This window comes from Pseudomonas sp. (assembly GCF_030696055.1).
Taxonomy (GTDB): Bacteria; Pseudomonadota; Gammaproteobacteria; order Pseudomonadales; family Pseudomonadaceae; genus Aquipseudomonas.
The window spans coordinates 1-40,682 of sequence record NZ_JAUYNP010000180.1 but is presented as its reverse complement, the minus strand read 5'-3'; the positions used below and the strand labels follow the sequence as shown (position 1 = coordinate 40,682).

Genomic DNA, 40,682 nt, shown 5'->3' with positions numbered 1-40,682 from the left:
TGGCGAAGAACACGCTGTTGGTCAGCTCGGCGATGGATTCCGGGCGCAGCATAAAGTCGATAAAGGCATGGGCGGCCTTGGGATGCGGCGCATCCGCCGGGATGGCCATGGTGTCGAACCACATCAGCGAGCCTTCCGTGGGAATGCGGTAGAGCACCTCGAAGGGTTGCTTGGCCTGGCGGGCATTGTCCGCGGCCATATAGGCGTCGCCGTTGTAGGTCAGCGCCAGGCAGATTTCGCCCTTGGCCAGGTCGTCGATATGCCGGCCGCTGCCGACATAGCGCAGGTTCGGTTGCAGCTCGGCGAGCAGTTGCTGCACCGCTTTGAGATCGGCGCTGGCGCTGCTGTAGGGGTCCTTGCCCAGGTAGTTGAGGGCAATGCTGATGACCTCCTGGGGCGAGTCGATCACGGCTATCCCGCAGTCCTTGAGCTTGCTGGCGTATTCCGGCTTGAACAGCAGATCCAGGCTGTTGGTCGGCACGCCCGGCAGGCGCTGCTCGACTGCCTGCTTGTTGTAGCCCAGGCCGACCGTGCCCCAAGTGTAGGGCACGCCGTACTGGTTGCCGGCGTCGGCACTGGCCAGTTTCTCCAGCAGTTCTGGCTCGAGGTTGACGTAGTGCTTGAGCTGGCTACGGTCCACCGGCTGCACCGCCTTGGCCTTGATCGCCCGCGCCAGGCCGCTGGAGGCAGGGAAGACCACGTCATAGCCGCTGCCGCCGGTCATCAGCTTGCTGTCCAGGGCCTCGGCACTGTCGAAGATGTCGTACTTGACCTGAATGCCGGTCTCATCCTTGAAGCGCTGCAACGCCTGCGGCGGGATATAGGACGACCAGCTGTAGAGATTCAGGGCCTGTTCTTGCGCCTGCACGGGCAATGCACAGCAGAACATCAGGGGTAGAAGGGCCTTGCGCATGACGGTGCTCCTCATCGGCAACTTTTGTTGTAGTGGGTTAATCCTGCGCCGGCATTTGCTTCCGATAAATACGAAGTGATCTACTCTGGCATTGCTATCTATCAATGTATGGAGCGGCCATGCTCAGCCAGTTGCGCGACCTCGATCTGCAGTTGCTGCGCCTCTTTATTACGGTAGTGGAGTGCGGCGGCTTCAGCGCCGCCCAGGGCGAACTCGGGGTCGGCCAGTCGACCATCAGCACGCAGATGGCCAAGCTGGAAACGCGCCTGGGCTTTCGCCTGTGCGAGCGCGGCAAGGCCGGCTTCCGCCTGACGCCCAAGGGCGAACAGGTGCTGGCCGCCACCCGCAAGCTGTTCGCCGCCATCGAAACCTTCAAGGGCGAAGCCCAGGGCATGGCCGACAAGCTGCTCGGCGAGCTGCATATCGGCCTCTCCGAAGGCCTGGCGGCCAGCGTGCTGGAGTGCGTGGCCGAGGCCGTCCGGCGCTTTCGCGGGCGCAACCAGGCGGTGCAGATCGAACTGCTCACCGCCATGCCCGCCGAGCTGGAACGCCGCCTGCTGCAAGATCAGCTGCAACTGGCCATCGGCTATTTCTCCGGCAACCAGAGCGCCCTGGACTATCAGCCTCTGTTTAGCGAACGCCAGGTGCTGTATTGCGCCCAGGGTCACCCCTTGTTCGCCCAGGCAGAGGTGAGCCTGGCGGACCTGCAGCAGGCCGACCGGGTGCATCACCCCTACCGTTTTATCCAGGTCAGTGAGCCATTCCAGAGCGCCCCCAGCTCGGCCCTGACCGAGCAGGTCGACGGCGTGCTGGCCTTTATCCTGTCCGGCCAACATATCGGCTACCTGCCCGAGCATATAGCCGCGCCCTGGCTGGCCAACGGCCGCCTGCGTCCCCTACAGGCGGGCAGCCTGGGTTTCGAGGTGCAATTCCACCTGGCCAGCCACCGCGGCCAGCACCCCGGTGATGCGCAGCGCGCCTTTATCCAAGACCTGCTGGCGGCCTTTGCCCAGGGCTAGCAGGCGGGCGCGGTGGTTTTAGAGTCTGGCCTGGGGTCGGGGTCGCTGAGGCGGTCGCTGCCACTGCGCCGCCAGGCGATCGATGGCGGCGATAGTGCCGATAATTTCTACGTGGATGCCGGCTTGAGCGAACCCAGGCGGGTCCGCATCGGCGCATGCCGCCGGCTCTTCCGCCTCCAGTTGCAGGTGCGGGTCGTACAGTTCGATGTGCATAACAGGCGCTAAGTGCATGACGATCTCCTTGCCAGGCAAACGACTGGCGTGACGTAACCCATGGTCAGGAGGCAGTGCAATAAGGCGGGACATGGCGTCCCAAGCGTGCTTGTTGTCAGCGCGGCTCTCACTCAAGCCCCAGGCAGGGCCCTAAGACAGCCTGCGACTAACTGCTGACAAGCAGATGACAGCGCCGCGAGCCGGCGTAAAACACAATCTACCCATTGATCCGACCGGTCAAGCCGCTGCGGCCGCCCGCTAGGCCACGGAAAATCAGCCGAACCACCGCCAATCGGCTTATGCCGCGCCATCACGGCGCCCTATGCCGCGGCCAATTTTCTAAAAACGGCTTGGCAAAACAGACCGACCGGTCTATATATTTTTCCATGAAAAAGATCTCGACTCGCGACAAACTGATCGCCGCCATGGCCGACGCCCTGCAACGCAAGGGCTTGCACGGTGTCGGTCTGACCGAGCTGCTGGATATCGCCGGCGCGCCCAAAGGCAGCCTTTACCACCACTTTCCCGGCGGCAAGAGCGAGTTGGCGGTGGCGGCCATCGAACATATCAGCCAGCGCATCGACGGCTTGTTTGCCCAGCTGTTCGCCCACCAGGCCGACCCGCTGCAGGCGCTGCACCACTGGTTGCAGGGCGCCCTGCAGCAACTGGAGAACAGCAGCTTCGAACGGGGTTGCCCGCTGGCCACCATCGCCCTGGAAAGCGGCCCCGAGGATGTGGCCATCCGCGCCGCCCTGCAGCGCAGCTTCGCCACCGTGCGCCAGGCCCTCAGCCAACAGCTGCACCAATACGGCTACGGCGCGGAGCAGGCCGACAACCTCGCCGCCCTGTTCGTCGCCCTGTACGAAGGCGGCCTGCTGCAGGCCCGCGTCGCCGGCAGCAGCGAGCCGCTCAAGCGCGCCGCTACCGCCCTGTTCAACCTGACCCGGCAGCAACGTCCGGGAGGAGCCCGCGCATGAACACCGAGATTCCCGCCATCCTTAGCGAAACCGTGCAGCTGCCGGCCCGCGACGGCTACCCGCTGGTCGCCACCCTCTACCACGCCCCCGAGCCCGTCGCGCAGTTGCTGATCGCCGGGGCCACCGGCGTGCCCCAGGGCTTCTATCGACGCTTTGCCGAGTACGCGGCGCGGCGCGGCTACAGCACCCTGACCCTGGACTACCGCGGCGTCGGCCAATCGAAACCGGCCAGCCTGCGCGGCTTCGAGATGGACTACCTGGACTGGGCGCACCTGGACCTGGCCGCCGCCGTCGACCAACACCGTCATCCGCAGCGCCCGCTCTATATGGTCGGCCACTCCTTCGGCGGTCATGCCTTCGGCCTGCTGCCCAACCATGAGCAGGTGCAGGGCTTCTACACCTTCGGCACCGGTGCCGGCTGGCACGGCTGGATGCCCAAGACCGAGCAGCTGCGCGTGCTGACCATGTGGCGGCTGATCGGCCCGCTGCTGACCCGCGTCAAGGGCTACCTGGCCTGGAGCAAGTTGGGCATGGGCGAGGATCTGCCCCTGGGCGTGTACAAGCAGTGGAAGCGCTGGTGCAACTACCCGCGCTACTTCTTCGAAGACCCGCAGATGCCCGGCCTGAGCGAACGCTTCGCCCAGGTGCGCACACCGATCATCGCCGCCAATGCCCTGGACGACCTGTGGGCCCCGCCGTCATCGCGCGACGCCTTTATGGCCGCCTACAGCGCGGCGCCCTACCAGGCCCTGGATATCGACTCGCTAGCCAGCGGCCTGGGCGCCATCGGCCATATGGGCTATTTCCGCCCGGCGGCGCAGCAGCTCTGGGATGAGACCCTGGACTGGTTCGCGCAACTGCAGGCCCAGCGCCAGGTGGCTTGAACAAGCGACAGCCTCGGGGCGCCCACGGGCGCATGGCGCACCCGCTTTCGCTCACACCTATTAGGCACCATGGAGAATCCGTTGATGAACAGTATCCCGGAAGGTTTCGAGCCCATTTTCAGAAGCAGTTCGTTTCTGGACCTACTGGGACCTATCTACAACAGAAAATCATCCACTGGATTGGTCATTGGCCTGCGAGCCGAAGAGAAGCACTGCAATGCCCGGGGCCTCGTGCATGGTGGCGTACTCAGCAGCCTGGCCGACATTGCCCTGGGCTATAACGCGGCCTTCGCCGGAGAGCAGCCCACGCCAATGGTCACCGCCAGCCTGACCATCGATTACGCCGGCGCCGCCAAACTAGGCGACTGGATAGAAATCGAAACCGATGTGCAGAAAGTCGGCAGAAGCCTGGCATTTGCTAATTGCTATTTTCTCGTTGGCGCAACGCGCATTGCCCGCGCCAGTGCCGTATTCAGCGTGATTACGCGCTAATACGTCAGGGTCGATAAGAGTTGAGAGAGTTCGGCGAGCGCCAAAAAATTGCCTGGAGCAATTTTTAACGTCGCGCAGCGACGGCCCGAAGGGTGGCTGCCATGGATGGCAAGCCATAAAAAAGAAAACCCCGCGATTGCGGGGTTTTTGCAGACTGAAGTCCTGACATCCTTGATCTGCTTGCCATCCTGGCAGCTGTCCAGCGTATCCCTGTTGAGTAGTGAGCGCTTCCTGCGCGACGTCCATGGCAGAAGATTAACCACACTCGAGCCGAGGCGACAGGGCCGATCGGCAGCACGTCCTGTAAGCCTCGGCTTACATAAATGGCCAACCAAGCAAATGCTCGGCTTTATTTTGTGACGCAGGTCTTGTTAGACTCGATTTGTCTTACAAAAACAACAGACCCCGAACACGGGGTCACTGGGGCCACAGTATGCGCGCAGTAGTTCTTGCCCTCGGTTGCCTGGCAACCGCCTTCAGCCTGTCTACCCTGGCCGGCGGCCAAACACAGATCACCGACCCCAAGGCCGCGGCCCAGATCTTCTGGAGCCAGCTCTACGGCCAAGGCGGCACCTCGCTGTATTGCGGCAAGGCCTTCAGCGGTGCAAGCAGCCAGTTCAGCCTCAGCCCCATCTACAGCAACAAGCAGCTGAAAAGCGCCTTGCGCTGCGTCACCGACCGTCAGTGCAACATCATGACGCCGGACTTCAACTATATGGCCTCCGACCTGCACAACCTCTACCCGGCCCTGAGCCGGGTCGAGTTGGCGCGGCGCAATGCGCAGTTCGGCGAACTGGACGACAGCGTCGCCAGCAAGTTCGCCGACATCGGCTGCGACCTGAAAACCAGCTTCCAACTGGTGGAGCCGCGTGATGAGGCCAAAGGCAATATCGCCCGGGCGATCTTCTATATGCACAGCGAATACGACCTGCCCATAGTCGGCCAGGTGCAGATGTACAAGAAGTGGCACCAGATGGACCCACCGGATGCCGAAGAAAAAGCCCGCAACGACAAGATCGAGCAGCTGCAGGGCACGCGCAATCGCTTTATCGACGACCCCAGCCTGGTCGATCGGCTGATCGCCAACTAGCCCTTAGAACCTGTTTCTGATCTCGCGAGCTAGAGCGAGACAAGGCAAAAACAGCCGAGGAAGCGGAGTTTACGGGTTGTAAATGAGCATTCCGAGGCTGTTTTTAACGCAGTATCGCCGACGCGCAGCAGATCCGAGACAGGTTCTTAGCGGCGGCGGTTAAGGGTCGACCGCAGCTTGTAGCGGTCGCCCGGGTGAATCAGCCGGGCGTAGCTGACCAGGTGCTCGTCCGACCAGGTGCGGCGGATCACGCTCAGGCAAGGCGCCGTACGGTCGATCTCCAGCCAGCCGGCCACCTGCGTATCCACCAGCACCGCCTCCACCACATGCTCCACATCGGAAATCGGGCAGCTGGCCACCAGCACCTCGTTGGGCGTCTGCTTGGAAAAATCGCTGTGCAGGTAGTGCGGCACCCAGCGCGGATTGACGAAACGGTCTTCCAGCTGGATCGGCACGCCGTTCTCGCGGTGCACCAGGATGCTGTGGAACACCTCGCCGCCCAGGCGCAAGCCCAGGCGCAGGGCCACCTCGTCATCCGCCGCCAAGGCCTCGCAACGGATGATGTCATTGCTGTACTCATGGCCGCGGGCGCGCACTTCGCTGGCGATATTCAGCACTTCATGCAGGGAGGATTCGGCCTTGCGGTCGGTGACGAAGGTGCCCAGACCGGCCTGGCGAGTCAGATAGCCTTTCTGCACCAGATCGCGAATGGCCTTGTTGGCGGTCATCCGGCTGACGGCGAAATCCCGCGCCAACTGCTCCTCGGCGGGGATCTGATGATTGACCGGGTAGACCCCGCTGTGGATGCGCTCCAGCAGAAAGTCTTCGATCGCCTTGTAGCGCGGGATTGTGCTGGTCACTGCGGCTCCTTGGGATTACGCCCGGGGCGCGGATAATAGCGCGTCCACACGAGGTGTAGGTTGGGTTGAGACGCGCAGCGGCGAAGCTCAACTCAGCAGCGCGCAGGCTGGGTTAAGGCGCAACGCGGCGAAGCCCAACACCACGGCATATCGCTGTGGTGGGCTTCGCTGCGTTCAGCCCAACCTACCCCTGCGACGGCAGCAGCCCGGCTGGCAGCAGCGGCGACAGCACGCGCTCGGCCAGCAGCGCATTGGCCGCGGCTATATCCGGGGAAAAGAAGCGATCCTCCACATAGTAGGGCACCTTCTCGCGCAACAACTGGCGCGCCTGTTCCAGCAACGGCGAGCTTTTCAGCCCCTCGCGGAAATCCAGGCCCTGGCAGGCGCCCAGCCACTCGATGGCCAGCACGCCACGGGTGTTGGCGGCCATTTCCCACAGGCGTTTGCCGGCGGCCGGGGCCATGGACACGTGGTCCTCCTGGTTGGCCGAGGTCGGCAGGCTGTCGACACTGTGCGGATGGGCCAGGGCCTTGTTCTCGCTGGCCAGAGCCGCGGCGGTGACCTGGGCGATCATAAAGCCGGAGTTGACCCCGCCATTGGCCACCAGGAACGGCGGCAACTGCGACATATGCTTGTCCATCATCAGCGAGGTGCGGCGCTCGCTCAGGGCAGCGATTTCGGCTATGGCCAGGGCGATATTGTCGGCGGCCATGGCCACCGGCTCGGCGTGGAAGTTGCCGCCGGAAATCACGTCACCTTCGGCGGCGAATACCAGGGGGTTATCCGATACCGCGTTGGCTTCCACCGCCAACACCTCGGCGGCCTGGCGCAGCTGGGTCAGGCAGGCGCCCATCACCTGGGGCTGGCAACGCAGCGAATAGGGGTCCTGCACCTTGTCGCAGGCGGCGTGGGAGCGGCCGATCTCGCTACTGGCGCCGAGCAGATGGCGATAGATGGCGGCCGCGTCGATCTGCCCACGCTGGCCACGGGCGGCATGGATGCGCGGATCGAAGGGCGCCCGCGAACCCAGCGCGGCCTCGACGGTCAGGCCGCCGCAGACAGTGGCCGCGGCGAACAGATCTTCGGCTTCGAACAGGCCACGCAGGGCATAGGCGCTGGACACCTGAGTGCCGTTGAGCAGGGCCAGGCCCTCCTTGGCGGCCAGGGTCATGGGCTCGAGACCGGCGATGGCCAGTGCCTCGGTCGCTGGCAGCCACTGACCTTTATGCCGCGCCTGGCTCTCGCCCAGCAGCACCAGGGACATATGCGCCAACGGCGCCAGGTCGCCGGAGGCGCCCACCGAACCCTTGAGCGGGATATGCGGGTAGACCTCGGCATTGATCAGAGCGATCAGCGCCTCGATCACCTTCAAGCGGATGCCGGAGAAGCCACGGGCCAGGCTGTTGACCTTGAGCAGCAGGATCAAGCGCACCATGGCGTCGTCCAGCGGCTCGCCGATGCCGGCGGCATGCGACAGCACCAGGGAGCGCTGCAGCTTTTCCAGGTCCTCGGTGGCGATGCGGGTCGAGGCCAGCAGGCCGAAACCGGTGTTGATACCGTAGGCGGTGCGGCCCGCGGCGAGGATGCCTTCGACACAGGCGACACTGGCGTCGATGACCGGATAGGCCGACTCGTCCAGGGTCAGGCGCACCGGCGCCTGGTAGGCGGCGCGCAGTTGGGCCAGGGTCAACTGGCCGGGATTCAGGTGTAAAGCCTTCATGTCACACTCCTAAAGCGTGCGGTGGCACTCGCCACCGCACCGTTAAATAGCTGGCCTCAAGCCTAGGCGGCGGCCTCGGGCAGGACCATTTTTGCCGGTACCGGCCGTGCGCTTTTGCGCGCCACCAGGTAATACAGCACGCTCGGCACCACCAGGCCGATGATCCAGGAAATGTCGACGCCGCCCAGCTGCGCCACCATAGGCCCGGTATACAGCTTGGTGGAGATAAACGGCATCTGGATCAAAACGCCTATCACATAGACGACTATGCCCGGCCTGTTCCAACGCCCGTAGCGGCCGTAGGGATCGGACAGCGCCGGCACGTCGTAACGCTCCTTGGTGATGAAGTAGTAGTCCACCAGGTTGACCGCGCTCCAGGGGGTGAAGAAGGTCAGCAGGAACAGGATGAACGACTTGAACGCACCGAGGAACGAATGCTGGCCCAGCAGGGCGATAGTGGTGGAAGCGCCGACGATAGCCAGCACGAACAGCAGGCGCTGCAGGCGCGACACCTCGATATGGCCGCGGAAGCCACTGATGATGGTGGCGATGCACATAAAGCTGCCGTAGGAGTTGAGGGTGGAGATGGTCACCTTGCCGAAGGCTACGCAGAAGTACAGCAGCGCGGCCATCGCCCCGGTGCTGCCCAGGCCGACTATATAGGCCACCTCGCGACCGGCGAACTGGCCGTCGGCCAGGGCGGCGGCGAACACACCGAGGACCATGGCGGTCTGCGCGCCTATCACCGAACCGGCGCCGACGGCGAGGAAGGTCTTCCACGACGAGGTGCTGCTCGGCAGGTAGCGCGAGTAGTCGGCCACATAAGGGCCATAAGCGATCTGCCAGGACGCGGCGAGGGACACGGCGAGCAGGAAGGAGGCCCAGCTGAAGTGACGGATCTGCAGCAGCGCGCCGATGTCGGTGAGGACCATCAGGCGGCTGAACAGATAGAAGAAGGCGATGACCCCGAGCACGCTGGCAATCCGGCCGATGCCGTGGATCACCCGGTAGCCTAGCACCGTGGCCAGCACTATGACCGCGGCGAAAATCAGGATGCCGGCGCTGTCGCTGACGTCAATCAACTGGGCGATGGCCTGGCCCGACAGCACGGTGCCGGTGGCGGTAAAGCCGAGGTACATCAGGCACACCAACACGATCGGGATGGCCGCGCCATACACGCCGAACTGCACCCGGCTGGAGATCATCTGCGGCAGTCCCAGCTTGGGCCCCTGGGCCGCGTGCAGGGCCATCACCGCGCCGCCGAACAGCTGGCCGATGAGCAGGCCGATCAGCGACCAGAACACGTCGCCGCCCAGCACCACGGCCAGGGCCCCGGTGACGATGGCGGTGATCTGCAGGTTGGCACCGAGCCAGAGGGTGAACTGGCTGTAGAGGCTGCCGTGGCGCTCGGCCTCCGGGATATAGTCGATCGAACGCCTTTCGATCAAGGGCTTGTTAGCCTGGGTCATTGCACTGTTCTCCGGTGCGACAGGCAGGCTGTCGCTCTTGTTGTTTTAAGGGAACATCTACCGCGAGCACCCGGCGCCCTGGGGCGCCCGGTGAATTCTTTCCACTACTTACCGGTGATCATCGGCAGGTTGAGGTTCTGCTCCTTGGCGCAATCGATGGCGATCTGGTAACCGGCGTCGGCATGGCGCATCACCCCGGTGGCCGGGTCGTTGGTCAGCACCCGGGCGATGCGCGCGGCCGCCTCGTCGGTGCCGTCGCAGACTATGACCACCCCGGAATGCTGGGAGTAGCCCATGCCGACGCCGCCGCCGTGGTGCAGGGAAACCCAGGTGGCACCGCCCGCGGTATTGAGCAGGGCGTTGAGCAGCGGCCAGTCGGACACGGCGTCGGAGCCGTCCAGCATCGCCTCGGTCTCGCGGTTGGGGCTGGCCACAGAGCCGGAGTCCAGGTGGTCGCGGCCAATCACAATAGGCGCGCTCAGCTCACCCGAGCGCACCATCTCGTTAAAGGCCAGGCCGAGCTTGGCGCGCAGGCCCAGGCCGACCCAGCAGATACGCGCGGGCAGGCCCTGGAAGGCGATGCGCTCCCGGGCCATGTCCAGCCAGCGGTGCAGGTGGGCGTCGTCGGGGATCAGCTGCTTGACCTTGGCGTCGGTCTTGTAGATGTCCTCGGGGTCGCCGGACAGGGCCACCCAACGGAACGGACCTATGCCGCGGCAGAACAGCGGGCGGATATAAGCCGGGACGAAGCCGGGGAAATCGAAGGCGTTGGCCACGCCCTCTTCCTTGGCCATCTGGCGGATATTGTTGCCGTAGTCGAAGGTCGGCACGCCCATCTGCTGGAAGTCCAGCATGGCCTGCACGTGCAACGACATGGACTGCTTGGCGGCCTTGACCACCGCCGCCGGCTCGCTCTGCGCACGGTCGCGGTACTGCGCCCAGCTCCAGCCGATCGGCAGGTAGCCATTGAGCGGGTCGTGGGCGCTGGTCTGGTCGGTGACCAGGTCCGGGCGCACGCCACGGCGCACCAGTTCCGGGAGAATCTCGGCGGCGTTGCCGCACAGGGCGATGGAAACCGCGCGGCCCTCGGCGCAGTACTTGGCGATGCGCGCCAGGGCGTCGTCCAGATCGGCAGCCTGCTCATCCACATAGCGGGTGCGCAGGCGGAAGTCGATGCGCGACAGCTGGCATTCGATATTCAGCGAGCAGGCGCCGGCCAGGGTGGCGGCCAGCGGCTGCGCGCCGCCCATACCGCCCAACCCCGCAGTCAACACCCAGCGGCCCTTAAGGCTGCCATTGTAATGCTGGCGGCCGGCCTCGACGAAGGTCTCGTAGGTGCCCTGGACGATGCCCTGGCTGCCGATGTAGATCCAGCTGCCGGCGGTCATCTGGCCGTACATGGCCAGGCCCTTGGCATCCAGCTCGTTGAAGTGTTCCCAGGTGGCCCAGTGCGGCACCAGGTTGGAGTTGGCGATCAGCACGCGCGGCGCGTTGCTATGGGTCTTGAACACGCCGACCGGCTTGCCGGACTGCACCAGCAGGGTCTCGTCGTCGTTCAGGTTGGTCAGGCTCTCGACGATTTTGTCGTAGCACTCCCAGTTGCGCGCGGCGCGGCCAATGCCGCCGTACACCACCAGTTCCTTGGGGTTCTCGGCCACGTCCGGGTCGAGGTTGTTCATCAGCATGCGCAGCGGCGCTTCGGTCAACCAGCTCTTGGCGGTCAGCTTGGTGCCACGCGGGGCGCGGATTTCGATGTCGCGGAATGTGCTCATGGCAGGCTCCTATTCTTGTATGGGCTCAGTTCTTGTTTGGGCTCAGTGAGTGAGGGTCAGCAGATGGATCAGGCGCGCCGCCACGCGGGCAGTGCGGCTGTCGATGTCATGGCTGGGATTGAGTTCGGCGAGGTCGGCCAGGCGCAGCTTGCCGCTGTCGCGCACAGTCTCGAGCAGCGGCTCGAGCAGGGCCAAGGGCACCCCGCGCGCGGCCGGGGCGCTGACGCCCGGGGCTTCGCAGGCGGGCAGCACGTCGATATCGATGGTCAGATAGATCGCATCGCAGCCGGCGATAAAGGCCTGCAGCTCGGCGCCTAGGCGTTCCAGACTGGTTTCGCGGATCTCGCGGTCTTCGCGCACCAGCACGTTCAGCTCGGCGGCGCGCTGGAACAGCGCGCGGGTATTGCTGGCGCGGCTGACGCCCAGGCAGGCATAGACGAAGGGCCAACCGCGCGCCGCGCACTGCTCGGCGATCTGGGCGAAGGGGGTGCCGGAGGAATGGGCGTGGGCCGGGTCGCGCAGGTCGAAGTGCGCATCGAAGTTGATGATGCCGATACGCGGCGCGGCCATTTTTGATGAGCAGCCGGTCAGATGCTCGGCGATACCCAGCCAGCTGCCGAAGGCCATCTCATGGCCGCCGCCGAGGACTATGGGCAGGTGGCCGGCATCCAGCAGGGCGCAGACATTCTGCCCCAGGCGGGCTTGGGCGCTTGCCAGGTCGCCATCGGCGCAGAGCACATCGCCGGCGTCATAGGCCGGGCCCTGGCGGTGCCAGGCCAGATTGGCCAGAGCCTTGCGCATGGCCAGCGGGCCGTTGGCCGCACCGACCCGGCCGTGATTGCGGCACACCCCTTCGTCGCTGGCGAAGCCGAGCAAGGCGACGCCGGGTTGACTGTCCACGGCGAGCGGTTGGATGCGTTGGTGCCAGCGCGGGCTGTCCATTTCCGGATCGACGCGGCCCTGCCAGAGCTCCAGCGAATAACGATCAGCATGCATCCTGTGTCTCCTCTTTGCTGAAGCGGATAACGCCTGCGAACACCCGCTGGCGCAGGCGCCCCGGCTGTATCGCATAGGCCAACTCGGCTGGCTGTTGCACATCCCACAGGCACAGGTCGGCGGTTGCCCCAAGCTCGATCCGCCCCAGATCCGGGCGACCGAGGGCGCGGGCGGCCTGGGCGGTCATGCCGGCCAGGGCCTCGCGCGGGGTCAAACGGAACAGGGTGCAGGCCAGGTTGAGGCACAGGGTCGGAAAGCAGATAGGCGAGGTGCCGGGGTTGGCGTCGCTGGCCACCGCCATGGGCACGCCGTAACGGCGCAGCAGCGCGATGGGCGGCAACTGAGTTTCGCGCAGGCAATGGAAGGCGCCGGGCAACAGGGTGGCCACGGTGCCGGCGGCGGCCATGGCCTGCACTCCGGCCTCGTCGAGAAACTCGATATGGTCGGCGGACAGGCCGTGATAACGGGCGACCAGGGCGCTGGCGCCCTGATTGGACAATTGCTCGGCGTGCGCCTTGAGCGCCAGACCGTGCCGTTGCGCGGCCTGGAACACCAGTTCGCACTGCACCGGGCTGAAGGCGATGTTTTCGCAGAACACATCCACCGCATCGGCCAGGCCGGCAGCCGCGGCCGCCGGGATTATCTCGTCGCACACCAGCGCTATATAGCCGTCGCTGTCGCCGGCAAACTCCGGCGGCAGGGCATGGGCCGCCAGCAAGGTGGTGGTCACCCGCACCGGCAGCAACTCGCCGAGGCGGCGCGCCACGCGCAACATCTTCAATTCATCGGCGGTGGTCAGGCCGTAACCGGATTTTATTTCGAGCGTGGTCACGCCATCTGCCAGCAGGGCCTGCAAGCGCGGCAGGCTCTGCGCCAGCAACTCGTCCTCGCTGGCCGCGCGGGTGGCGCGCACGGTGCTGAGGATGCCGCCGCCGGCGCGGGCGATATCGGCGTAGCTGACCCCTTCCAGGCGCTGCTCGAATTCGCCGGCGCGATTGCCTGCGTAGACCAGATGACTATGACAATCCACCAGACCCGGAGTCATCACCCCGCCGCGACCGGCCTCGACCGCGCCCTGGGCCAGCGCCTCGGGAAACGCCCGCGTCGGCCACAGACCCGCCACTCGGCCCGCCTCGACCAACAGCGTCATGGGCTCGGGCAGCACGGCCAAACCATCGAAAATACAGAGATCACGCCATAACAGGCGCGGGGCGGACATAGACATGAAGCGCTCCTCAAACAACTTGTATATACAATAGAAGTGGAAATCAGCCTCGTCAAGCCCGACATAAGCTGCGCAATACCATCGACAGCGCGCCTTTTTGCATCCTGAAAATTCAATTAACTTATTGTTATTTAATGGTTTATCCAGAATTCATCGTGACGGAGCGCTGCATCTAGAGCTGTGCAGGAAAAAGTTTTTTGCTTAGACGGATAGAGAACGAAAGACTTTATGTATATACAATATGAAAAATAACCCGACAGGAGAGCACAGGATGAGCGCGCGGATTATCGACAGCCGCACGGCCAAACAGCTGCCGTGGAAAAATGGCCAAGGGGTCACCCTGGAGCTGGCGATTGCCCCGCCCGGGGCCGAGCTGCACGACTTCGACTGGCGCATCAGCAGCGCCAAGGTGGAGAACGCCGGGGCCTTTTCGCTCTTCCCCGGCATCGACCGCAGCCTGGGCCTGCTCAGCGGCGAGGGCTTGCGCCTTGAGCTGCCCGAACAGGTGAGCCTGCGCCTGGATCGGCACAACCCCATACAGAGCTTCCCCGGCGAGCTGGCGATCCAGGCCGAGCTGCTCGGCGGCGCGGTGTGCGACTTCAACCTGATGACCCGGCGCGGGCGCTGGCAGCAGCGCCTGGAATACCGGCGCATGCGAGGCGAGCAGCTGATCGACGGTGCCGAGGCGGTGTTTATCTACTGTCAGCAGGGTGAGTTGCTCGGCTGCACCTTGCCCGGCGGCATGCAGCTGCAACTGAGCGCCGGCCAAGGCCTGCTGCTGGAAGATGAAAGCGGCCCCTACAGGCTAAGCAGCACGGGCAATGTCGATGCTTTTCTGGCCTGGCTGAACCGCGCGAGCTAACAGCGCGGCCCACGGCCATGCACCCATGGCCGGCAGATTTTGCTAGCGCTGCTAGGCTCTACAGATCGGCATGCGGGGGCGATATGCCGGCGCGGGCCCTCCCGCGCCGCCCAATCCCAGCCGGCGTACCTCACGCCACCCCAGGCGCAAGACGAACAGCCGTAACCAGACCACAGGGATAGTCGAAACAGAGCTACGCTGCATCCAACTTCTTGGCCTCGGGTAGGCGGGCGGGCGACGCCGGCGTATCCAGAGGTCAGACGCCATGAACAGCAACACTACCTCGAAGGCCATTCCCGCCCTGCTGCTGGCCATCGCGACCACCTTCGCGACCTTGCTCTATGCCTTCTTCGCCATGCAGCAAGCCTCCTCCGAGCTACGCCAGGTCAGCGACAACCGCTACACCTCCTACCTGCTGGCCGATGAACTGCGGCAAAGCTCAGATGACCTGACCCGCCTCGGCCGCACCTATGTGGTCAGTACCGACCCCGAGTACGAGCGGCAATACCTGCAGATCCTCGATATCCGCAACGGCAAGGCGCCGCGCCCGCAGAGTTACCACAGGATCTACTGGGATTTCGTCGCCGCGGGCATCGCCCAGCCGCGCCCGGATGGCGAAACCATCGCCCTGGCGGACCTGATGCGCCAAGCCGGCTTCACCGAGGAAGAGTTCTCCAAGCTGCAGCAAGCGCAGGCCAATTCCGACGGCCTGGTGCAGCTCGAGGTCAAGGCGATGAACGCGGTGAAAGGCAAGTTCCTCGATGAGCAAGGCAAATACAGCCGCGACGCCGCGCCCGATCTGGAGCTGGCGCGTAACCTGCTGCACGGCAAGGACTACCACAACTTCAAGGCCAAGATCATGCAGCCGGTGGACGACTTCTTCGCCCTGGTCGAAGAGCGCACCGGCCAAGAGGTGCTGCTGGCCGATCGGGCCTTGAGCCGTGGGCAATACCTGTTCGTCGCGGTGCTCCTGGCCCTGATCGCGGAGATCATCGCCCTGATCTACCTGGGCCGCAGCCAGACCCTGCAGCAGCTGGGGGCCAAGCCCGCGGTGCTGGATCGGGTACTCAACGAACTGGCTTCCGGCAACCTCGCCGTGGAGATTCCCCCGGCCCGGCCGGACAGCGCCCTGGGCAATGTGCAACGCATGACCGACAAGCTGAAAACCCTGATCGGCGACGCCTTGAACAGCAGCGCCCGCCTGCACTCGGCGGTCGCCGAGGTAGCCAAGGTGGTGGACAACACGGCCGCGCGCGCCGCGCAGCAGAACCAGATGACCGAGTTGGTGGCCACCGCCGTGCATGAGATGGGCCTGACCGTGCAGGAGATCGCGCATAACGCCAGCAGCGCGGCCCAGGCCTCGCAAAGCGCCCGCCAGGAGGCGCACCAGGCCGACCATATAGTCAGCGACTCGGTGCAGCATATTCAGAAGATGGCCGATGACATCGGCGCAGCCGCCAAGGCGGTGGGCGAACTGGCCGGCCAGGTCGCCTCCATCGACCAGGTGTTGTCGGTGATCCGCGGCATCTCCGAACAGACCAACCTGCTGGCGCTGAATGCCGCCATCGAGGCGGCGCGCGCGGGCGAGATGGGCCGGGGCTTCGCCGTGGTGGCCGACGAGGTACGCACCCTGGCCGGGCGCACCCAGGGCTCCACCGACGAGATCCAGCAGATGATCCAGCGCCTCAAGCAGGGCGCGGAAAACGCGGTGGCCTCCATGCACGCCGGGCAATCGGCGACCAACACCGGCGTGGAGGAGAGCCAGCACACCCAGCACTCGCTACAGACCATCGCACAGCAGATCGAACATATCAGCGACATGAACACCCAGGTGGCCACCGCCACCGAACAACAGTCATCGGTGACCGAGGAGATCAACCGCAACGTCCAGGGCATCGCCGATATCGCCCACGCCACCACCGAGGAAGCCAAACACTGCCAGGAGGACTGCAAAACCCTGCGCAAGCTGTCCGACGACCTCAGCTCGCAGATGGGCAGCTTCCGCCTCTAGGCCGGCGTCAGGGGTAAGCAAATTCGTAGGGTGGGTTAGGCGCATGCCGCCATTGCCAAGCATCACGCCATTCGGGACGCGGCGTAACCCACCATCGACGCAACCCGCTCCATTGCCTGGTGGGTTACGCGCCGCGCCACTGTCGCGTGTGGATTCTCGGCCGGCGTACCGCGCCGCTAACCCACCCGACAAAAACCGCGAGCAACAGATAACGGGAACCTATCCAAGAAAAAGCCCCGGCTGATTAGGCCGGGGCTTTTTTACGTTACGCAGTACAGCTTAGAACTGCGCGGCGTCCAGCAGGTACAGGCTCTCGCTACCCGCCTTGACCGAAGCGGTCAGGGAATGGATGCGCGGCAGGATGCGGGCGAAGAAGAAGCGCGCGGTGCCCAGCTTGCTGACGTAGAACGCATCCTGATCCTGTTTGGCCAGGGCGGTGCGCGCCATCAGTGCCCACATATAGGCGTAGGCGGTGTAGCCGAACACCTGCAGGTACTCCACCGAGGCGGCGCCGACTTCGTTGGGGTTGGCCTTGGCCCGCTCCAGCAGATCGGCGGTCATCAGCTCCAGGTTGCCGATGGCTTCCTTCAGCGGCGTGACGAACTCGGCCAGGTTGCTGTCGGCCGAATCGGTGAAGGCTTTGATCTCTTCGGCGAAGTGCTTGTAGAACGCACCGCCGCTGCCGACCACCTTGCGCCCGACCAGGTCGAGGGCCTGGATACCGTTGGTGCCTTCGTAGATCTGGGTAATGCGGCAGTCGCGGATCAGCTGCTCCTGGCCCCACTCACGGATATAACCGTGGCCGCCGAAGATCTGCTGGCCGTGGGTGGTGGTTTCCAGCGCCATATCGGTGAGGAAGGCTTTAGCCACAGGCGTGAGCAGGGCCACCAGCTCTTCCGCGCGCTTGCGGGTAGCGGCGTCTTCGCTGAACTTGGCGGTGTCGAGTTGCATGGCCACGTAGCTGGAGAAGGCGCGACCGCCCTCGTTCAGCGCTTTCATGGTCAGCAGCATGCGGCGCACGTCCGGGTGCACGATGATCGGGTCGGCGGCTTTGTCCTTGGCCTGCGGGCCGGTCGGCGCGCGGCTCTGGATACGGTCGCGGGCGTATTCCACGGCGTTCTGGTAGCTGCGCTCGCCCAGGGACAGGCCCTGGATACCCACGCCCAGGCGCTCGTAGTTCATCATGGTGAACATGGCGGCGAGGCCCTTGTTCGGCGCATCGACTATCCAGCCGGTGGCGCCATCGAAGTTCATCACGCAGGTAGCGGACGCCTTGATGCCCATCTTGTGCTCGATCGAGCCGCAGGACAGCGCGTTCTTCTCGCCCAGGCTGCCGTCGGCATTGACCATAAACTTCGGCACCAGGAACAGCGAGATGCCTTTCGGACCGGCCGGGGCGTCCGGCAGTTTGGCCAGCACCAGGTGGATGATGTTCTCGCTGAGGTCGTGCTCGCCACCGGTGATAAAGATCTTGGTGCCGCTGATCTTGAAGCTGCCGTCGGCCTGGGGCTCGGCCTTGGTGCGGATAATCCCCAGGTCGGTGCCGGCGTGCGGCTCGGTCAGGCACATGGAACCAGCCCAGGTGCCGGCGTACATATTCGGCAGGTATTTTTCTTTCAGCTCTTCGCTGGCGTGGGCGTTGATCGACAGGCAGGCACCGGCGGTCAGCATCGGGTACAGGCCGAACGACAGGTTGGCCGAGTTGACCATTTCCTCGACCTGGGCCGAGATCGCCTTGGGCATGCCCATGCCGCCGAATACCGGGTCGCCACCGACGCCAACCCAGCCGCCTTCGGCGTAGGTCTTGTAGGCATCCGGGAAGCCGGCCGGGGTCTTCACCGAACCGTTGGCCCAGGAGCAGCCTTCTTCGTCGCCGCTGCGATTGAGCGGCGCGATGATACCCGCGGTGACCTTGCCGGCCTCTTCCAGGATGGCGGCGGCGGTGTCTTCGTCCACCACTTCGGCCAGGGCCGGCAGTTGGGCCCATAGCTTGGAGACTTCGAACACTTCATTGAGTACGAAGCGCATATCGCGCAGGGGAGCTTTGTAGTCAGCCATGGAGCAATCCTCGAACGAAGCAACGGGTATACAGAGGTGTGGGTATACAAACGTGTTTGAAGTCTAACCGAACAACTTTTCAGACACATAGGGTCGCGTCGTGACCACTGATTCACTAATCGTTTGTAGGGCTTTAGTCAGCAAAAACCCGCCATACGGCGGGCTCTTACGTATAGATGCCGTTGGTCAGAGCGCGAAATGCTCGGCCGGCAAACTCATCATGCAGGCGCTACCCGCCTCGGCCGCCAGCACATGGGCAGCGGTACGCGGCAACAGACGCTTGAAGTAGAACTCGCAGGTGGCCAGCTTGGCCTGGTAGAAGGCCGCCTCGCCCTCGCCCGCTTCGAGCTTGCGCTGGGCAACCACGGCCATGCGCAGCCAGAAGTAGGCCAGAGTGACGTAGCCGGAATACATCAGGTAGTCCATGGACGCCGCGCCGACCTCGTCGGGATTCTTCATCGCCGCCAGACCGATCTTCTGGGTCAGCTCGCCCCACTGCTGGTTCAGGCTCGCCAGTTGAGCGACCTGATCCTTGAGCTGCGGATGCGCGGCTTGGGCTTCGCAGAACTTGTGCACCTGCTTGGTAAAGCCGCGCAGCAGCTTGCCCTGGCTGCCCAGCACCTTGCGTCCGAGCAGGTCGAGGGCCTGGATGCCGTTGGTGCCTTCGTAGATAGGCGCGATGCGGCAGTCACGTACCAGCTGCTCCATGCCCCACTCACGGATAAAGCCGTGGCCGCCGAACACCTGCATGCCGTGGTTGGTCACCTCCAGGCCGGTCTCGGTCATAAAGGCCTTGCAGATGGGGGTGAGGAAGGCCAGCAGGTCTTCCGCCTCTGCGCGCTGCTCGGCGCTGCCTCCCGCGTGCGCCTGATCGAGCAGCTGCGCGGTGAAGTAGGCCAGGGCGCGGTTGCCTTCGTTGAAGGCCTTCATGGTCAGCAGCATGCGCCGCACGTCGGGGTGCACGATGATCGGGTCGGCGGCTTTTTCCGGCGCTTTCGGGCCAGTCAGCGCGCGCATCTGCAGCCGGTCGTTGGCGTATTTCAGGGCGCCCTGGAAGCTCGCCTCGCCCAGACACAGGCCCTGCATACCGGTACCCAAGCGCGCGTGGTTCATCATGGTGAACATGCAGTTGAGACCCTTGTTGGCCTCACCTATCAGGTAGCCGGTGGCGCCGTCGAAGTTGATCACGCAGGTGGCCGAGGCCTTGATGCCCATCTTGTGCTCGATCGAACCGCAGCTCACGGCATTGCGTTCGCCGGCCTCGCCCTCGGCATTGGGCAGGAACTTGGGCACGATAAACAGCGAGATACCCTTGGTACCGGCCGGCGCGTCCGGCAGCTTGGCCAGCACCAGATGCACGATGTTCTCGCTCATATCGTGCTCGCCAGCGGAGATAAAGATCTTGCTGCCGCTGATCGCGTAGCTGCCATCGGCCTGAGGCACGGCGCGGGTCTTGATCAGGCCCAGGTCGGTGCCGCAATGGGCTTCGGTCAGGCACATGGTGCCGGTCCAGCTGCCAGCGGTCATGCGCGTCAGGTAGGTCTGCTTCTGCGCTTCGCTGCCATGGGCGTGGATCGCCGACATGGCGCCGTGGGTCAGGCCCGGGTACATGCCCCAGGAGGTGTTGCTGGCGCCGACCATCTCGCTGATCAGCAAACCGAGGGAATGCGGCAGGCCCTGGCCACCGTAGGTCGGGTCTGCGGCCAGGCCCATCCAGCCGCCTTCGGCGTACTGGGCGAAGGCTTCCTTGAAGCCTTTCGGGGTGGTCACCACGCCGTTATTGAACTGGCACTCTTCTTCATCGCCGGAACGGTTTAGCGGCGCCAGCACCTGCTCGCAGAACTTGGCCCCTTCTTCGAGGATGGCGCCGACCATATCCGGGCTGGCATCGCTGGCGCCCTGGGCGGCGTAGCTGCCGTGAAAGTCGAAGACATCATCGATCAGAAAGCGCATATCGCGCAGCGGGGCCTTGTACTCGGGCATGGGGAGTCTCCGTCAGCAGATCGTAGGCAGGTTCTAAGACCCGCAGCTTCGACCAGGACGGCGCCCATCACAACGACAGTGCATGCGCTGAATGCGCTGCCATAAACGACCACGCCAAGAACCTGTTTACGATCTTGCGAGCTAGAGCGAGACAAGGCAGAAATGGCCGAGGGCGCGGAGTTTACTGGCTGTAAATGAGCAGCCCGAGGCCATTTCTAACGCAGTATCGCCGACGCGCAGCAGATCGTAGACAGGTTCTCAGCCACGCGCACGCGCAAGCTTGACCGCACCACGCCGCTGGCCATGGCTGCGAATGCAGTTGCGCCCGGCACTCTTGGCGCCGTACAGGGCCTGGTCCGCCGCTTTGATCACCTGCTCTGGGCTACCGTGCTCGGCACTGCGCTCGGCCACCCCCATGCTTATGGTCACCGACACCTGAGTCGCCGCCGCGCCCGCCCGACGCTGGCGGCCCTGCTTATCGTCCCGGGGCCGTTGCTGCTTGTCGCGCAGCTGCAAGCGGTAGTGCTCGATGGCCTCGCGCACCTGCTCCAGATGAGGGATGCATTCCTCGACGCTCTTGCCCGGAAACACCAGGGTGAACTCCTCGCCGCCGTAACGGTAGGCCTTGCCGCCACCGCCGATCTTGCGCAGCTGGCTGGCCACCAGGCGCAGCACCTGATCGCCGACATCGTGGCCGTGGCTGTCGTTGAATTTCTTGAAGTGGTCGACGTCGGCCATGGCGATCACATAGTTACGGCCCAAACGCTGCAGGCGCTCATTCAAGGCGCGGCGCCCCGGCAGCCCGGTCAGCTCGTCGCGAAAGGCCATCTGGTAGGCCTCGTGGGCCACCGCCACCACCAGCATCAACATGATCTGGCTGCTCATCACATGCAGGGCATGGGGCAGGATAAAGGTCTGCGGCAGCATCCACAGCAGGCCGCACAAGCCCAGCAACTGCGCCGCATGCAGCGGCCGGGGCGCGCGCAGGTATTGCACCAGCAAGAGGACGAAACCCAGCAGAAACACCGGGTAGGCCAACTGCACCAGGCTCAGCCCTTCCAGCTGCAAGGCCGGCCAACGCACCTGCGCCAACCACTGCAACAGCGCCTCGGGAAAACGCCGGGCCAGGCCTAGCGCCACCGCGCCCACCGCCAGCAATACCGCGGCCCGCGCTACCAGGTCCTGGAGCAGGTGGGTGCGTTCCTGCCAGGCCGCGTACAGGCCATAAAACAGCGGCAGCAGCAGGCTGCACAGGTGGAACACCAGGGCCGCATCGGCGCGCACCTGGGCCTTCTCGCGGAAATGATCGACCTGGATATCCAGGAGGAAATAGCCGGAGTAGAGCACCAGTAGCAGGAACAACTCACGCTGGCGGCCATAGACCAGGCAGAAGGCGCCGCCGAGCAACAGCAGCAGGGTCGGCAAGACGTTGAACAGGGAGGTGAAGAACTCGCTCAGGGCAGACAGGCTGGCGAGCAGCATCCCGCCGCCGAGCAACAGCAGCGAAGGCAGAAAGTGGCTGAAACGCACAGCGGCAAAGCGCGACAAGACAAGCTCCACGGACCGGTCGAAAACCCAATAGTGCGACGCAGTGTGCCTGCAACCAAGGGATTACGCACGGGAACTGCTGCGCAAATCGACGAGCTGCTGCTTACTCCAGCCGTCTTCTCGCGGACATAAAAAAACCGCCACCCCTAAGGGCAGCGGTTTTTTAAACCTGCGCTGGAACCGGGGTTTAGTAGCCCAGATCGAAGTGCTCTTCGTCCATTTCCATCAGGTTGCCTGCACCGGACAGCATGGCTTCAACATGAGCGCGGGTACGCGGCAGGATGCGCGCGAAGTAGAAGCGTGCGGTCTGCAGCTTGGCCTTGTAGAAGGCCTCTTCTGCAGTACCGGCAGCCAGCTTTTCGGCAGCCAGGCGGGCCATGTCGGCCCAGAAGTAGGCCAGGCAGACGTAACCGGAGTACATCAGGTAGTCCACCGAAGCGGCACCGACTTCTTCGCGGTCTTTCATCGCGGCCATGCCCACTTTCATGGTCAGGTCGCCCCACTCCTTGTTCAGCTTGGCCAGCGGCTCGACGAAGGCTTTGACCGCCTCGTTGGCTTCGTTGGCCTGGCAGAACTTGTGCACTATCTTGGTGAAGCCTTTCAGCGCTTCGCCCTGGGTCTGCAGCACCTTGCGACCCAGCAGGTCGAGGGCCTGAACGCCAGTGGTGCCTTCGTACAGCATGGAGATGCGGCTGTCGCGAACGTTCTGCTCCATGCCCCACTCGGCGATAAAGCCGTGGCCGCCATAGATCTGTACGCCGTGGTTGGCGGCTTCGAAGCCGACTTCGGTCATAAAGGCTTTGGCGATCGGGGTGAGGAAGGCCAGCAGCGCGTCGGCCTGCTTCTTCTCGGCTTCGTCCTGGCTGTACTTGACGATGTCAACCTGCTTGGCGGTGAAGTACACCATGGCGCGGTTGCCTTCGGCGAAGGCCTTCATGGTCAGCAGCATGCGGCGCACGTCCGGATGCACGATGATCGGGTCGGCGGCTTTGTCCGGCGCTTTCGGGCCAGTCAGGGAACGCATCTGCAGACGCTCGCGAGCGTACTTCAGGCCGCCCTGGAAGCCGATTTCGGCGTGGGCCAGACCTTGCAGTGCGGTACCCAGACGCGCGGTGTTCATAAAGGTGAACATGCAGTTCAGGCCTTTGTTCGCCGGGCCGATCAGGTAGCCGGTGGCGCCGTCGAAGTTCATCACGCAGGTGGCGTTACCGTGGATGCCCATCTTGTGCTCGATCGAGCCACAGGTGACGGCGTTGCGCTCGCCAGCCGAACCGTCGGCCTTGGGCATAAACTTCGGCACGATAAACAGCGAGATGCCTTTGGTGCCTTGCGGCGCGTCGGGCAGGCGGGCCAGTACGATGTGGACGATGTTATCGGCCATGTCGTGTTCGCCAGCGGAGATAAAGATCTTGGTGCCGGAAACCTTGTAGCTGCCGTCGGCCTGCGGTTCGGCCTTGGTGCGCAGCATGCCCAGGTCGGTGCCGCAATGCGGTTCGGTCAGGCACATGGTGCCGGTCCACTCGCCGGAAACCAGCTTGGTCAGGTAGGTGTGCCGCTGGTCGCTAGTACCGTGCTCGGCAATGGTGTTCATCGCGCCGTGGGACAGGCCCGGGTACATGCCCCAGGACCAGTTGGACTCGCCCACCATTTCGCTGATGGCCAGACCCAGGGACTCCGGCAGGCCTTGGCCGCCGTGGTCGACGTTGTGCGCCAGGCTCGGCCAGCCGCCTTCGACGAACTGCTTGTAAGCCTCCTTGAAGCCGGTCGGGGTCTTAACGCCGGACTCGCTCCAGGTGCAGCCTTCGAGGTCACCTACACGATTCAGCGGGGACAATACCTGCTCACAGAACTTGGCGCCTTCTTCGAGGATGGCGTCGACCATGTCCGGAGTGGCGTCCTGGCAACCAGGCAGGCTCTGATAATGCGCTTCGTAGCCGAGCAGTTCGTCGCGAACGAAACGGATATCACGCAAGGGGGCCTTGTAATCAGGCATAGCGGTTAACCTCTGCGGTGGAATTCTTTGTGTGTAGGTGACCGGAAATTCGGTCGTTTCGGGAGCAATCCCGGCACTTGATCACCCCTTGGCAACCAAGAGAATCAAACAGGCGTTTGAAACATACGTTTATGCCTATTTATTGTCAAGCACCCCTAAGCAACCAGATCGATCGCCTGGGCCGGCTCCTGCAACTCGCCCAAGCGCCGGTACAGCTCAAGACTAGGCGGTGGCGGCAACTCCTGCCGCGCCGGCTCAGCGGATTTGTCCTGCTCCGCCCGCTCTTTTTCCTGTTCTTCTTCGGCCTGCGCCCGCGCTTCACGTGCCTCACGCGCAGCCGCCGCTTCGCTGCGCTGCAACTCGTTCAGTTCGGCGCTCGCGGCGGCTATCTGTACCTGGGCCTGGGCGGCGATACGCAGATCCTGAGCGGACGGCTCGGCCGGGGCCAAGGCCGCCCGCAGCACTATCTCCATCTTGCGCAATGTGGCTTCGGGGTCGTTCGGCACCGGGCCTGAGTCGATGCTGACCTCGCCACCCACCGCATAGCGCTTGCCATCCGGGCCGTGGCTAAAGGTATAACTGGGCGCCCCCGCGTAACGACCACCCACGGCGGCATGGGCCTGCTCGTGGGCGCGCACTTCTTGATCACGTTTGCTGAGCTTGGCGATTTCCAGTTGTTCGAGGCGTTGCTGCTGCGGGCTGGGCTCGCCCTTGGCTTCTTGCTCGGAGCGGGAGGACTGCTCGACTGGCTTATCCGCTTCCTCACGGCCAGACGCGGATGGTTGCTCCTCAGCCAAGGGCTGGGGAGTAGCTAGCGGTGCTTGGGAGGGACTATTGCTGTCGCTGGAGACAGCGGGAGATAGGCTTGGAGAAACAGGGGACGTAAACGAGCGAGCCGGCAGTAAGGACGCTGCAGGCGCGGAATAGAACCCTGCGCCGCCAATGTGCATGCAATCGCTCCTCGCCCCTGAGTTGACTGCCGTACTACCAGCCTTGCCTAGGCTTGGGGCAAACCGCTCAAGCGCTGGTGTCGATCAAAGTACCCAAGACTTCATCGGCGGTTTTCACCACCTTGGCGCCCGCCTGAACTTCATTCCGCGCCTGCTCCAGGGCCACCAGGCTCTCGGCCAGATCGGGGCGGGTTTGCTCTGCCGTACTGGGTGCCGGATTGACCTGATTCGGCGGAGGCGTCGAAGGGGGTTGTTCTGGGGGCGTAACAGCAGTGCTGGCGATATCGGCGGCGGCCTGATCGAGGCGCCGCTGTCCCGCTTGAATGGTGCTGATGCCTGCATTGAAGGCGTTACCGGAGATTTCCATAGCCAAGCTCCCGCCACAGAGGCAGAACAGTATTGGTTTTCATTGAAGCAGAGATTGCTCGAAAAACGTACAGGTAAAAAGCTATGGCACAAGCCCTGCTTATGCCTCCTGGCTTATATCCCACAGTACGTCCAGATTGAGATGGCTCGCCACGGCGGCCGGCGTGGCTGCAGCCAGGCGCGGCACATAACCCAGGCAGGGCGCCGGCAGACGCTCGGCCAGGGTCGCCAGATTGTCCTGCAGGCGCGAGGTCTGCGGATCGACCAGATTGGCCACCCAACCGGCCAAGACCAGGCCATCGCGGACTATCGCCTCGGCCGTCAGCACGGCCTGATTGATGCAGCCCAGGCGCACGCCGACCACCAGAATCACCGGTAGATCCAGGGCGATCGCCAGGTCCGAGAGGGACGCCTGCCCGGCCAAGGGCACCCGCCAACCGCCCACGCCTTCGACCAGGCACAGGTCGGCGCGTTTATCCAGAATCGCCTGCACCGGGCCCTGCAACGCCGCCACGTCCAGCAGCACACCGGCCTCACGGGCCGCCAGATGGGGGGCGATGGCGGGGGCGAAGGCCAGCGGATTGACCTCCTCGTAGCGCAGCGCCAGGCTGCATTCGCCGAGCAGCGCCAGGGCATCCTCGTTACGCAGGCCTTCAGGCGTTTGCTGACAACCCGACGCCACCGGCTTGGCCGCGGCGGTGGACAGCCCGGCCATCCGCGCGGCATGCAACAGGCCGGCGGCTATGGTGGTTTTACCGATGTCCGTATCTGTGCCGGTAACGAAAAAGGCCTGAGTCATAGCAATCCACCCTGCGCAGCTGGTCTTGCCGGCTCTCTACCGAAAGCCAGGGTATCGGTGCCGGTAACGAAAAAGGCCCGGGTCATAGCAATCCCTTCACGGCTGGTTTTACCGACTCTCGACCGAAAACCGGGGTATCGGTAGCGGCGACGAAGAAGGTCGCACTCATGCCTGTTGTTCCTTGCGCAGCACGCCGTAGACCACCTGGTAGGTGGCCGGCAGCCCCTGGGGTTGGCGGAAGCGCTCGTAGGCCTCGACCAGCGCGAGAATGCGCGCGCGACCGGTCAGGCCACCCGGGCGCCCGGGGTTGAGGTTATGCGCGCCCAAGGCTTTCAGCTCGTGGGTCAGGCTGCGCAGATCCGGGTAATGCAGCACCTGGGCGCGGCTTTGCAGACTCAGCGACTGCAGACCGCTGGCGGCGCAGAGTTGCTGGTAATCCTCGAAGTGGCGGAAGCGGTTGACGTGCACGAAGCCGTCCCCCGCATGCCAGCTGTCGCGCAGCTCCTGCAAGGTGCCGACGCACAGGCTGCTAAAGGCCAGCACGCCGCCCGGACGCAACACCCGCTTGGCCTCGCGCAGTACCGCCGAAAAATCCGCGCACCATTGCAACGCCAGGCTGGAAAACAGCAGGTCGCAACACTCAGCCTGCAGCGGCAAGCGCTCGGCATCCCCGGCGATAAAGTGCTGCGCGCCACCCAGGGGCTGGGCGTGGCGCAACATGCCTTCGGCTATATCCATAGCCAGGCCCTCGGCGCTGGCGAAACGCTGGCCCAGGGCGCGGCTGAAATACCCGGTGCCGCAACCCAGGTCCAGCCAACGCTGCGGGCTGCACGACTGCGGTAAGCGCGTGAGCAACTCGCTGCCCACCGCGCGCTGCAGCGCCGCCACGCTGTCGTAGCTCTCGGCGGCGCGGGAGAAGGAGGCGGCCACCTGACGCTTGTCCGGCAGGCCGCTTAGCGGGTCTTGCGCCCAATCAGTCATCGCCGGCCTCATGCAGAAAGGCCTGAATAGCCGCGGCTATCTCGTGGGGGCGCTCCAGGGCGAAGGCATGGCTGGCGCTATCGATCAGGCCGATCTCGACATCGGCCAATAACGCCAATAGCGCTTGCGCCGTCTCAGCCGGCACCAGGGCATCCTGACCGGCGTATAGATGCAGCTGCGGGCCGACAAAGGCCTGCAAGGCGCCACGGCTATCCAACGTGGCCAGCAGATCCAGGCCTGCCAGCAGCGTCTCGGGCTGCGCCTGAGGTGCCGCCCCCAGCAATAAACGCGATAACCCGCGCGGGTCGGCCGCGCCCTGGGCGCAGAGCAGGGCGAAGCGTTTCAGGGTGGCGCGGGCATCCAGCGCGCAGCCCTGGCGAAAGGCGCCGAAGGTCTCGGTCGCCATGGCGCTCGGCCAGCTTGGCTCGGCGACAAAACGCAGGTTGCTGGCCAGGCACAGCAGGCCAGTGCAGCGCTCGCCGCGCCGCGCCGCCAACTGCGCAGCCAGCATGCCGCCCAGGGACCAGCCGCCGAGCCAGGCGTCTTGCGCCAGGTTGGCGTCCAGCTCGTCCAGCCAGTCGGCCGGGTCGCTGGAGTCCAGCAGGGGCAGCGGTTCAATCTCGACCTGCAGGCGCGGATCGAGGCCGCGCAAGGCCTCGGCCAAGGGCTCCAGAGGAGCGCTGCCGAGGCCCCAGCCGGGGAGCAGAATCAGCCGGTCACGCATGGCCTGCCCCCTCGGCCGTCAGCAGCGGCCAGCATTCGGCCAGGGCTTCCAGCAGCAGCTCCAGCTGTTCCAGGCTGTGGGCCGCGGACAGGGTCACGCGCAGCCGTGCGCTGCCGGCCGGCACTGTGGGCGGACGTATGGCGGTGACCAGCAAACCGCGCTCGCGCAGCAGCTGGGACAACTGCATGGCGCGGCCGCTGTCGCCGACCAGGATCGGCTGGATAGGCGTAGCGCTGTCCATCAACTGCAAGCCAATCGCCTGGGCGCCGGCGCGAAAACGCTGGATCAGGGCGTTCAGGTGCTCGCGCCGCCAGTGCTCGCTGCGCAGCAGCTCCAGGCTTTTCAAGGTGGCGCAGGCCAGGGCCGGGGGCTGGCTGGTGGTGTAGATATAGGGCCGGGCGAACTGCACCAGGGTTTCGATCAACTCCTCGCTGCCGGCGACAAAGGCACCGGCGGTGCCGAAGGCCTTGCCCAAGGTGCCGACCAGCACCTGCACATCATCGATACCCAGGCCGAAGTGCTCGACTATGCCGCCGCCGGTAGCGCCCAACGGGCCGAAGCCGTGGGCATCATCGACCATCACCCAGGCATCGGCACGCCGCGCCTCGGCGCACAGCGCCGGCAGGTCGGCCAGATCGCCATCCATGCTGAACACCCCGTCTGTCACCACCAGGCAATTACCCAGGGTCTTGCGCAGGCGGTTGGCCAGGCTGACAGTATCGTTATGCAGATAACGGGAGAAGCGCGCCCCGGAGAGCAGGCCGGCGTCCAGCAAGGAGGCGTGATTGAGACGGTCTTCCAGCACCGTATCGCCCTGGCCGACCAATGCGGTGACCGCACCCAGATTGGCCATATAGCCGGTGGAAAACAGCAGCGCCCGCGGCCGCCCGGTAAATTCGGCCAAGGCCTCTTCCAGCTGGTGGTGCGGCGTGCTGTGGCCGATCACCAGATGGGAGGCGCCGCCGCCCACCCCCCAACGCGCGGCGCCGGCGCGCCAGGCTTCGATCACCTGGGGATGATTGGCCAGGCCGAGGTAGTCGTTGGAACAGAAGGCCAGCAGCTCGCGGCCGTCGACCCGCACCACGGGGCCTTGCGGCGAGTCGAGCAAGGGGCGCTGGCGATAGAGATTGGCGGCGCGGCGTTCGGCGAGGCGGCTAGTGAGATCGAAGGGCATGGACAGCTCAGCTGGATTTGTAGGAGCGAGCTTGCTCGCGATCTCCGTCAATCGGGATCGCCAGCAAGCTGGCTCCTACAGGTTCGAGAAGGTCAGACCGCGGCGTTATAGAACAGCTTGGAATCGCGCTGTTCGACCAGGGCCTGCTCGATGGCCGCCTGGTGCACTTCGTCGGCGTGCTCTTCGCGCGCTTCCGGCTGGATGCCGAGGCGGGCGAACAGCTGCATGTCCTTGCTGGCCTGGGGGTTGGCGGTGGTCAGGAGTTTCTCGCCGTAGAAGATCGAGTTGGCGCCGGCGAAGAACGCCAGGGCCTGCATCTGCTCGTTCATCGCCTCGCGACCGGCGGACAGGCGCACATGCGACTGCGGCATCATCAGCCGCGCCACGGCGAGCATGCGGATAAAGTCGAAGGGGTCGACGTCCTGCTCGTCGGCCAGCGGCGTGCCCTTGACCTTCACCAGCATATTGATCGGCACCGACTCCGGGTGCTCCGGCAGGTTGGCCAGCTGGATCAGCAGACCGGCGCGGTCGTCCAGCGACTCGCCCATGCCGAGGATGCCACCGGAGCAGATCTTCATCCCCGCATCGCGTACATAGGCCAGGGTTTCCAGGCGGTCGGCGTAGGTGCGGGTGGTGATGATATTGCCGTAGAACTCCGGCGAGGTATCCAGGTTGTGGTTGTAGTAATCCAGGCCGGCGGCGGCCAGGGCGGCGGTCTGCTCCTTGTCGAGCTTGCCCAGGGTCATGCAGGTTTCCAGGCCCATGGCTTTCACCCCTTCGACCATCTGCAGCACGTAGGGCATGTCCTTGGCCGAGGGGTGCTTCCAGGCCGCGCCCATGCAGAAGCGGGTGGAACCTATGGCCTTGGCCTCGGCGGCCGCCTCCAACACCTTCTGCACTTCCAGCAGTTTTTCCTTTTCCAGGCCGGTGTTGTAATGGCCGGACTGCGGGCAGTACTTACAGTCTTCCGGGCAAGCGCCGGTCTTGATCGACAGCAGGGTCGAGACCTGCACGCGGTTCTGGTCGAAATGCGCGCGGTGCACGGTCTGCGCCTGGAACAGCAGGTCGTTGAAGGGTTGCTCGAAGAGCGCCTTGACCTCGGCGAGGGTCCAGTCGTGACGCAGGTTGGCGGCGGTGGTAGCGCTCATCGGTAATTCCTTGTTGTTGGCGACGCCTTGCTACAGTCAGAGGCGACACGGATGTTCGGCATATTTATGGAAGGCTTATGCGCTGTCAACCCAATAGGCTCCAGCAGGTTTACAACTGGTTAAAAAACAAACAGCACTGTTTACTCTGCGACGAGCCAGCAGACGGCGCATTGGCCATCTGCAGCAGCTGCGAAGCCGAACTGCCCTGGCTCGGCGGCCATTGCCAGGTCTGCGCCCTGCCCCTGCCGGTTCACGGCCTGAGTTGCGGCGCCTGCCTGCAACGACCGCCGAGCTTCCAGCGGGTGGAAGCGCCCTGGCGCTACGCCTTCCCCATCGACAGCCTGATCACCCGGTTCAAGCATCAGGCCAAGTGGCCATTGGGACGTCTGCTCGGTGAGTTGTTGTCACAACATTTGTTGCACGCCTTCGCCGAAGGCCTGCCCCGACCCGACCTGTTGCTGCCGGTACCGCTGGCCAGCAAGCGGCAACGCCAACGCGGCTTTAATCAGGCGGCGCTGCTCGCTCAGTGGCTAAGCCAACAGCTGCACTTACCTCTGCAAGCCCACTGGTTGCAGCGGGTGCTCGACACCCCGGCGCAACAGCAACTGGACGCGGCCACGCGCAAGCGCAACCTGCGCCGTGCCTTTGCCCTGGCTCCAGACAGCCAGGTAAAGGGCCTGCATCTGGCCCTGGTCGATGATGTGCTGACCACCGGCGCCACCGCCGAAAGCATCGCCCGCCTGCTGCGCAAGGCCGGCGCCGCGCGGGTGGATGTCTACTGCCTGGCGCGCACGCCAAAGCCCGGCGAAGGTTAAACGAGTAGACTGCAACCTTATCTCTTGTGGACTAACGCGCATGTCGCATCCCTTTGCCGCACTGACTCCTGACTTGGTGCTGGACGCCGTTGAGAGCATTGGTTATCTGTCCGACGCCCGAGTGCTGGCACTCAACAGCTACGAGAACCGCGTCTACCAAGTCGGCATCGACGAGCAGCAACCGCTGATCGCCAAGTTTTATCGCCCCGAGCGCTGGAGCGATGCGGCGATCCGCGAAGAGCACAGCTTCAGCCTGGAGCTCAGCGAGCTGGAAGTGCCGGTAGTCCCACCGATTGTGCGCGACGGCGAAACCCTGTTTACGCACGCCGGCTTTCGCTTCGCGCTGTTCCCCCGCCGTGGTGGCCGGGCGCCGGAGCCGGGCAATTTGGATCACCTGTATCGCCTCGGCGGCTTGCTCGGACGCCTGCATGCGGTGTCGGCGATCAAACCCTTCGTGCACCGCGAGGTCACCAGCGTCAGCCATTTTGGCGATGCCTCGCTGGCCACTTTGCTGGAAGGCAACTTTATCCCGCGCAGCCTGCAAGCCACTTATCAAAGCGTGGCCGGCGACTTGCTCAAACGCCTGCACAGCTTGTTTGCCGGCACGGCTTACACGCCGATCCGCGTGCATGGCGACTGCCACCCCGGCAACCTGCTGTGCCGCGATGACAGCTTTCATATGGTCGATCTGGATGACTGCCGCATGGGCCCGGCGGTGCAAGATTTGTGGATGATGCTCGGCGGCGGCGAGCGCTATGAGCGGCTGGCACAACTGTCGGAGCTAATGGAAGGCTATCAAGAGTTTCACGACTTCAACCCCCGCGAGCTGGGGCTGATCGAAGGCCTGCGGGCCTTACGCATCATGCATTACAGCGCCTGGCTGGCGCGCCGCTGGGATGACCCGGCGTTCCCGCTGAACTTCTCCTGGTTTGGCAGCGAGCACTACTGGCACGAACAAATCCTGCTGCTGCGCGAGCAACTGGCGGCGTTGGATGAAGAGCCGCTGCGCCTGTTTTAGATGACGCTGCAGCCGTTATCCGCTGCGCGCCACAGCTCTTTGTAGGATGGAGCACAGCGATACCCATCGGCCGCCCAGCATGGGTATCGCTGCGCTCAACCGCATCCTACGAGTCGTTGCCCAACCGTTAACGACGAGATTTTTCTAATCACTTCTGGCGGCAAACGCCGACTCATTGCAAGGATTGTGCATGAACAGCGTCAACCTGCGCCGCGGCTATTTGCTGGGGCTTAGCGCCTACTCGATCTGGGGTTTATTCCCTCTGTATTTCAAGCTGCTGGCGCAGGTGCCGTCCGCCGAAATTGTGGTCCACCGGGTGCTCTGGTCGGCGCTCTGCGGCTCGTTATTACTGCTGGTGTGGAAACACCCTGGCTGGTGGCGCGAGCTGCGCGCCCACCCGCAACGCTTGTTGGTATTGACGGTCAGCGGCCTGCTGATTGCCTGCAACTGGCTGCTGTATGTCTGGGCGGTGAATAACGAGCAGATGTTGGCCGCCAGCCTCGGCTACTACATCAACCCGCTGGTCAATGTGCTGCTGGGCATGCTGCTGCTCGGTGAGCGCTTGCGCCGCCTGCAATGGCTGGCGGTGGGCCTGGCCGCGTGCGGAGTCTTGCAGCAACTGTGGCTGCTGGGCAGCTTGCCCTGGCTGTCGCTGGCGCTCGCCTTCAGCTTTGGCTTTTATGGTGTGATCCGTAAAAAAGCCCCGGTCGCCGCCCTGCCCGGCTTGGTGGTGGAAACCTGGTTATTGCTGCCACTGGCGCTGCTGTGGCTGCTCTTCAACCCACAAGCGATTAGCGCCCAAGCGGCGTTTTGGAGCGACAGCACGGCGCTCTGGTTGCTGGCCGCCGGGCCCATCACCTTGCTGCCGCTGCTGTGTTTTAACGCCGCCGCCCGCCATCTGCCTTACACCACCCTGGGCTTTTTGCAGTACCTGGCGCCAACTCTGGTGCTGCTGCAGGCGGTGTGGCTATTTGATGAGCATCTGGACGCCAACAAACTGCTGGCCTTTGGTTTCATTTGGGCCGGTTTGCTGGTCTATAGCCTCGATGCCTGGATCAGCCGGCGCAGGCGCAGCTGAGCGAAAAACCTATGGCCACAGTGTGAGGCGACGTGGGGCGGCGTAGGACGGACTCAGGAGCGCAGCGAACAGTCCGCCATGGCGCTGCATCGACCAGTGCCGTACTGCCTGCGGCGAGTACAGCCTACACATATCCAGCACCATGACAGAACCGCGTTAAACCTCGGTGCGCAGGCTTAGCTCGACCATCAGGTCATCGGCCAAGGCTTCCAGCTTCTCCTGCAAGACTTCCAGCTTCAGGGTCAGGGGCACGGCCAGCAACGCCTCGCAATGAAACAACGGCTCGCTGCTCATCGGCGCCGGCCGCACTTCGGTCTGCAGGCTTTCCAGGTTGACCCCGTGCTCGCTGAGCAGGCGGGTGATGTCGCGCACTATCCCCGGCCGGTCGTTGCCGACCAGCTCCAGCAAGATCGGCTTCCAGGTGCAGGACGGATCTATTCCGCTTTGCGCCAGCAACACCCGAATCCCTTGGGCGCTAAGGGCCTGCAGCGCCTCGACCAACTCGTCGTAGGCCTCGGCCGGCACGCCCACCTTGAGAATCCCAGCGAACTGTCCGGCCATCCGTGACATGCGGCTTTCCAGCCAGTTACCGCCATGGGCGGCGATGCATTGCGCGACTTTTTCCACCAGCCCCGGTTGGTCGGGGGCTATTACCGTCAAGACCAGATGATCCACTGTCGTCTCCTTAATGCAGCCTGTAGTGATAGAGCCAGCCTAGCCGCTCAATTGCCCGGCAGCGCCAACCAATAGCTGTAATACACCTCATCACGAACATAACCCAAACGCTCATACAGCGCCTGCCCGGCCAGGTTGGTCTTGGCGGTTTCCAGCTGCAAACCACAGGCGCCGCTGGCCTGCGCATGTTCACGCGCGGTATTCATCAGCAGTTCAGCAACCCCTTGGCGACGAGCGCTGGGCGCCACATACAGGTCGCTGAGCAACCAAGATGACTGCAGCGCCAAGGACGCCTGCAGCGGATACAACTGCACAAAACCCTGGGCGGCGCCCTGCGGATCGCGGGCAATAAACAATTGCGCATCGCCCTTGGTCAGCCGGGCCTGCAAAAAGCGGCGAATCTCCGCAATCGGCCGGGGCACCTGGTAAAACTCCAGGTAGCCGGCAAACAGCGGCAGCAAAGCGTCAAGATCATGGGGGGTGACTGCAGTAACCGACATAAAGACCTCGTAATAAGTGGTTCAAGCCAGTATAGCCAGCAGTTCGGGGTGACCACAGCAGCGCTGTTAGTCGCGTAGCGACTGTCACCCGCTGATTTTTTCAGCCGCATCATGTAGTATCCGCCGCCTCGACTACATGGCCGCCCGGCCTCGGTTTAGAACCTATTCAAGGTCGTCGCTCACGCCGTAATTGCGCCGCCTGCAACAGAGCTTAAATAGGTTCTTAGAGTTGATTTCGATAGAGAGAGGCAAGCAATGACTCAGCGCGTTCAAGTCGGTGGCCTGCAGGTCGCCAAAGTCCTGTTCGACTTCGTGAACAACGAAGCGATTCCCGGTACCGGCATTGCAGTCGAGCAGTTCTGGGCGGGCGCCGAAGAGGTCATCAATGACCTGGCGCCGAAAAACCGCGCCCTGCTGGCCAAGCGTGACGCTATCCAGGCCCAGATCGACGGCTGGCACCAAGCCCGCGCCGGTCAGGCCCATAACGCCAGCGCTTACAAAACCTTTCTGCAAGAAATCGGCTACCTGCTGCCGGAGCCGGCGAATTTCAGCATCACTACCGAAAATGTCGACGAAGAAATCGCCCGCCTGGCCGGCCCGCAGCTGGTAGTGCCGGTGATGAACGCGCGCTTCGCCCTGAACGCCTCCAACGCCCGCTGGGGCTCGCTGTACGATGCCCTGTACGGCACCGACGTGATCAGCGAAGCCGACGGCGCCGTAAAAGGTAAAGGCTACAACAAGGTCCGCGGCGACAAAGTGATCGCTTACGCCCGCGCCTTCCTTGACCAAGCAGCGCCATTGGCCGCCGGCTCCCACGTCGACTCCAGCGCCTATCGCATCGAAGCCGACAAGCTGGTCATCAGCCTCAAAGGCGGCAGCAACAGCGGCCTGCAAGACGACGCTCAGCTGATCGGTTTCCAGGGCGAAGCCGCCGCGCCGACCGCCATTTTGCTCAAGCACCACGGCCTGCACTTTGAAATCCAGATCGACGCCACCACCCCAGTCGGCCAGACCGACGCCGCCGGGGTTAAAGACGTACTGATGGAAGCCGCCCTGACCACCATCATGGACTGCGAAGACTCGGTCGCCGCCGTCGATGCTGATGACAAGGTAGTCATCTACAAAAACTGGCTGGGCCTGATGAAGGGCGATTTGGCCGAAGAAGTCGCCAAGGGCGGCACTACCTTCACCCGCACCATGAACCCGGACCGCGTTTACAGCGCCGTCAACGGTGGCAGCCTGACCCTGCACGGCCGCTCGCTGCTGTTCGTGCGTAACGTTGGCCACCTGATGACCATCGACGCCATCGTCGACAAAGACGGCTTCGAAGTTCCGGAAGGCATCATGGACGGCCTGGTCACCAGCCTGATCGCCCTGCATGACCTGCAAGGCAACAGCACCCGCAAAAACAGCCGCACCGGCTCGATGTACATCGTTAAACCGAAGATGCACGGCCCCGAAGAAGCAGCCTTCACCAACGAGCTGTTCGGCCGCATCGAAGACGTGCTGGGCATGACCCGCAACACCCTCAAAGTCGGCATCATGGACGAAGAGCGGCGCACCACCGTCAACCTCAAGGCCTGCATCCAAGCCGCCAGCGAGCGCGTGGTGTTTATCAACACCGGCTTCCTCGACCGCACCGGCGACGAGCTGCACACCTCCATGGAAGCCGGCGCCATGGTCCGCAAAGGCGCCATGAAGACCGAGAAGTGGATCGGTGCTTACGAAAACTGGAACGTCGATATCGGCCTGGCTTGTGGCCTGCAAGGCCGCGCGCAAATCGGTAAAGGCATGTGGGCCATGCCCGACCTGATGGCCGCCATGGTTGAGCAGAAAGTTGCCCACCCACTGGCCGGCGCCAACACCGCCTGGGTGCCGTCGCCCACCGCCGCCGCCCTGCACGCCATGCACTACCACCAGGTTGACGTGTTCGCCCGTCAGGCCGAACTGGCCAAGCGCCCACGTGCCTCGGTGGATGACATTCTGACCATCCCGCTGGCGCCCAACACCGACTGGACTGCCGCCGAAGTGCAGAACGAGTTGGACAACAACGCCCAGGGCATCCTCGGCTACGTGGTGCGCTGGATCGACCACGGCGTCGGCTGCTCGAAAGTGCCGGACATCAATGACATCGGCCTGATGGAAGACCGCGCCACCCTGCGCATCTCCAGCCAGCACATCGCCAACTGGTTGCGCCACGGCGTGGTTAGCCTGGCGCAAGTGATGGAAAGCCTCAAGCGCATGGCGCCGGTGGTCGACCGTCAGAACGCGGGCGACGCCCAGTACCGCCCATTGGCGCCCAACTTCGACAGCAACATCGCCTTCCAGGCCGCTGTTGAGTTGGTGGTTGAAGGCACCAAGCAGCCGAACGGCTACACCGAGCCCGTGCTGCACCGCCGCCGCCGCGAGTTCAAAGCCGCTAACGGCCTGTAATTTGTAGCGCAACGAAAAAACCGCCCTCCGGCGGTTTTTTTATGCTGCATGACGCCGCGCGCGAAAAATTGAGGGGCTGACGTGAGATAAATCACTTCAGCCCCTTTTGCATAGTATGCAAGAGAATCTTAGAAAAGGCCTGCTGGCTCGGCCAGGATGTCCCAGCTGAAGATCAGCACCTCCTTCGCTTCACTCCCTTTGCCGCCACCCACCGTGTACTTAATGTCGGTTGTCTCGATGTGATAGCCGGCGAACGCCTCACGGATCGCCGGGTGATCGTTCAGGCTGATGATGGCCTTGCCCTTGATCTCGCCGATCACCTTGGCCATCTCCAGGTACTGGCTGTACTCGAACGGGACACCGTAGCCCTCGGTCTCCCAGTACGGCGGATCGCAGTAGAACAGCGTGTGCTCGCGGTCGTACTTCTTGATCACTTCCTGCCAACTCAGGTGCTCGATGTAGGTGCTACTGAGGCGTAGGTGGGCTGCGGACAGTGCCTCTTCAATGCGCAGCAGGTTAAGACCTGGTGGCGTGGTGGTAGCAGTGCCATAGCTCTGACCCGCCACACGGCCACCAAAGGCCGACTGCTGCAAGTAGTAGAAGCGTGCGGCCCTCTGGATATCGGTGAGCGTTTCGACCCTGGTCATCTGCAGCCACTTGAACACCTGTCGGCTGCTCAGCGCCCATTTGAACTGTCTGACGAACTCCTCCAAGTGGTTCTGCACCACCCGGTAGAGGTTGACCAGGTCACCGTTGACGTCATTCAACACCTCAACCTCGGCCGGTACCGGCCGCAGGAAGAACAGTGCGGCCCCACCGGCAAAGGGTTCGACGTAGCAACTGTGAGCTGGGAACAGCGGGAAAATGCGATCGGCGAGACGGCGTTTGCCGCCTATCCAGGGGATGATCGGTTGTGCGGACATGGTGCCTCCTGATGGCTAGTGGCGCTCGATGGCGGTGTCAGGAGGCTCTCGGCCTTCAGGTGGTTCAGTGTCCGGCAACGCGGGCACTTGATCTGCAACTCGGTGAAACCACTGGCAGCTGCCAGCTTGCGGCCACAATGGCCGCATCTAATTTCTTGCATCATCTACAAACCCTTTGCGCTTCTGGTAGGCTCCCCGCCGCTCGCGCGTGAGCAGGGGGCCTTGGCTGGTTTGCAGGCTAGATCTGCTAACTGGTGATCAGCTTGGGTGTTAGTGCACTCAAGCTGATCGCCCTCTCTTTATATGGCTGCCTGGCACATCTCCCGATGCGGCGGCAGCATCCACAGATGTTGTGGTGTCACCCGACGCAAAGCATCAGGGCGAAACCAGACCTCTCCAGCTTGAGCTGCAGCCCAAGCCACCAACTCCGAGCAGAACCACGAATCCTCCTCTTGCCAGTCCCGGTGCAGGCTTAGGCCCGCAATGGCCGTCCAGTCGTAAGGTTTACCGATTTGGCTACGCGCGGCGTCAATGATGGCTTGCGGGTCGCGGGCTGGCAGATCAACCAGGCAATAGTCGAGTGCATGGCTGATGGCGTAGCTCTTGGATATTTGCCGAACACCCTCCAGCGCCGAGGCCTCTATCACATGAGGCCCGGCCACCAGCGCAACGTGGCTCCAGCGCGACCAGGTGGCCGCGCGGATCAGGGTGCTGAACGGATAGCGGCTGGTACTAAACAGAAGCTGAATGCTGCCCATGCTTACCCCCTCGAGTTGCCGATGCCGGACATGGCCGACTCGATGGCGGCAATGGTTTCGGCGGCGATGTCCTGCGCCTGATCCACCTCACCAGCGATCATTGCCTGGCGCACCATTTCTTTGGCCCCTAGGCGCGCCTCGCGGATCTGGTACAACGCCTCGGTGTAGGCGGCAGACTCGACCAGGATGTTGTCGGCGGCTTGCTGGGCGGTACGGCCACCGATGGCCCAGGCGGCAACGGTGCGGGGTACTGCTTCGGCAGGGTAGCGGGCGGCTTTGAAGGCTTTGGCCTCAGTCGCCGCGAGCTTGTATTCCTCATCGCGCAGGGGGGCACCTACGACTGCAACTCGGGCGGCATCGGCGGCCCGGTCAATAGCCTTGCACAGGGTGCCGCACAACGCCTCATTGCCGGCTATGAGTAATTGCGCGGGCGAAGGTTTCGGAGACGGCAACTTCCACTGATCAATGTAGGGGCCCTCGCCGTCGTCGCGCAGGGTGAAGTCGCGGCCGACTACCGCGCCAGGGAAGAGGTGCAAGATGGCGTCGCGCATCAGGAGATTCTCCGTCCGTTGAAATAGGTCAGTGCTGGGAATGGGTTGATGCTCGCGGCCACGTCAGACCAGGCGTAGACCTGCACTGTGTTGCCTGCTTCGAGGTACATGGGGCCTGAGGAACCGGATATCTGGTTGCGGGGGCCGTAGGATTCCGCGATGCGGCGCGCGACTGCTCCGTTGACCCATATCTCAACCCCGCCGTTATCCGCAGAGGAGCCGTTGCCGGTGTAGTGCACCGCCGCGTCGAACTCGTAGTAGCCAGTTACGGGCACAGTGAAGGTACTGTTGACCGGGTTGAAGTTGTTGGCGAGGTCGAAAACCTCCGTGCCGAAGTTGATGCGCGTGGTGACGGTGGCGGACAGCGACTGGCCCGAAGTCGGCGTTGCGTGGAAGCACGGAAGCCCGCGCAGGGACGCGAGAATCTGGGCGATGACGAATGCTGTGCTGGCCAGCTGGGTGGTGTTGGTGCCGGGAGCGGCCGTAGGTGCGGTCGGGATTCCGGTCAGACCGACCGACTCGAAGTCGGTGAATGCGTCCACCACGTTCGTACCATCGCTATAGACGAAGTTGCGCTTGCCTTGTGCCACGGCCACGCCGGTTCCCGCCGAGGTCTTTACCGTTAGGGTAAAAGCCCCCGTGGTGGCGTTATGCACCAGCCACGACTTAGTCGGGCTGGCGGGAACAATGACGCTCAGTGCCGATGTCAGCGCGCCCGAGAAGTAGAGGATCGCCATCCCGGCCTCATCGGCGGTCAGCGTCAACGTGCCGCCGGTACTGCTTTTAGCCAACCGGCCACTGACCGCCTCGTTTACAAACTGGCAGCTAGCGACTTGCGTGGTGTTGGTGCCACCAGCGGCGGTCGGTGCGGTCGGGATTCCGGTCAGTGCGGGCGACGCCAGCGGAGCCTTGAGGTTGTCGGCGGCGGTCACAAAGGCGGTGGTGGCCAGCTGCGTCGTGTTGGTGCTGGCAGCGGCCGTCGGCGCGGTCGGGATTCCGGTCAGTGCGGGCGACGCCAGCGGAGCCTTGAGGTTGTCGGCGGTGGTTACAAAAGCAGTGGTAGCCAACTGGGTGGTGTTGGTTCCTGCCGCAGCAGTAGGTCCTGCAGGCACGCCGGTAAAGATCGGGCTCGCTATCGGTGCCGCATCGGTGATGCCATAGCCACCCAGGGTGGTGGGCTTGCCGCTGTTGATCTTGCTCCAGTCCAGGCCGGGAATGTCGGTGGCCACCAGCGCTGCGCCAGCGGTGACGATGCCCTTAGCGTTGATGGTGACTTTGGGGTAAGTGCCCGCAACAGCACCACTGTCTGTCAGGGTAACCGCGATGGCTGCATTGGCACTGCCATCGAAGGAGGCACTACCAGAGGCTGCTCCAGTGATTGATAGCGTCCTGGCGGTGGCCAGCTTGGTCGCCTTGAGCACCGCCACGGTGCCGTCGAGAAACGCATCAATCTTGGCCTTGAGCCAGGCGGTGCGATTACCCAGCTGTTCGGCTTGCCGGTTGGCAATGCCACCAGGCCCGCCCAGTACCGGGTCGGATGTTTCGAGCTGGTAGACCCCAGCAGGGTAATCGGGCGTTTCCGACAAGTTAGCCATTAGCTGCTCCCATGGTTGTATTGGCCGTCGAACGCGGCGATCTGGTTGTAACGGATGGCCACCGCCGAGTACTCCAGCGAGGCCAGGCGGCAGCGAGCCGGCGCCGTGG

General features: G+C 63.8%; 37 protein-coding genes. 11 read left to right on the top strand and 26 right to left on the bottom strand.

Annotated elements, in window-relative coordinates; all coding sequences use genetic code 11:
• Window positions 1–913: extracellular solute-binding protein (locus tag Q8Q83_RS10675; protein ID WP_305623547.1), on the bottom strand; the 913-nt coding region annotated here is incomplete at its 3' end.
• A 119-nt stretch (window positions 914–1,032) separates the two neighbouring features.
• Here Q8Q83_RS10675 and Q8Q83_RS10670 point away from each other — a divergent pair.
• Complete coding sequence (locus Q8Q83_RS10670) at window positions 1,033–1,932, top strand: LysR family transcriptional regulator (RefSeq protein WP_305623545.1); 900 nt, start codon at window positions 1,033–1,035, stop codon at window positions 1,930–1,932.
• A gap of 18 nt (window positions 1,933–1,950) precedes the next feature.
• On the opposite strand, the gene Q8Q83_RS10665 is transcribed toward Q8Q83_RS10670, so the two are convergent.
• A complete protein-coding gene (locus Q8Q83_RS10665) occupies window positions 1,951–2,163 on the bottom strand; it encodes a hypothetical protein (RefSeq protein WP_305623543.1) in 213 nt (70 codons plus the stop codon).
• A 368-nt stretch (window positions 2,164–2,531) separates the two neighbouring features.
• Between Q8Q83_RS10665 and Q8Q83_RS10660 the strand changes: the two genes are divergently transcribed.
• From Q8Q83_RS10660 to Q8Q83_RS10645, 4 genes are all read left to right on the top strand, one after another.
• Entirely contained in the window at window positions 2,532–3,122 is a 591-nt protein-coding gene (locus Q8Q83_RS10660) for a TetR/AcrR family transcriptional regulator (protein WP_305623541.1), read from the top strand.
• Window positions 3,119–4,006 carry an alpha/beta fold hydrolase gene (locus Q8Q83_RS10655; protein ID WP_305623539.1) on the top strand — a complete coding sequence of 296 codons (888 nt, stop codon included), beginning with the start codon at window positions 3,119–3,121 and terminating at the stop codon, window positions 4,004–4,006. Before Q8Q83_RS10660 ends, Q8Q83_RS10655 begins: the two co-directional genes overlap by 4 nt.
• Before the next feature lie 84 nt (window positions 4,007–4,090).
• Window positions 4,091–4,498: a PaaI family thioesterase gene (locus Q8Q83_RS10650; RefSeq protein ID WP_305623537.1), complete on the top strand. Its 408-nt coding sequence runs from the start codon at window positions 4,091–4,093 to the stop codon at window positions 4,496–4,498.
• Window positions 4,499–4,931: 433 nt separating this feature from the next.
• Window positions 4,932–5,588: an endonuclease I family protein gene (locus tag Q8Q83_RS10645; protein ID WP_305623535.1), complete on the top strand. Its 657-nt coding sequence runs from the start codon at window positions 4,932–4,934 to the stop codon at window positions 5,586–5,588.
• A gap of 146 nt (window positions 5,589–5,734) precedes the next feature.
• Here Q8Q83_RS10645 and hutC read toward each other — a convergent pair whose 3' ends face one another.
• The 6 genes from hutC to hutI all read right to left on the bottom strand — a co-directional run bounded on the left by hutC (window position 5,735) and on the right by hutI (window position 13,630).
• Window positions 5,735–6,448 (bottom strand): histidine utilization repressor, encoded by a 714-nt coding sequence (gene hutC, locus Q8Q83_RS10640; protein WP_305623533.1) that lies wholly within the window; start codon window positions 6,446–6,448, stop codon window positions 5,735–5,737.
• A 184-nt stretch (window positions 6,449–6,632) separates the two neighbouring features.
• Window positions 6,633–8,168, bottom strand: coding sequence for a histidine ammonia-lyase (gene hutH, locus Q8Q83_RS10635; RefSeq protein WP_305623532.1), 1,536 nt, complete (start codon window positions 8,166–8,168; stop codon window positions 6,633–6,635).
• A 62-nt stretch (window positions 8,169–8,230) separates the two neighbouring features.
• On the bottom strand, window positions 8,231–9,637 hold the full coding sequence (locus tag Q8Q83_RS10630) for a cytosine permease (protein WP_305623530.1): 1,407 nt from the start codon (window positions 9,635–9,637) through the stop codon (window positions 8,231–8,233).
• 104 nt (window positions 9,638–9,741) lie between these two features.
• On the bottom strand, window positions 9,742–11,409 hold the full coding sequence (hutU, locus tag Q8Q83_RS10625) for a urocanate hydratase (protein ID WP_305623528.1): 1,668 nt from the start codon (window positions 11,407–11,409) through the stop codon (window positions 9,742–9,744).
• A 42-nt stretch (window positions 11,410–11,451) separates the two neighbouring features.
• A complete protein-coding gene (gene hutG, locus Q8Q83_RS10620; RefSeq protein WP_305623526.1) occupies window positions 11,452–12,405 on the bottom strand; it encodes a formimidoylglutamase in 954 nt (317 codons plus the stop codon).
• Window positions 12,395–13,630 carry an imidazolonepropionase gene (gene hutI, locus Q8Q83_RS10615; RefSeq protein WP_305623524.1) on the bottom strand — a complete coding sequence of 412 codons (1,236 nt, stop codon included), beginning with the start codon at window positions 13,628–13,630 and terminating at the stop codon, window positions 12,395–12,397. Before hutI ends, hutG begins: the two co-directional genes overlap by 11 nt.
• Window positions 13,631–13,901: 271 nt before the next feature.
• Between hutI and Q8Q83_RS10610 the strand changes: the two genes are divergently transcribed.
• Together Q8Q83_RS10610 and Q8Q83_RS10605 are read left to right on the top strand one after the other, a co-directional pair.
• Window positions 13,902–14,492, top strand: a complete 591-nt coding sequence (locus Q8Q83_RS10610) for a HutD family protein (protein ID WP_305623522.1) — start codon at window positions 13,902–13,904, stop codon at window positions 14,490–14,492.
• A 265-nt stretch (window positions 14,493–14,757) separates the two neighbouring features.
• A complete protein-coding gene (locus Q8Q83_RS10605; protein WP_305623520.1) occupies window positions 14,758–16,503 on the top strand; it encodes a methyl-accepting chemotaxis protein in 1,746 nt (581 codons plus the stop codon).
• 279 nt (window positions 16,504–16,782) lie between these two features.
• Here Q8Q83_RS10605 and Q8Q83_RS10600 read toward each other — a convergent pair whose 3' ends face one another.
• The 11 genes from Q8Q83_RS10600 to bioB all read right to left on the bottom strand — a co-directional run bounded on the left by Q8Q83_RS10600 (window position 16,783) and on the right by bioB (window position 30,227).
• The gene (locus Q8Q83_RS10600) at window positions 16,783–18,561 is read right to left on the bottom strand and encodes an acyl-CoA dehydrogenase C-terminal domain-containing protein (protein WP_305623518.1); all 1,779 of its coding nucleotides are present in this window, start codon (window positions 18,559–18,561) and stop codon (window positions 16,783–16,785) included.
• A 186-nt stretch (window positions 18,562–18,747) separates the two neighbouring features.
• Complete coding sequence (locus Q8Q83_RS10595; protein WP_305623517.1) at window positions 18,748–20,544, bottom strand: acyl-CoA dehydrogenase C-terminal domain-containing protein; 1,797 nt, start codon at window positions 20,542–20,544, stop codon at window positions 18,748–18,750.
• Between the two features lie 258 nt (window positions 20,545–20,802).
• Window positions 20,803–22,092, bottom strand: coding sequence for a diguanylate cyclase (locus tag Q8Q83_RS10590; RefSeq protein ID WP_305623516.1), 1,290 nt, complete (start codon window positions 22,090–22,092; stop codon window positions 20,803–20,805).
• Between the two features lie 187 nt (window positions 22,093–22,279).
• Window positions 22,280–24,085, bottom strand: a complete 1,806-nt coding sequence (locus Q8Q83_RS10585; protein WP_305623514.1) for a phenylacyl-CoA dehydrogenase — start codon at window positions 24,083–24,085, stop codon at window positions 22,280–22,282.
• Between the two features lie 155 nt (window positions 24,086–24,240).
• Entirely contained in the window at window positions 24,241–24,882 is a 642-nt protein-coding gene (locus tag Q8Q83_RS10580; protein ID WP_305623513.1) for a putative metalloprotease CJM1_0395 family protein, read from the bottom strand.
• Window positions 24,883–25,102: 220 nt separating this feature from the next.
• Window positions 25,103–25,402: a hypothetical protein gene (locus tag Q8Q83_RS10575; RefSeq protein ID WP_305623511.1), complete on the bottom strand. Its 300-nt coding sequence runs from the start codon at window positions 25,400–25,402 to the stop codon at window positions 25,103–25,105.
• A gap of 99 nt (window positions 25,403–25,501) precedes the next feature.
• On the bottom strand, window positions 25,502–26,200 hold the full coding sequence (bioD, locus tag Q8Q83_RS10570; RefSeq protein WP_305623509.1) for a dethiobiotin synthase: 699 nt from the start codon (window positions 26,198–26,200) through the stop codon (window positions 25,502–25,504).
• Between the two features lie 165 nt (window positions 26,201–26,365).
• Window positions 26,366–27,181 carry a malonyl-ACP O-methyltransferase BioC gene (gene bioC / locus Q8Q83_RS10565; protein ID WP_305623508.1) on the bottom strand — a complete coding sequence of 272 codons (816 nt, stop codon included), beginning with the start codon at window positions 27,179–27,181 and terminating at the stop codon, window positions 26,366–26,368.
• On the bottom strand, window positions 27,174–27,905 hold the full coding sequence (locus Q8Q83_RS10560; protein ID WP_305623506.1) for an alpha/beta fold hydrolase: 732 nt from the start codon (window positions 27,903–27,905) through the stop codon (window positions 27,174–27,176). Before Q8Q83_RS10560 ends, bioC begins: the two co-directional genes overlap by 8 nt.
• Window positions 27,898–29,079, bottom strand: coding sequence for an 8-amino-7-oxononanoate synthase (gene bioF / locus Q8Q83_RS10555; protein WP_305623504.1), 1,182 nt, complete (start codon window positions 29,077–29,079; stop codon window positions 27,898–27,900). The genes Q8Q83_RS10560 and bioF overlap by 8 nt, the downstream gene beginning before the upstream one ends.
• 92 nt (window positions 29,080–29,171) lie before the next feature.
• Complete coding sequence (bioB, locus tag Q8Q83_RS10550) at window positions 29,172–30,227, bottom strand: biotin synthase BioB (RefSeq protein ID WP_305623503.1); 1,056 nt, start codon at window positions 30,225–30,227, stop codon at window positions 29,172–29,174.
• A 77-nt stretch (window positions 30,228–30,304) separates the two neighbouring features.
• On the opposite strand from bioB, the gene Q8Q83_RS10545 reads away from it, so the two are divergent.
• From Q8Q83_RS10545 to rarD, 3 genes are all read left to right on the top strand, one after another.
• Window positions 30,305–31,042, top strand: a complete 738-nt coding sequence (locus Q8Q83_RS10545; RefSeq protein ID WP_305623502.1) for a ComF family protein — start codon at window positions 30,305–30,307, stop codon at window positions 31,040–31,042.
• A 40-nt stretch (window positions 31,043–31,082) separates the two neighbouring features.
• Entirely contained in the window at window positions 31,083–32,060 is a 978-nt protein-coding gene (locus tag Q8Q83_RS10540) for a serine/threonine protein kinase (RefSeq protein WP_305623500.1), read from the top strand.
• 190 nt (window positions 32,061–32,250) lie between these two features.
• Window positions 32,251–33,138 (top strand): EamA family transporter RarD, encoded by an 888-nt coding sequence (gene rarD / locus Q8Q83_RS10535; RefSeq protein ID WP_305623498.1) that lies wholly within the window; start codon window positions 32,251–32,253, stop codon window positions 33,136–33,138.
• A 156-nt stretch (window positions 33,139–33,294) separates the two neighbouring features.
• On the opposite strand, the gene Q8Q83_RS10530 is transcribed toward rarD, so the two are convergent.
• Together Q8Q83_RS10530 and Q8Q83_RS10525 are read right to left on the bottom strand one after the other, a co-directional pair.
• Window positions 33,295–33,813 (bottom strand): glycine cleavage system protein R, encoded by a 519-nt coding sequence (locus Q8Q83_RS10530; RefSeq protein ID WP_305623497.1) that lies wholly within the window; start codon window positions 33,811–33,813, stop codon window positions 33,295–33,297.
• A 47-nt stretch (window positions 33,814–33,860) separates the two neighbouring features.
• The gene (locus tag Q8Q83_RS10525; protein ID WP_305623495.1) at window positions 33,861–34,313 is read right to left on the bottom strand and encodes a GNAT family N-acetyltransferase; all 453 of its coding nucleotides are present in this window, start codon (window positions 34,311–34,313) and stop codon (window positions 33,861–33,863) included.
• A gap of 255 nt (window positions 34,314–34,568) precedes the next feature.
• On the opposite strand from Q8Q83_RS10525, the gene Q8Q83_RS10520 reads away from it, so the two are divergent.
• Window positions 34,569–36,746, top strand: a complete 2,178-nt coding sequence (locus Q8Q83_RS10520; protein WP_305623493.1) for a malate synthase G — start codon at window positions 34,569–34,571, stop codon at window positions 36,744–36,746.
• Window positions 36,747–36,874: 128 nt separating this feature from the next.
• On the opposite strand, the gene Q8Q83_RS10515 is transcribed toward Q8Q83_RS10520, so the two are convergent.
• From Q8Q83_RS10515 to Q8Q83_RS10495, 5 genes are all read right to left on the bottom strand, one after another.
• The gene (locus Q8Q83_RS10515; RefSeq protein WP_305623491.1) at window positions 36,875–37,669 is read right to left on the bottom strand and encodes a DNA adenine methylase; all 795 of its coding nucleotides are present in this window, start codon (window positions 37,667–37,669) and stop codon (window positions 36,875–36,877) included.
• Entirely contained in the window at window positions 37,639–37,830 is a 192-nt protein-coding gene (locus Q8Q83_RS10510) for a Com family DNA-binding transcriptional regulator (RefSeq protein ID WP_371132395.1), read from the bottom strand. The genes Q8Q83_RS10515 and Q8Q83_RS10510 overlap by 31 nt, the downstream gene beginning before the upstream one ends.
• A gap of 138 nt (window positions 37,831–37,968) precedes the next feature.
• Window positions 37,969–38,427, bottom strand: a complete 459-nt coding sequence (locus Q8Q83_RS10505; protein WP_305623488.1) for a YiiX/YebB-like N1pC/P60 family cysteine hydrolase — start codon at window positions 38,425–38,427, stop codon at window positions 37,969–37,971.
• A gap of 2 nt (window positions 38,428–38,429) precedes the next feature.
• On the bottom strand, window positions 38,430–38,978 hold the full coding sequence (locus tag Q8Q83_RS10500; protein ID WP_305623486.1) for an XkdW family protein: 549 nt from the start codon (window positions 38,976–38,978) through the stop codon (window positions 38,430–38,432).
• Window positions 38,978–40,573 (bottom strand): hypothetical protein, encoded by a 1,596-nt coding sequence (locus Q8Q83_RS10495; RefSeq protein ID WP_305623484.1) that lies wholly within the window; start codon window positions 40,571–40,573, stop codon window positions 38,978–38,980. Before Q8Q83_RS10495 ends, Q8Q83_RS10500 begins: the two co-directional genes overlap by 1 nt.
• Window positions 40,574–40,682: the final 109 nt, after the last annotated feature.

Coding starts and splice junctions, on each gene's coding strand:
- Q8Q83_RS10670 (WP_305623545.1), top strand. CDS start 1,033: ATGCTCAGCCAGTTGCGCGACCTCGATCTGCAGTTGCTGCGCCTCTTT.
- Q8Q83_RS10665 (WP_305623543.1), bottom strand. CDS start 2,163: ATGCACTTAGCGCCTGTTATGCACATCGAACTGTACGACCCGCACCTG.
- Q8Q83_RS10660 (WP_305623541.1), top strand. CDS start 2,532: ATGAAAAAGATCTCGACTCGCGACAAACTGATCGCCGCCATGGCCGAC.
- Q8Q83_RS10655 (WP_305623539.1), top strand. CDS start 3,119: ATGAACACCGAGATTCCCGCCATCCTTAGCGAAACCGTGCAGCTGCCG.
- Q8Q83_RS10650 (WP_305623537.1), top strand. CDS start 4,091: ATGAACAGTATCCCGGAAGGTTTCGAGCCCATTTTCAGAAGCAGTTCG.
- Q8Q83_RS10645 (WP_305623535.1), top strand. CDS start 4,932: ATGCGCGCAGTAGTTCTTGCCCTCGGTTGCCTGGCAACCGCCTTCAGC.
- hutH (WP_305623532.1), bottom strand. CDS start 8,168: ATGAAGGCTTTACACCTGAATCCCGGCCAGTTGACCCTGGCCCAACTG.
- Q8Q83_RS10630 (WP_305623530.1), bottom strand. CDS start 9,637: ATGACCCAGGCTAACAAGCCCTTGATCGAAAGGCGTTCGATCGACTAT.
- hutU (WP_305623528.1), bottom strand. CDS start 11,409: ATGAGCACATTCCGCGACATCGAAATCCGCGCCCCGCGTGGCACCAAG.
- hutG (WP_305623526.1), bottom strand. CDS start 12,405: ATGCATGCTGATCGTTATTCGCTGGAGCTCTGGCAGGGCCGCGTCGAT.
- hutI (WP_305623524.1), bottom strand. CDS start 13,630: ATGTCTATGTCCGCCCCGCGCCTGTTATGGCGTGATCTCTGTATTTTC.
- Q8Q83_RS10610 (WP_305623522.1), top strand. CDS start 13,902: ATGAGCGCGCGGATTATCGACAGCCGCACGGCCAAACAGCTGCCGTGG.
- Q8Q83_RS10605 (WP_305623520.1), top strand. CDS start 14,758: ATGAACAGCAACACTACCTCGAAGGCCATTCCCGCCCTGCTGCTGGCC.
- Q8Q83_RS10600 (WP_305623518.1), bottom strand. CDS start 18,561: ATGGCTGACTACAAAGCTCCCCTGCGCGATATGCGCTTCGTACTCAAT.
- Q8Q83_RS10595 (WP_305623517.1), bottom strand. CDS start 20,544: ATGCCCGAGTACAAGGCCCCGCTGCGCGATATGCGCTTTCTGATCGAT.
- Q8Q83_RS10585 (WP_305623514.1), bottom strand. CDS start 24,085: ATGCCTGATTACAAGGCCCCCTTGCGTGATATCCGTTTCGTTCGCGAC.
- Q8Q83_RS10575 (WP_305623511.1), bottom strand. CDS start 25,402: ATGGAAATCTCCGGTAACGCCTTCAATGCAGGCATCAGCACCATTCAA.
- bioD (WP_305623509.1), bottom strand. CDS start 26,200: ATGACTCAGGCCTTTTTCGTTACCGGCACAGATACGGACATCGGTAAA.
- bioC (WP_305623508.1), bottom strand. CDS start 27,181: ATGACTGATTGGGCGCAAGACCCGCTAAGCGGCCTGCCGGACAAGCGT.
- Q8Q83_RS10560 (WP_305623506.1), bottom strand. CDS start 27,905: ATGCGTGACCGGCTGATTCTGCTCCCCGGCTGGGGCCTCGGCAGCGCT.
- bioF (WP_305623504.1), bottom strand. CDS start 29,079: ATGCCCTTCGATCTCACTAGCCGCCTCGCCGAACGCCGCGCCGCCAAT.
- bioB (WP_305623503.1), bottom strand. CDS start 30,227: ATGAGCGCTACCACCGCCGCCAACCTGCGTCACGACTGGACCCTCGCC.
- Q8Q83_RS10545 (WP_305623502.1), top strand. CDS start 30,305: ATGCGCTGTCAACCCAATAGGCTCCAGCAGGTTTACAACTGGTTAAAA.
- Q8Q83_RS10540 (WP_305623500.1), top strand. CDS start 31,083: ATGTCGCATCCCTTTGCCGCACTGACTCCTGACTTGGTGCTGGACGCC.
- rarD (WP_305623498.1), top strand. CDS start 32,251: ATGAACAGCGTCAACCTGCGCCGCGGCTATTTGCTGGGGCTTAGCGCC.
- Q8Q83_RS10525 (WP_305623495.1), bottom strand. CDS start 34,313: ATGTCGGTTACTGCAGTCACCCCCCATGATCTTGACGCTTTGCTGCCG.
- Q8Q83_RS10520 (WP_305623493.1), top strand. CDS start 34,569: ATGACTCAGCGCGTTCAAGTCGGTGGCCTGCAGGTCGCCAAAGTCCTG.
- Q8Q83_RS10515 (WP_305623491.1), bottom strand. CDS start 37,669: ATGTCCGCACAACCGATCATCCCCTGGATAGGCGGCAAACGCCGTCTC.
- Q8Q83_RS10510 (WP_371132395.1), bottom strand. CDS start 37,830: ATGCAAGAAATTAGATGCGGCCATTGTGGCCGCAAGCTGGCAGCTGCC.
- Q8Q83_RS10505 (WP_305623488.1), bottom strand. CDS start 38,427: ATGGGCAGCATTCAGCTTCTGTTTAGTACCAGCCGCTATCCGTTCAGC.
- Q8Q83_RS10500 (WP_305623486.1), bottom strand. CDS start 38,978: ATGCGCGACGCCATCTTGCACCTCTTCCCTGGCGCGGTAGTCGGCCGC.
- Q8Q83_RS10495 (WP_305623484.1), bottom strand. CDS start 40,573: ATGGCTAACTTGTCGGAAACGCCCGATTACCCTGCTGGGGTCTACCAG.